The 57671-nt window shown below is 44.6% G+C and carries 39 protein-coding genes and 2 pseudogenes (2 of these 41 cut by a window edge); 19 read left to right on the top strand and 22 right to left on the bottom strand.

Translation table 11 applies throughout. The features are described from left to right. The 3 genes from H8S63_RS15535 to rsmA form a co-directional block, all read right to left on the bottom strand. A protein-coding gene (locus tag H8S63_RS15535; RefSeq protein WP_186927310.1) for a DUF349 domain-containing protein crosses the window boundary here: on the bottom strand, nucleotides 1-1679 show its 5' portion. 175 nt of this gene lie to the left of the window's left edge; the window shows 1679 of its 1854 coding nt (coding positions 1-1679); its start codon is at nucleotides 1677-1679; its stop codon lies off the left edge, out of view. Nucleotides 1680-1764: 85 nt separating this feature from the next. Then, nucleotides 1765-3105: a magnesium transporter gene (mgtE, locus tag H8S63_RS15530; protein WP_007751237.1), complete on the bottom strand. Its 1341-nt coding sequence runs from the start codon at nucleotides 3103-3105 to the stop codon at nucleotides 1765-1767. Next, nucleotides 3102-3890, bottom strand: a complete 789-nt coding sequence (gene rsmA / locus H8S63_RS15525; RefSeq protein ID WP_186927309.1) for a 16S rRNA (adenine(1518)-N(6)/adenine(1519)-N(6))-dimethyltransferase RsmA — start codon at nucleotides 3888-3890, stop codon at nucleotides 3102-3104. The genes mgtE and rsmA overlap by 4 nt, the downstream gene beginning before the upstream one ends. A gap of 112 nt (nucleotides 3891-4002) precedes the next feature. Here rsmA and H8S63_RS15520 point away from each other — a divergent pair, with 112 nt between their 5' ends. The 5 genes from H8S63_RS15520 to meaB all read left to right on the top strand — a co-directional run bounded on the left by H8S63_RS15520 (nucleotide 4003) and on the right by meaB (nucleotide 15223). After that, nucleotides 4003-4989 carry a lysylphosphatidylglycerol synthase transmembrane domain-containing protein gene (locus H8S63_RS15520; protein ID WP_007764677.1) on the top strand — a complete coding sequence of 329 codons (987 nt, stop codon included), beginning with the start codon at nucleotides 4003-4005 and terminating at the stop codon, nucleotides 4987-4989. Nucleotides 4990-5013: 24 nt separating this feature from the next. Next, nucleotides 5014-6471, top strand: a complete 1458-nt coding sequence (locus H8S63_RS15515; RefSeq protein ID WP_186927308.1) for an aminoacyl-histidine dipeptidase — start codon at nucleotides 5014-5016, stop codon at nucleotides 6469-6471. 704 nt (nucleotides 6472-7175) lie between these two features. Then, the gene (locus H8S63_RS15510) at nucleotides 7176-12899 is read left to right on the top strand and encodes an alpha-2-macroglobulin family protein (RefSeq protein ID WP_186927307.1); all 5724 of its coding nucleotides are present in this window, start codon (nucleotides 7176-7178) and stop codon (nucleotides 12897-12899) included. A 150-nt stretch (nucleotides 12900-13049) separates the two neighbouring features. Continuing rightward, nucleotides 13050-14117, top strand: a complete 1068-nt coding sequence (locus H8S63_RS15505; RefSeq protein ID WP_186927306.1) for a DUF1573 domain-containing protein — start codon at nucleotides 13050-13052, stop codon at nucleotides 14115-14117. A gap of 11 nt (nucleotides 14118-14128) precedes the next feature. Then, nucleotides 14129-15223, top strand: a complete 1095-nt coding sequence (gene meaB, locus H8S63_RS15500) for a methylmalonyl Co-A mutase-associated GTPase MeaB (protein WP_186927305.1) — start codon at nucleotides 14129-14131, stop codon at nucleotides 15221-15223. 11 nt (nucleotides 15224-15234) lie between these two features. Here the strand turns inward: meaB and H8S63_RS15495 are convergent, their stop codons facing one another. Further along, nucleotides 15235-16152 carry a DMT family transporter gene (locus H8S63_RS15495; RefSeq protein ID WP_007751221.1) on the bottom strand — a complete coding sequence of 306 codons (918 nt, stop codon included), beginning with the start codon at nucleotides 16150-16152 and terminating at the stop codon, nucleotides 15235-15237. Nucleotides 16153-16259: 107 nt separating this feature from the next. Between H8S63_RS15495 and H8S63_RS15490 the strand changes: the two genes are divergently transcribed. From H8S63_RS15490 to H8S63_RS15465, 6 genes are all read left to right on the top strand, one after another. Continuing rightward, nucleotides 16260-17108 (top strand): AAA family ATPase, encoded by an 849-nt coding sequence (locus tag H8S63_RS15490; RefSeq protein ID WP_007751218.1) that lies wholly within the window; start codon nucleotides 16260-16262, stop codon nucleotides 17106-17108. Next, nucleotides 17086-18087, top strand: coding sequence for a DUF4435 domain-containing protein (locus H8S63_RS15485; protein WP_007751215.1), 1002 nt, complete (start codon nucleotides 17086-17088; stop codon nucleotides 18085-18087). The genes H8S63_RS15490 and H8S63_RS15485 overlap by 23 nt, the downstream gene beginning before the upstream one ends. Nucleotides 18088-18120: 33 nt before the next feature. Further along, nucleotides 18121-19461 carry a mechanosensitive ion channel family protein gene (locus H8S63_RS15480; RefSeq protein ID WP_186927304.1) on the top strand — a complete coding sequence of 447 codons (1341 nt, stop codon included), beginning with the start codon at nucleotides 18121-18123 and terminating at the stop codon, nucleotides 19459-19461. A gap of 126 nt (nucleotides 19462-19587) precedes the next feature. Further along, nucleotides 19588-22302: a TonB-dependent receptor gene (locus H8S63_RS15475; RefSeq protein ID WP_186927303.1), complete on the top strand. Its 2715-nt coding sequence runs from the start codon at nucleotides 19588-19590 to the stop codon at nucleotides 22300-22302. Nucleotides 22303-22344: 42 nt separating this feature from the next. Further along, complete coding sequence (locus H8S63_RS15470) at nucleotides 22345-23598, top strand: hypothetical protein (protein WP_186927302.1); 1254 nt, start codon at nucleotides 22345-22347, stop codon at nucleotides 23596-23598. Between the two features lie 168 nt (nucleotides 23599-23766). Beyond that, nucleotides 23767-26571, top strand: a complete 2805-nt coding sequence (locus H8S63_RS15465) for an ATP-binding protein (protein WP_186927301.1) — start codon at nucleotides 23767-23769, stop codon at nucleotides 26569-26571. 60 nt (nucleotides 26572-26631) lie between these two features. On the opposite strand, the gene H8S63_RS15460 is transcribed toward H8S63_RS15465, so the two are convergent. The 14 genes from H8S63_RS15460 to dxs all read right to left on the bottom strand — a co-directional run bounded on the left by H8S63_RS15460 (nucleotide 26632) and on the right by dxs (nucleotide 41906). Then, nucleotides 26632-28071, bottom strand: a complete 1440-nt coding sequence (locus tag H8S63_RS15460; RefSeq protein ID WP_186927300.1) for an NADH-quinone oxidoreductase subunit N — start codon at nucleotides 28069-28071, stop codon at nucleotides 26632-26634. 36 nt (nucleotides 28072-28107) lie between these two features. Beyond that, nucleotides 28108-29592 carry a NuoM family protein gene (locus H8S63_RS15455; protein WP_186927299.1) on the bottom strand — a complete coding sequence of 495 codons (1485 nt, stop codon included), beginning with the start codon at nucleotides 29590-29592 and terminating at the stop codon, nucleotides 28108-28110. Between the two features lie 38 nt (nucleotides 29593-29630). Further along, nucleotides 29631-31520 carry an NADH-quinone oxidoreductase subunit L gene (gene nuoL, locus H8S63_RS15450; RefSeq protein ID WP_007751198.1) on the bottom strand — a complete coding sequence of 630 codons (1890 nt, stop codon included), beginning with the start codon at nucleotides 31518-31520 and terminating at the stop codon, nucleotides 29631-29633. Between the two features lie 39 nt (nucleotides 31521-31559). Then, nucleotides 31560-31868 carry an NADH-quinone oxidoreductase subunit NuoK gene (gene nuoK, locus H8S63_RS15445; protein ID WP_007751196.1) on the bottom strand — a complete coding sequence of 103 codons (309 nt, stop codon included), beginning with the start codon at nucleotides 31866-31868 and terminating at the stop codon, nucleotides 31560-31562. A gap of 30 nt (nucleotides 31869-31898) precedes the next feature. Further along, the gene (locus tag H8S63_RS15440) at nucleotides 31899-32411 is read right to left on the bottom strand and encodes an NADH-quinone oxidoreductase subunit J (protein WP_007751193.1); all 513 of its coding nucleotides are present in this window, start codon (nucleotides 32409-32411) and stop codon (nucleotides 31899-31901) included. 2 nt (nucleotides 32412-32413) lie between these two features. Continuing rightward, nucleotides 32414-32902 carry a 4Fe-4S dicluster domain-containing protein gene (locus H8S63_RS15435; protein ID WP_007751191.1) on the bottom strand — a complete coding sequence of 163 codons (489 nt, stop codon included), beginning with the start codon at nucleotides 32900-32902 and terminating at the stop codon, nucleotides 32414-32416. A 7-nt stretch (nucleotides 32903-32909) separates the two neighbouring features. After that, entirely contained in the window at nucleotides 32910-33986 is a 1077-nt protein-coding gene (gene nuoH / locus H8S63_RS15430; protein WP_186927298.1) for an NADH-quinone oxidoreductase subunit NuoH, read from the bottom strand. 25 nt (nucleotides 33987-34011) lie between these two features. Beyond that, nucleotides 34012-35604, bottom strand: coding sequence for an NADH-quinone oxidoreductase subunit D (locus H8S63_RS15425; RefSeq protein WP_186927297.1), 1593 nt, complete (start codon nucleotides 35602-35604; stop codon nucleotides 34012-34014). Between the two features lie 17 nt (nucleotides 35605-35621). Continuing rightward, on the bottom strand, nucleotides 35622-36224 hold the full coding sequence (locus tag H8S63_RS15420; protein ID WP_007751187.1) for an NADH-quinone oxidoreductase subunit B: 603 nt from the start codon (nucleotides 36222-36224) through the stop codon (nucleotides 35622-35624). After that, nucleotides 36215-36565 carry an NADH-quinone oxidoreductase subunit A gene (locus H8S63_RS15415; protein ID WP_007751185.1) on the bottom strand — a complete coding sequence of 117 codons (351 nt, stop codon included), beginning with the start codon at nucleotides 36563-36565 and terminating at the stop codon, nucleotides 36215-36217. Before H8S63_RS15415 ends, H8S63_RS15420 begins: the two co-directional genes overlap by 10 nt. Before the next feature lie 118 nt (nucleotides 36566-36683). Beyond that, nucleotides 36684-37061, bottom strand: a complete 378-nt coding sequence (locus tag H8S63_RS15410) for a hypothetical protein (protein ID WP_186927296.1) — start codon at nucleotides 37059-37061, stop codon at nucleotides 36684-36686. A 110-nt stretch (nucleotides 37062-37171) separates the two neighbouring features. Next, complete coding sequence (locus H8S63_RS15405) at nucleotides 37172-38623, bottom strand: TrkH family potassium uptake protein (protein ID WP_007751181.1); 1452 nt, start codon at nucleotides 38621-38623, stop codon at nucleotides 37172-37174. Nucleotides 38624-38659: 36 nt separating this feature from the next. Further along, nucleotides 38660-40000, bottom strand: coding sequence for a Trk system potassium transporter TrkA (gene trkA / locus H8S63_RS15400; protein WP_186927295.1), 1341 nt, complete (start codon nucleotides 39998-40000; stop codon nucleotides 38660-38662). Between the two features lies 1 nt (nucleotide 40001). Continuing rightward, nucleotides 40002-41906 carry a 1-deoxy-D-xylulose-5-phosphate synthase gene (dxs, locus tag H8S63_RS15395; RefSeq protein ID WP_186927294.1) on the bottom strand — a complete coding sequence of 635 codons (1905 nt, stop codon included), beginning with the start codon at nucleotides 41904-41906 and terminating at the stop codon, nucleotides 40002-40004. A gap of 82 nt (nucleotides 41907-41988) precedes the next feature. On the opposite strand from dxs, the gene H8S63_RS15390 reads away from it, so the two are divergent. From H8S63_RS15390 to H8S63_RS15370, 5 genes are all read left to right on the top strand, one after another. Further along, nucleotides 41989-42978 (top strand): GSCFA domain-containing protein, encoded by a 990-nt coding sequence (locus H8S63_RS15390; RefSeq protein ID WP_186927312.1) that lies wholly within the window; start codon nucleotides 41989-41991, stop codon nucleotides 42976-42978. After that, complete coding sequence (locus tag H8S63_RS15385; protein WP_186927293.1) at nucleotides 42954-45512, top strand: bifunctional UDP-N-acetylmuramoyl-tripeptide:D-alanyl-D-alanine ligase/alanine racemase; 2559 nt, start codon at nucleotides 42954-42956, stop codon at nucleotides 45510-45512. The genes H8S63_RS15390 and H8S63_RS15385 overlap by 25 nt, the downstream gene beginning before the upstream one ends. 196 nt (nucleotides 45513-45708) lie before the next feature. Then, a complete protein-coding gene (locus tag H8S63_RS15380) occupies nucleotides 45709-45927 on the top strand; it encodes a twin-arginine translocase TatA/TatE family subunit (protein ID WP_007751163.1) in 219 nt (72 codons plus the stop codon). Between the two features lie 11 nt (nucleotides 45928-45938). Continuing rightward, nucleotides 45939-46763, top strand: a complete 825-nt coding sequence (gene tatC, locus H8S63_RS15375) for a twin-arginine translocase subunit TatC (RefSeq protein WP_007751161.1) — start codon at nucleotides 45939-45941, stop codon at nucleotides 46761-46763. Next, a complete protein-coding gene (locus H8S63_RS15370) occupies nucleotides 46738-50145 on the top strand; it encodes an AAA domain-containing protein (protein ID WP_186927292.1) in 3408 nt (1135 codons plus the stop codon). The genes tatC and H8S63_RS15370 overlap by 26 nt, the downstream gene beginning before the upstream one ends. Nucleotides 50146-50539: 394 nt before the next feature. Here H8S63_RS15370 and H8S63_RS15365 read toward each other — a convergent pair whose 3' ends face one another. The 3 genes from H8S63_RS15365 to H8S63_RS15355 form a co-directional block, all read right to left on the bottom strand. After that, the gene (locus tag H8S63_RS15365) at nucleotides 50540-51988 is read right to left on the bottom strand and encodes an MFS transporter (protein ID WP_186927291.1); all 1449 of its coding nucleotides are present in this window, start codon (nucleotides 51986-51988) and stop codon (nucleotides 50540-50542) included. A 293-nt stretch (nucleotides 51989-52281) separates the two neighbouring features. After that, entirely contained in the window at nucleotides 52282-53202 is a 921-nt protein-coding gene (kduI, locus tag H8S63_RS15360) for a 5-dehydro-4-deoxy-D-glucuronate isomerase (protein WP_007764793.1), read from the bottom strand. Between the two features lie 37 nt (nucleotides 53203-53239). Beyond that, nucleotides 53240-54640, bottom strand: a complete 1401-nt coding sequence (locus tag H8S63_RS15355; RefSeq protein ID WP_007751151.1) for a PTS galactitol transporter subunit IIC — start codon at nucleotides 54638-54640, stop codon at nucleotides 53240-53242. Between the two features lie 299 nt (nucleotides 54641-54939). Between H8S63_RS15355 and H8S63_RS20195 the strand changes: the two are divergent. Together H8S63_RS20195 and H8S63_RS20190 are read left to right on the top strand one after the other, a co-directional pair. Continuing rightward, nucleotides 54940-56145, top strand: a pseudogene (locus H8S63_RS20195) (glycoside hydrolase family 88 protein); the annotation flags it as partial. Next, nucleotides 56119-57054: a pectinesterase family protein gene (locus H8S63_RS20190; protein ID WP_032839437.1), complete on the top strand. Its 936-nt coding sequence runs from the start codon at nucleotides 56119-56121 to the stop codon at nucleotides 57052-57054. The pseudogene H8S63_RS20195 and the gene H8S63_RS20190, both read left to right, overlap by 27 nt. 154 nt (nucleotides 57055-57208) lie before the next feature. Here H8S63_RS20190 and H8S63_RS15345 read toward each other — a convergent pair whose 3' ends face one another. Beyond that, the gene (locus H8S63_RS15345) at nucleotides 57209-57352 is read right to left on the bottom strand and encodes a hypothetical protein (protein WP_186927290.1); all 144 of its coding nucleotides are present in this window, start codon (nucleotides 57350-57352) and stop codon (nucleotides 57209-57211) included. 103 nt (nucleotides 57353-57455) lie between these two features. Here H8S63_RS15345 and H8S63_RS15340 point away from each other — a divergent pair. Then, nucleotides 57456-57671: pseudogene (locus tag H8S63_RS15340) on the top strand (pectinesterase family protein); it runs 1526 nt beyond the window's last position.

Genomic DNA, 57671 nt, shown 5'->3' with positions numbered 1-57671 from the left:
ATATTCTCATAAGCACGTACCAGCTTTTCTCGTTCTCTGTATAAAGATTGCGGGCCACTTCCTTGAATATTGCTGATGTTAGAACGGAAATTACTTAGCTTCTTATTGGAAGTGTTGATGTTGAAACGATCAAACAATTGGTCAATCAAGCTGTGGTATTGCTTGTAAAGTTTATCTTTCTCTTTGAATGGCACATGACCGATAGAGTTCCATTCTTTCATTAACTCCCGAACAAGTGTACTGGCTTCTTCCATATCCATGTTTTCGTCGATGGCAGACAGCTTTTCGATCAATGCTTTCTTTTTCTCCATGTTCTCTACTTCCACAGAACGTTGTGAAGAAGTAGCTTTGTTTTTCTGGTCGAAGAAATAGTCGCAAGCGGAAATGAAACGTTTCCATACTGCATCCGAATGTTTCTTGGCTACCGGCCCGATAGTTTTCCACTCTTTTTGAAGTTTGGTGAGAGCGTCGGCAGTAGCTTTCCAGTCAGTGCTGTCTTTCAAGGCTTCCGCTTTCTCACACAGTGCTTTTTTCTTTTCCAGATTTTCGTTCATTCCTTCTTTCAAGCTCTTGAAGAATTCTCCTTTTTTCTTGAAGAAGTCATCACACGCATGACGGAAACGTTCGAATATCTTCACATTCATCTTTTGAGGTGCAAAACCGATTGTTTTCCATTTGTTTTGCAATGCAATTACTTCCTGAGTCTTGTTTTCCCAAGCAGAGAATGTTTTCAGTTCATTATATTCTATCGCTTCTACGATTTCGCAGATAACGGTTTTTTGGTCTAGATTGTGCTGTTCTGTTTCCTTCAGTGCTTCAAAATGTTGCTGATGGCGACGGTTGACGGCTGTAGAAGCCGCCTTGAAGCGGTTCCATATTTCATCACGCAACTCTTTGGCTACCGGACCCGTATCACGGAATTCCTGATGCAATTTTTGGAGTTGGTGGAAAGCGGAAACAACATCTTCTTCGTCAGCCAACTTTTCGGCAGCTTCGCAAAGGTGAGTCTTGATTTCCAAGTTCTTCTTGAAGTCATATTCGCGGAATTCGTTGTTCAGCTTCAATAAGTCGTAGAACTTCTCTACATATAATTGATAATTCTTCCACAGTTCATTTACTTTGCCTTGCGGAACCAGCTTTGTCTCATTCCACTGCTGTTGCAGCTTTTTGAATTCGGTGTAAGATTTATTGGCGTCATCTCCGGATTCTACTAATTCCTTCAGTTCTTCGATGATGGAAAGTTTGACTTGTAGGTTTTCTTCTTTTTGTCGTTCTAACTCGGCAGCCATTTTGCTTCGCTTTTCTTTGATAACTCCCATCAGACGTTTGAATTCTTCTTCTTCCGGGTCTTCTTGCGGAACAAAATCCTCAATGGCTCCACCGTTATCTGTGAACTCCTTTTTAGCAGCTTCCAGTTCGACGTTATGTAACTTGTAGAATGATTGTTTCAGATTATCGATATCCTGCTTGTTCGCATTTTCTGCATTCTGCGCAAGCTCCTTTAATAGGTTTAATACATCTTCCTTTGTAGCAGGTTTAGGAGCTGCTTCAGTTTGAACTTCGGCAGTAACTTCTTCAGTTGGAGTCTCTGTTATAGCTTCAGAAACCTCGACTGTTTTTTTTTCTTCTTCTAATTCCCCTTGGTTCAAGGGTTGATTAGTGTCATGAGCGTCCATCATTGTATATTAGTTTTGGGTCACAAATTAATGAAATAAAACGATTACTTCATACTATTTTGCTTATTTTTTTTTGTTTAGCCTGTTTTTATGATAATAAAACCGTAATTCCCATGTACAACATCATGCCGATAATGTCATTTGTGATGGCAATAAAGGGTCCCGTTGCAATGGCGGGATCTATTTTTAGCTTTTCGAGCGTCATTGGCACGAGTGTTCCAAAAATAGAAGCGAACATCACTACGGCAAACAGACTGATGGATACGGAATACGTAACCGTAGCCGTTGCGCCGAAGCGGATGAAATTATATGTATATACCAATAAAGAGATGATTGTAGCATTGATTAACGCCACTACCGCTTCTTTGGTCACTTGCTTGAATGTGTTTTTAGCATCCAGCGAGCTGTTTGCCAGCCCTTGCACGATGATAGCTGAAGATTGTGTTCCGACATTTCCACCTGTACCACCGATAAGCGGGATATAGAGTGCCATTTCAGGATGGGCGGCAAAGGTTGAATCGAAGTTACCCAGAATCATGGAGTTTCCGATACCACCGAGCATACCGATCAATAACCAGGGGAGACGGGCAGTAGTCTGCTTGAGTACGTTGTCGTCGGTTTCTACGTCTTGCGAAAGACCGGAAGCCAATTGGTAATCACGTTCCGACTGTTCACGAACCTCATCCATGACGTCGTCGACAGTGATTTGTCCTACGAGCCGCCCGATGCTGTCGATAACGGGAATAGCCACCAAGTCATACTTCTCAATCGCTTGTACCACTTCGTCGATAGGAGTGTCTACGTGCACGGAAATCGGATCTTTCTGCATCACATGCTTTACTTTGGACACGGATGGAGAAGTAATCATTTTCTTGAGTGGGAAGATACCACGCAAACGTTCGTCGTCGTCAATGACATATACATAATAGATCTCATCCAGCTCCTCCGCTTGTTGTCGCATCTCTTTCAGACACTCGGGCATACTCCAGTTCTCGTTGACAAGTACCATTTCCGTACCCATCAAACCGCCGGCGGTATTTTCGTCGTATTTCAACAAGTCGACAATATCTCCTGCCTGTTCGATGTCTTCGATATGCGAAAGAACTTCTTCCTGCTTGTCCTCGTCAAGTTCACGCATCAGGTCTACGGCGTCATCCGTATCCATATAGTCGACAAAGCGTTTGGCGATAGTCTCCGAAGGAAGCATTTCGAGAAGCTCTTTACGTGCATCCTCGTCCATTTCGACCAGCACGTCGGCGGCCGTTTCGTTATCGAGCAAGCGATAAATGAATCTGGCTCCTTCCGCATTCAAGTCATTGCATAACTCAGCGATGTCGGCCGGATGAAGGTCGATGAGGAGTTCTTTTACCTTATCAGCGTCTTTCTGCTCTATAAGGTGTTTTACGGTGTCAATGTATTCCTCGTTCATTGTTGTTTCAGTGCTTCTTCCACTTTATTGGTCAAGTCGATAAATTCTTCTACCGATAGTTGTTCCGGACGTTTATTGAATAATGAGTCCTCTGTCAGTGGACAATCTTTGCCTAAGATCGGTTTGATGGAATTGCGCAAAGTCTTGCGCCGTTGGTTGAAGGTGGTTTTCACCACCTGCTTGAATAACTTCTCGTCGCATCCCAGCTCTTGGACTTCGTTGCGCGTCATACGGATAACGGCACTTTTGACTTTGGGAGGCGGGTTGAATACGTGTTCGCTGACAGTAAACAGATATTCCACCTTGTACCACGCTTGAATCAATACGCTGAGAATACCGTATGTTTTGCTTCCCGGTCCGGCGGCAATACGTTCGGCAACCTCTTTCTGGATCATACCTGTGCAACAAGGAATGATATCCTTATTATCCAACATCTTGAAAAAGATCTGGCTGGAGATATTATACGGGTAATTACCGGTCAGAACGAAAGGTTTCCCATCAAACAACCGGTGAAGATTCATCTTCAGGAAATCGTCTTCAATAATATGGTCTTCCAGTGACGGATAGGCTTCGCGGAGATAAGCAACCGATTCATAGTCAACTTCTACGACTTTTACCAGCCGGTCTTTCTTCACCAGAAATTGAGTCAGTACGCCCATACCTGGTCCTACCTCTAAAATGGGCAGTTTGGGAAAGGTGTCGACCGTATCGGCAATATCCTGAGCTACTTTCAAATCTTTCAGAAAGTGCTGTCCGAGAAACTTTTTAGGCTTTACTAATTTCATTTACCAACTAAATAATTACTTTTGCAGTCGACAAAGGTAATTCTTTTAAATGAAGAACGTGCCACTAATTAAAAATAAATGATATGCCAGCGCAGCTAATGAAGAATTAAGGATGAAGAAACTGTTAAAAAAGACGCTGAAACTGATATTACCGATTGTTTTGGGCGGCTTTATTTTATTCTGGGTGTATCGCGACTTTGATTTTGCAGAGGCGGGCGATGTGTTGAAGCATGGTACAAATTGGTGGTGGATGCTTTTCTCGCTGTTGTTCGGAATATTTGCGCAAGTGTTTCGTGGCTGGCGGTGGCGGCAGACGTTGGAGCCTTTGGATGCGTTTCCTAAAAGAAGAGATTGTGTGAACGCCATTTTTGTTTCTTATGCTGCCAGTCTGGTCGTTCCCCGTATCGGAGAAGTGAGCCGTTGCGGAATATTGGCAAAATACGATGATGTGTCGTTTGCCAAATCATTGGGAACAGTCGTGACGGAACGGTTGGTCGATACGTTGACCATTCTCCTGATAACAGGAATTACCGTCTTGCTGCAAATGCCGATATTTGTCACTTTTCTTCAACAGACCGGAACGAAGATACCTTCCATGATGCATCTGTTGACGTCCGTATGGTTTTATATTGTCTTGTTCTGTTTCATCGGAGTGGCGATGTTACTTTATTATTTACGAAAGACATTATTCTTTTATGAACGGGTAAAAGGTTTTGTCTTGAACATCTGGGAGGGAATTATGTCCTTGCGTGGAGTGCGCAATATTCCTTTATTTATATTTTATACATTAGCTATTTGGGCTTGTTACTTTTTCCACTTTTACTTCACGTTCTATTGCTTTGCTTTCACTGCGCATTTAGGCATGATGGCGGCTTTGGTCATGTTTGTTGGCGGCACATTCGCAGTGATTGTGCCCACCCCCAACGGAGCGGGTCCATGGCACTTTGCCGTTATTTCTATGATGATGCTTTATGGAGTAAATGTGACAAATGCCGGAATATTTGCCTTGATTGTGCACGGTATTCAAACCTTTTTAGTAGTTTTGTTGGGCATATATGGTTTGGCGGCATTGCCGTTCACCAACAGACAGCGAAAGTAATCACTTAATAAAAATAGATTTGTTATGAGTACTATTCTTTCTTTAGCTCCACAAAACGTATGGAAGCATTTTTATTCGTTGACTCAGATTCCCCGTCCGTCAGGGCATATGGAAAAAGTGACTGAATTTCTGATTAACTTTGGAAAAGGCTTAGGACTGGAATCTTTTGTAGACGAAGCAGGCAACGTGATTATACGTAAGCCGGCAACTCCGGGTATGGAAAATCGCAAAGGCGTGATTCTTCAGGCGCACATGGATATGGTTCCCCAGAAGAACAACGATACTGTACACGATTTTGAAAAAGATCCGATTGAAACTTATATAGACGGTGACTGGGTAAAAGCGAAAGGTACAACTTTGGGTGCGGACAACGGACTGGGGGTAGCTGCTATCATGGCCGTGCTGGAAGCAAAAGATTTGAAACACGGTCCTTTGGAAGCTCTGATCACTAAGGATGAAGAGACCGGGATGTATGGTGCGTTCGGTCTGAAACCGGGTACGGTGAATGGGGAAATCCTGTTGAATCTGGATTCGGAAGATGAAGGTGAATTGTATATCGGTTGTGCCGGAGGTATGGATGTCACTGCTACTCTGGAATATAAAGAGGTGGCTCCGGAAGAAGGAGATATTGCAGTGAAAGTAACATTGAAAGGATTGCGCGGCGGACATTCGGGACTGGAAATCAATGAAGGACGTGCCAATGCGAATAAATTGCTGGTTCGTTTTATTCGTGAAGCCGTTGCCAACTATGAAGCTCGCTTGGCAAGTTGGGAAGGCGGTAATATGCGTAATGCTATCCCGCGTGAAGCGCATGCGGTAATTACAATTCCTGCCGAAAATGAAAAAGAGCTGTTGGGCTTGGTGAAATATTGCGAAGACCTGTTCAATGAAGAATATTCGGCTATCGAGACTCCGATCAGTTTCACGGCGGAACGTGTGGAACTTCCGGCTGGTGAAGTTCCGGAAGAGATTCAGGACAACCTGATTGATGCGATTTTTGCTTGTCAGAATGGGGTGACACGTATGATTCCTACTGTTCCGGACACGGTAGAGACATCCTCCAATCTTGCCATAATAACGATTGGCGAAGGCAAAGCGGCTATTAAGATTTTGGCTCGCAGTTCAAGCGACAGCATGAAGGAATATCTGACTACCAGTCTCGAATCTTGTTTCTCTATGGCAGGGATGAAGGTGGAGATGACAGGCGGTTACTCCGGTTGGCAGCCGAATGTCGATTCTCCGATTCTGAAAGCGATGAAAGCGTCCTATAAGCAGCAGTTTGGAGTAGAACCGGCAGTGAAAGTAATCCATGCAGGTTTGGAATGTGGCATTATCGGTGCTATTATTCCGGGATTGGATATGATTTCTTTCGGCCCGACCTTGCGTTCACCGCATTCACCGGATGAAAGAGCGCTGATTCCCACTGTGCAGAAGTTCTATGACTTTCTGGTGGCTACCTTAGAGCAGACTCCGATTAAATAAGAGCGTACCTATACCTATTATATATAGGTAGATATAATGTAGATATAATTTAGCAAAAGGCACGGATGAAATGTCATCTGTGCCTTTTTGTCTTATTAACTGCCACTCTGTTACAATTGCCTTTTATAACAAATAAATTAATTGACGCAAGTCAAGAAATATGCTATAAAACATAAATTTATCTCTTTTTGGGGTACAACGTATAAACAAAGGCCGTATTTTTGTGTTGTAAAACATGTAATTAGGAGGATAACAAAATGAAAAGGTTAAAAAGATTGTTTAGAAAGATCGGTGAAGCCGATGTACATGTTTGGGGATATTCGACAATTAATGCAACCCCTAACAAGTAAGTTTTAGTTTTCAGGAATTAATAATTTAAAAGATTTAAGATTATGGCAAAGAAAATGAGTTCTTTAGTAAGAAAAATCCTCAGTGAAGTAGGTCGTAACGAAATGCTGTCATGGGGGTATAGAATTGAGAAATGAGAACGAGTACATTAACTAAGTTTAGAGTGGGGATACGTTATTGAAAACGATATCCCCACTTTGTTTATATTCTGTAAGGTCGGTTATCCGTTCTGTATATCTTTGAATTACAGTAAGGATGAAAGCAAAATTTAAGCTAAAAAGTACAAATCTTTAAACTTTATTTCTTTACTTTGTTGTTTAAGCAAAGATATCTATCAAACTTAAACTGGAGAGATTATGAAAGTAAGGCAGATTTGTATGATGGTGCTGCTTGGACTGGGAGTGATTCCGGCAATGCAAGCACAGACTTTCGACAAATTATGGAAAGAAGTGGAGCAGGCGGAGAAAAAGAGCTTGCCTAAGACAGTGATAAAACTGACTGATGAAATTTATCAGAAAGGAGAGAAAGAAAGGAATTCCGCACAAATGCTGAAAGCATATATGTGGCGGATGAAAACTCAGGATATATTGACACCGGATAGCTTTTATGTCGGTTTAAGAGACTTGGAGCAATGGGCGAAGCAGACAAAACAGCCGATGGATCGCGCCATATTGCACTCTTTGATAGCGGAATTCTATGCCAATTATGCCGCCGACAACCAGTGGCAACTCCGGCAAAGAACCGAGATTGTAGGTGAGACTCCGTCCGCAGATATACGCGAATGGACGGCGAATATGTTTGTAGAGAAAGTGCGGACTAATGTAAAGGAAGCTTTGGCGGACTCTCTCTTATTGCTCAAGACTTCTTCACGTAATTACATTCCTTTTGTGGAGCTGGGCGAAACTAGCGAATATTATCATCACGATATGTACCATCTGCTGGCTTCCCGTGCCATTAGGGCTCTGAATCAGATTGAAAGACTCGAACGCGGCAGTTTCAATGGTATTACAGCTTCTCCTGTGAAACAGGATATTATCAATATATATGAGCGTATGACTGACGCTTATGAGACGGCCGGGCTTAAAGAGGGGTATGTATTGACCATGCTTCAATATCTGGAATGGAAACGTGACAATGATAACAAATTGCAGCCTGTCCAACTAAAAAAAGGATTGGGCGAATGGACGGCAGACACATATAATGCCGCTTTGGACGAGCTTAAAAGGCAGTTCAAATCAGAGCCGATATGTGCGGAAGTCTATTTGGCACAAGTCCGCTATGCTGTTGAGAAGATGCAGCAAGTCAACGCTTTGCAACTTTGTGATGAGGCGATCCGTCTTTATCCGGGTTATCGCAGGATAAATGCGCTGAAGAATCTCCGTGAAGAGATTTTAGCGCCTTTCTTGAATGTCAGTGCAGTGAGCCAGGCCTTTCCGAATGAAGAAATCAAGTTGAATGTGGGACATAAAAATCTGGATGGCTTTACTGTGCGGCTGTATCAGGCGAAGAAACTGGTTAAAGAACAACATTATTCCGTTCTTCGTCCGAAAGATTATCGGGCAAAGGATACTGTATTTACATTCAAAGCTCCGGATTTGGGAACTTACGTGATGCGTATTATTCCGGATATTCGTGCCAAGAGGGATAGTGAAAGCAAGTTTAACGTGACGCGTTTTAAAGTATTGACCTGCCGTCTGCCCGAAAACCAATACGAGGTGGTGACTCTGGACGGACAGACCGGACATCCCATTCCCAATGCGAAAGTTACACTATACAGTAGTGACGAGAAAGTGTTGCAAGAGTTTACGACCGATAAAGAGGGGAAAGTGGTATTCCTCAGGAATACCAAGTATCGGTATCTGAAAGCCTCGAAAGGCACGGATACGGCTATGCCGAAACAAGGAATTTATGGCGGAAGTTATGGATACTATGGCAATAAAGATAAAGCTGTTGAGGAAATGACGTTGTTGACCGACCGTTCTCTGTATCGTCCGGGACAGACTGTGTATGTGAAAGGTATTGCATTTGCCCAGAAATCGGACACAGCTGATGTGATTCCGAACAAAGCCTATACAGTGACTTTGTACGATGCGAACTATCAGGAAGTGGGACGGAAATCTGTACGTACCAATGAATTCGGTTCGTTTGCGACTGATTTTGCTTTGCCTTCCGCTTGTCTGAACGGAGTCTTTTCTTTAACGGCGGGAGAGGGTGGAACGACTGTTCGTGTAGAAGATTATAAACGTCCGACATTTGATATAACTTTTGAAAAGCAGACGGAAAGCTACAAGCTTGGAGATGAAGTGCAGGTGAAAGGTAAGATTCAATCTTATAGCGGTGTGTCGCTTCAGGATCTTCCGGTGAAATATACGGTAAAACGTTCTGCATATAACCTCTGGAGAATTTCGGGGGCTGTGCAGATTGCTTCCGGAGAGGTGACTGCCAATGAGAATGGAGAATTTACGATACCCGTCCGTCTGGAGGAAAGTGACGAGTATAAGAATAATGATAGAGTATATTACCGTTATTCCATCGAAGCTACTGTTACCAATGTGGCAGGTGAAACGCAATCTTCTACAGATGTGATTCCGGCGGGTAACTGTTCGTTGGTTCTACAGATGGAGTTGGACAAGAAGACGTGCAAAGACCGGCCGTTTGATATTGTGTTTAAAGCTCAGAACCTGAACGAACAGCCTGTGGAGGTGAATGGCAATTACTATCTGTATCCCCTCGAAGAGACAAACGTGAAAGAGAGTAGCCTGAAAGAAACCGGCTTTAAGAAGGCAAGTGAGAATCCCGTTGCAACAGGAACATTTACTTCTAATAAGGAAATGACGCTTGACTGGAAGAATCTTCCATCGGGAACTTATATGCTGAAAGCGGTAGCGAAAGACAGTCAGGGAAAAGAAGTGGAGACGGAGGCTCAGACGATCCTATTCTCTATCGGCGACAAGCGTCCGCCGGTGAAATCACCTACTTGGTTCTATGCGGAAAATACGGAGTTTGATGCAACCCGCCCGGCAGTATTCTGTTTCGGTACTTCAGAAAAGGACACTTATGTGATGATGAACGTCTTCTGTGGTGACAAACAACTGGAAAGTAAGGCGTTGAACTTGTCCGATACGATTGTGCGTTTTACCTATCCGTATCTGGAGAGCTATGGAGACGGTATTTTTGTGAACTTCTGTATGGTAAGAGACGGGCAGCTTTATCAGGAACAGGTCTCCGTAGAGAAACGCTTGGCGGATAAGACGTTGACGATGAAGTGGGAGGTGTTCCGTGACAAATTGCGTCCCGGACAGAAAGAAGAGTGGAAATTGACGATTAAGACACCGCAGGGGCAGGCCGCTGATGCGGAAATGCTGGCTACGATGTATGATACGTCATTAGATAAAATTTGGAATCGCCGACAGGATTTCCGGCTTTACTATAATCGGATACTTCCTAATTTCCGTTGGATGAATGGCTATTTGGGAAACAACTCATTCAATTACTGGTGGAACAATAAGACGCTGAAAGTGCCGGTGCTGGCGTATGACTATTTCGTAATGCCGTCAAGGATCGGAAATGTGTTCTTTGAATCCGAAATATTGGCCGATAGAGTGATGATTAGAGGGGTGGGAGTGCAGAAGAAAGCAGCGATGACGGGCAGTGTTGCAAGCCGGAGCAATGTGGTGGAAGTGAAATATGTGCCTGCCTTAGTCTCTGAGGCTACTGATGCGAAATTTGAAGAAGCAACCCTTCCTGATGCGCCCGCCGACTTGCGTACGAACCTTGCCGAAACAGCTTTCTTCTATCCGCAGCTTCGTACGAATGAACAAGGAGAAATATCCTTCTCTTTCACTATGCCCGAAAGTCTGACACGTTGGAACTTTCGTGGATATTCCCATACCAAAGGAATGCTGACGGGAACGTTGGATGGTGAAGCTGCCACGAGCAAGGAATTTATGTTGACTCCTAATCTCCCTCGCTTCGTCCGTGTAGGCGACAAGACGTCTATTGCCGCTTCTATTTCCAATATGACAGGCAAGCCGCAGGCAGGTACAGTCAGTATGATTCTTTTCGATCCGATGACGGAAAAAGTTGTCAGCACGCAGAAACAGAAATTCTCGGTAGCTGCCGGAAAGACAATCGGAGTGAATTTCAGATTTACCGTGAATGATAAATACGAGATACTGGGTTGTCGGATGATAGCCGATAGCGGTACGTTCAGTGACGGTGAGCAACAACTTCTTCCGGTGCTGAGCAATAAGGAGCATTTGGTAGAGACGCTTCCGATGCCTGTGCGTGGAGAAGAAACCCGTACATTCTCACTCGACAGCTTGTTCAATCAGCATAGTAAAACGGCGACCGACCGCAAACTGACTATTGAGTTTACGGGAAATCCGGCTTGGTATGCCATTCAGGCACTGCCTTCGCTAAGCCTCCCAGTGAATAATAATGCTATTTCGTGGGCTACAGCCTATTATGCAAATACATTGGCTTCTTACATTATGAACAGCCAGCCGCGCATTAAGGCAGTTTTCGATAGTTGGAAACTTCAAGGCGGTACGAAAGAAACCTTCTTGAGTGATTTGCAAAAGAACCAGGAAGTGAAGAACATTCTGTTGTCCGAATCGCCGTGGGTACTCGAAGCCAAGACGGAAGAACAGCAGAAAGAACGTATCGCTACGCTGTTCGACCTGAATAATATCCGCAGCAATAACATTGCGGCTTTGACCAGATTGCAGGAATTGCAGAATTCCGACGGCGCTTGGTCATGGTTTAAGGGAATGAACGGCAGTCGTTATGTAACGGCTTATATTGCCGAACTGAATGCCCGCCTTGCGCTACTGACAGGTGCGCCATTGAGTGGAACCGCCCTTGACTTGCAGGCTAAGGCATTAACTTATCTTCATCAGTCGGCTTTAGAAGAATACAAGAATATACTGAAAGCGCAGAAAAAGGGAGTGAAACAGACAGGAGTTTCAAGCGGTATTCTGCAATATCTGTATATTGTCGCGATTTCCGGTGAACAGGTTCCTGCGGCAAGTAAGATTGCTTATGCTTATTATCTGTCTAAAGTGGGAGAGTTGCTTACCTCTTCTTCGATGGAAACGAAAGCGATTGCAGCCATTGTACTTGATAAAGCCGGGCGTAAGAAAGAAGCCCAAGAGTTTGTCGCTTCCTTGAAGGAACATCTGACGAAAACGGATGAGCAAGGAATGTTCTTTGCCTTCAATGAGAATCCGTATGCTTGGGGAGGTATGAAGTTGCAAGCCCATGTAGATGTGATGGAAGCATTGGAACTGATTGGCGGAAACGGAAACCGGGAAACAGTCGAAGAAATGAAACTCTGGCTGTTAAAGCAAAAACAGACGCAGCAGTGGAGTTCTCCGGTAGCTACGGCGGATGCTGTGTATGCCCTGTTGATGAAAGGCGCCAATCTGCTCGATAATCAAGGGGACGTACGTATTGTGATTGCCAACGAGGTACTGGAAACGGTATCTCCGAGTAAGACAACCGTTCCGGGATTGGGTTATATCAAACGTTCGTTCACACAGAAAAATGTGGTAGACGCCCGTAAGATTGAAGTGGAAAAAAGGAATCCGGGTATCGCTTGGGGAGCTGTTTACGCTGAATACGATTCTCCTATCAGTGATGTGAAACAACAGGGTGGTGCATTGAATGTAGAGAAGCAACTGTACGTAGAACGCATAGAGAACAACGTTGCACAATTGCAGCCTATTACTTCAAAGACCGTTCTCACAGTAGGTGATAAAGTTGTTTCCCGTCTGACCATTAGTGTAGACCGTACGATGGACTTTGTGCAGTTGAAAGACCAGCGTGGCGCCTGCTTCGAGCCTGTCGGCAGTATTTCCGGTTATCGCTGGAACAATGGATTCGGCTATTATGTAGACATTAAAGACGCCTCTACCAACTTCTTCTTCGACCATTTGGGCAAAGGCGTCTACGTACTGGAATACGGCTACCGTGTGAGCCGTGAAGGAACTTACGAAACAGGACTGGTCACTATTCAGTGTGCATACGCTCCCGAATACGTTTCACATTCCGCATCAATGACAATTATTATTGAATAACCAAAAGCGAAGATTTTAGTTTGCAGACAAGGCATGACAGGCCTCGTCTGCATGTAAAGTCTTTTCCCAATCTGTGTTAATCTGTGTAATCTGTGGTGAGAAACTCATCTAAAAGTCCTACATTTGTGCACCAAAATAAAAAAGTATCGCATGAAACGTAGTTTGCTATTTATATTTTCTCTACTCACTGTCGCTTTGGCGGCCGTTGCCCAACCTCGCATCTCTTCCAATAAAGAGACACATAATTTCGGACAAATAGAATGGAAACGCCCGGTGACGGTGGAATATACAATTACCAATACCGGTAACCAGCCATTGGTGCTTACCAATGTCACTACCTCTTGCGCCTGTTCCGTAGCCGACTGGACCAAAGAACCGATTGCTCCCGGAGGAAAAGGAATTGTCAAAGCCTCCTTTGACGCCAAAGCTTTGGGACACTTTGAAAAAACAGTAGGAATATACAGCAATGCCACGCCCAGCCTGATTTATCTGAAATTTATCGGTGAAGTGGTGCAAGAGATAAAAGACTATACCAAGACTCATCCTTATGCAATAGGCAATATCCGTATCGATCGTGACGAATTTGCCTTCCCCGATGTGTATCATGGTCAGAAGCCCACGATGACTTTTAGCATTGCGAACCTATCCGACCGTCCGTACGAACCGGTGTTGATGCATCTGCCTCCTTACCTTAAAATGGAAGCGGAGCCTAAGGTTCTGCTGAAAGGTAAAAAAGGCACTGTGAAACTGACGTTAGATGCCAGCCAGTTGAAAGACTACGGATTGACGCAGACATCCGTTTACCTTTCCCGTTTTTCCGGTGATAAGGTGAGCGAAGATAATGAAATACCGGTTTCGGCTATTCTTCTTCCCGACTTCTCGCGTATGACAGCGAATGATTCTTTGAATGCGCCTGCTATACGAATCTCGGAAACGGACATCGATCTTAGCGTGCCGTTGATAAAGAAGAAGAAAGCCAGTCATGATATCCTGATCGCTAATGCCGGAAAGACTCCATTGGTAATTAGTAAGTTGCAGGTATTCAACTCATCGGTCGGAGTCAGTTTGAAAAAAACGGTACTTCCTCCGGATGGAATGACGAAGTTGAAAGTGACTATTCGTAAGCGTGATGTGGGTAATAAGAAACACCACTTGCGTATCTTGATGATAACAAATGACCCGTTGCGCCCGAAAGTTGAAATCAATATCAAACGTTAAATCCTATCGCTATGGAACATCCTGAGAATAGTGAAGAATATAAGGGGCTTGTTGTCAATAAAGGCATTGAACAGCCCTCGTCGGTGAACCCTTATCTGAAACGGAAGCCTAAGAAACGCCAGCTCTCGGTGGCTGAGTTTGTGGACGGCATTACAAAAGGTGATGTTACTATACTAAGTCAGGCTGTGACGTTAGTTGAAAGTGTGAAACCCGAACATCAGTCCGTTGCCCAAGAGGTGATAGAGAAGTGTCTTCCCTATTCCGGCAATTCGATCCGGGTAGGTATCAGCGGTGTTCCCGGTGCAGGAAAGAGTACTTCGATTGATGTCTTCGGCCTGCACGTGCTCGAAAAAGGCGGTAAGTTGGCCGTGCTGGCAATTGACCCGAGTAGTGAGCGTAGCAAAGGAAGCATTTTGGGAGATAAAACCCGTATGGAACAGCTTTCCGTACATCCTAAATCATTTATCCGTCCCAGCCCGTCGGCCGGTTCATTGGGAGGAGTAGCACGTAAGACGCGTGAAACGATTATTCTTTGCGAGGCGGCCGGATTTGATAAAATCTTTGTGGAGACCGTGGGAGTGGGACAGAGCGAGACGGCTGTCCATTCGATGGTCGATTTCTTCCTGTTGATTCAGTTGGCGGGAACAGGAGATGAATTGCAAGGTATCAAGCGTGGCATTATGGAGATGGCGGACGGCATTGTGATTAATAAAGCCGACGGAGATAATCTGGAACGTGCCAAGCTGGCTGCCACTCAGTTCCGTAATGCGCTGCATCTGTTTCCTGCGCCCGAATCCGGATGGACACCAAAGGTTCTGACTTATTCCGGTTTTTACAATATAGGCGTTAAGGAAGTATGGGATATGGTTTATGAGTACATTGGCTTTGTAAAAGAAAATGGCTATTTTGAATATCGCCGTAACGAGCAGAGCAAATACTGGATGTATGAAAGTATCAATGAACAGCTTCGCGACAGTTTCTACCATAATCCGAAGATTGAAGCCATGCTTCAAAAGAAGGAACAACAAGTATTAAGTGGTAATCTTACTTCATTCATAGCCGCCAAAAGTTTGCTGGACACTTATTTTGAGGACTTAAAGATGTAGTTCACCACAGATTACAGTTCTTTTCCTATCTTTTCGAAGTCGGCTCTTGATTTGCTCTGTGTCACGATATATACTCCCAAGAACACGAGTGCGATAGCCAGTCCTTTCTGCCAGCCGAAGCTTCCTATCCCCATGATGATGGCAGCGATTGTAGCTACAATCGGCTGCATATAGTTATACATACTGACAACGGTGGGACGGAGTAGTTTCTGTGCGGTCATGATGCAGAGATAGGCAAGGAAACTGCCTCCCAATACTACGTAAAGAACCTCTATGATGGCGATTGTGGAGACTGCCCCCCATTGAATGATGGAAATGTCGTGATAAGAGAACGGTATGTAACACATCGAAGCGTAAACGAACATCCACTTATTGATAGTGACTGCCGAATATTGCTGGGATAATCCCTTGAATACGGTTAAGTAGATGGAGAAACTGATCTGTGCCACCAAACAAAGCAGGTCGCCGATTAAGCTTCCGTTTCCGTTGTTTCCCGCTTGGCTGCTCATAATGAGGATAAGCGCTCCCATAGCACCGACGAAAATACCCAGTACCTTTTTATTGGTAATCGGTTCTTTCAGATAAATAGCCGCTACGATCATAGTGACAATCGGTAAAGTAGTGGTTACGATGGAAGCGTCGATGGGTGAAGTCATTGAAAGGCCGAAAATGAATACTCCCTGATTGAACACCAAAGCAAATAGTGAAGCGAAGAATATCTTCAGCATATCCTGATGATTCACGTGTTCCTGTTTGCAGAAAATGGAAAGTATCCAAAAAGCCGCCGCCGCTCCCACCATCCGAAAAGTGGTGACGGATATTGCGGAGAATTCCTGAAGCGCTGATTTACCGATAGGAGACATCAGCCCCCACATGACGTTTGCCGTAAGTGCAAACAGATGACCTTGCAGATTCTTGTTATTCTTCATAAGTGCGTATACGCCTTTTTAATTGTTACCTTTATTGAAAACTGCTGCAAAGGTAGCTAATTTGTCGTATGATTTGTTTATATTTGCCTTGAATAAAATTGAATATTATGGAACAACAGGCCAACTATATCCGTCGTATCGAAATTCATGGACTCTGGGAGCGTTTTAATATAGGATGGGATTTGCGTCCCGATGTGAATATCCTTTCCGGTATTAACGGAGTAGGAAAAACTACCATCTTGAACCGTTCGGTAGGATATCTTGAAGAACTCTCCGGTGAAATGAAAAGTGACGAGAAGAACGGTGTTCGTCTTTTCTTCGACAATCCTCAGGCGACCTATATCCCATACGATGTGATCCGGAGTTACGACCGTCCTCTGATTATGGGTGACTTTACTGCCCGCATGGCCGATAAGAACGTGAAGTCCGAATTGGATTGGCAGCTTTATCTGTTGCAACGCCGCTATCTTGATTATCAGGTCAATATAGGTAACAAGATGATTGAAATGCTCTCCGATAATGACGAGAAAGTACGGGTCAAAGCAGCTACTTTGTCCATAGCCAAGCGTCGTTTTCAAGATATGATTGACGAACTGTTCAGTTATACACGCAAGAAAATAGACCGTAAACGGAATGATATTGCTTTCTATCAGGATGGAGAACTGTTGTTTCCTTACAAACTTTCTTCCGGTGAGAAGCAAATGCTAGTCATTCTGTTGACCGTGCTTGTGCAGGACAACAGCCATTGCGTGCTGTTTATGGATGAGCCGGAAGCCTCTCTCCACATTGAATGGCAACAGAAGTTGATTGCCATGATACGTGAGTTGAATCCGAATGTACAGATCATCCTGACTACCCATTCGCCGGCCGTCATTATGGAGGGCTGGCTGGATGCAGTGACGGAAGTAAGTGATATTTCAACATTATATAATAATGGCAACTTCACTACGAGATAATCTGACATCTTCTTATTTCAATGCCGCTCATAAGCTTTATTCAAAGAAGGCCCGTCGGCGTATCATAGCTTATGTGGAAAGCTATGATGACATTGCTTTCTGGCGTACGTTGCTCGAAGAATTTGAAGATGACGAACACTATTTCCAGGTAATGCTTCCTTCTACTACTTCATTGGCTAAAGGGAAAAAGATGGTCTTGATGAATACGTTGAATACCGCGGAACTGGGAAGAAGCCTGATTGCCTGTGTGGACAGCGATTATGATTTCCTGTTGCAGGGCGCAACCAATACTTCCCGTAAAATCAACCGCAACAAATATATCTTCCAGACCTATACATACGCCATTGAAAACTATCATTGCTTTGCCGAAAGCCTTCATGAGGTATGTGTGCAGGCTACGTTGAACGACCGTTTTGTGATGGACTTCAATGCTTACCTGAAAAGATACTCTGAAATCGTATATCCGCTTTTCTTATGGAACGTGTGGTTCTATCGCCAACGGGATACTTACACCTTTCCGATGTATGATTTTCATGCCTATACTTCTCTGCGTGAGATAAATCTCAGACACCCGGAAAAGAGTCTTGAATCATTGCAGCAACGGGTAAATCAGAAATTGTCGGAACTGAAGAAACGTTTTTCCCGCAGCATGAATCAAGTAAATGCCTTAGGAACAGATCTGAGAGAGTTGGGGCTATTTCCGGAAAATACCTATCTGTATATGCAGGGACACCACGTGATGGATAATGTGGTGATGAAACTTCTGATTCCGGTTTGTACGGTATTGCGCCGGGAACGGGAACAGGAAATCAAGCGACTTGCCGAACATAATGAACAATTTAAGAACGAATTGACTTGTTATCAGAACAGTCAGGTAAATGTGGAAATCATGTTGAAGAAGAATGTAGCCTATAAGCGGCTTTTCCACTACGACTGGCTGCGACAGGATATTCGTGAATACTTGGAACGAGGGAAATAAGAACAAGAAAGAAGAATAGAGAGAAGATTACTTATGGAAGAAGTAAAAGAAATAGTTGATACCGTGACAGTTGAGTTGGCCAATGGCGGAACGCAGGAGGTGACTGATGTAGTGATTCAGGAAGTGAACCATGCATTGCTTTCGGCAGGAATGGATGAGGCTTTGGCGGATAAGGTGGACAACTTTGTCATTTTGTTGCTGATTATTGGTGTGGCCTTGTTAGCTAATCTGATTTGCCGTAAGATCATTTTGCGTACGGTAGCGAAATTGGTGAAACAGACCAAAGCTACTTGGGACGACATAGTGTTCGACCATAAGGTGATGGTTCACGTCAGCCGGATGGTAGCCCCGATATTGATTTACCTTGCTATTCCCATCGCTTTCCCGGAACATGCCGACTCCAACTTGCTCGATTTCCTGCGACGGCTTTGCCTTATTTATATCTTGGCGGTTTTCCTTCGTTTCATCAGTGTCTTTCTGTCGGCGGTATATCATGTTTACAGTGAAAAGGAGCAATATAAGGACAAGCCTCTGAAGGGGTTGTTGCAGACTGCTCAAGTCGTTCTTTTCTTTGTCGGGGCCATTATTATCGTAAGTATTCTGATTAAGCAGAGTCCGATGGTGTTGCTTACCGGATTGGGAGCTTCGGCCGCTATCCTGATGTTGGTGTTCAAGGATAGTATTATGGGTTTTGTTTCCGGTATTCAGCTTTCTGCCAATAATATGCTGAAAGTAGGCGACTGGATTGCTATGCCGAAATATGGCGCCGACGGAACTGTGATAGAAGTGACTTTGAATACGGTAAAAGTGCGTAACTGGGATAATACGATTACGACGATACCGCCTTATCTGCTGGTCAGTGATTCTTTCCAAAACTGGCAGGGGATGCGGGAATCCGGTGGACGGCGTGTGAAGCGTTCCATTAATATCGACATGACTAGCGTTCGTTTCTGTACACCGGAGATGTTGGCGAAGTATCGTAAAATCCAATTGTTGAAGGAGTATGTGGAGGCAACGGAGAAGGTCGTGAAGGAGTATAACAAAGAGCATCATATTGACAACTCCGTATTGGTGAATGGGCGTCGCCAGACTAACTTGGGCGTCTTTCGTGCCTATCTTACGAATTATCTGAAGAGCCTGCCTACCGTCAATCAAGACTTGACGTGCATGGTACGCCAGCTTCAACCTACCGAAACAGGTATTCCGATGGAACTTTATTTCTTTTCCGCTTCTAAGGACTGGATTCCGTATGAAGGCATACAGGCGGATGTTTTCGATCATGTGCTTGCCATTATTCCGGAATTCGACTTGCGTGTCTTCCAAAATCCGTCGGGAGCGGACTTGCGCCGGATAGGAGTAAAGATAGAAAACTGATAGAGGATATTGCAGTGTAATAACATTGCAACGACTCTTTCAATTGATTGTATTTTCTTTGTCTCAATCTTGTAATACAGCCCATCTACCTTTGCCGACGTAATCAAAAACGTAGAGTAAAGGTAGATGAAAAAGCTATTTCTTATCCGATTTTCAGTGGTGGCCTTCTTTTGTCTGTTGTGTGTACTTCCCGCATTGGCTGCCAATATCAAGATTAAAGGAGCTGTAAAGGACAAGTTATCCAAAGAGCCTTTGATAGGTGCGACGATACGCTTGCTTGGAACCCAGGCCGGAGCGGTTACCGATATGAACGGTAATTTTGAGCTAAACGGTGTGGGAGTGTTGGAGGGTATGTATGATATCGAAATCAAATACGTAGGATATAAGACTGAAGTACGTCGGAAGGTCCGTGTAGAGAATGGGAATCTGGTCATTCTGAATCTGGAGATGGAGACGGATGCGCAAGAACTGTCGGATGTGGTTGTTGTGGCGAAAAAGAACCGGGAAAATGAGAATATGGCTTTGCTGGAACAGCAAAAGGCGGTCATTGCCGTGCAGTCAGTCAGTGTGAAGGAACTTTCACGCAAAGGAGTTTCGGATGCGGAAGGAGCTGTGACGAAAGTCACCGGAATTTCCAAGCAGGACGGTGTGAAGAACGTATTCGTACGTGGATTGGGTGACCGCTATAATACTACTACGTTCAATGGTTTCCCTGTGCCGTCGGAAGACCCGGAATACAAGAATATCTCTCTTGATTTTTTCGGAACCGACCTTATACAGTCCGTAGGAGTCAACAAAGCATTTACTGCCGGGAACGGAGGCGATGTAGGGGGCGCAAATATTGATATCTCGTCCAAAGAACTGGTAGGTGACGGTTACATTAGCGCCAGTGTATCGGCCGGTGTGAATACACAGACCCTTTCCTCCGATTTCTTCCAACCGGATGGAGTGAATCTGCTGGGATTTGCCAATCGGACGGAACCGGGCACGGATGTGTGGGGCTTTAAGAACAAACTCGACCCGTCGGCGCAAAACTTCCAGATGGACCGCAGTTATAATATCGCAGGCGGAAAGAAGTTTTATGTAGGTCGGCAACGGGATGCTCTTTCGTTCTTTGCCACTGTGGGACATTCCGTTGATTATCGATATACGGATGAAATCATACGTAATACAAATACGGGCGGTACTATATACAAAGAACTGAACGGACATAAGTCAACAACGAATATCAGTCAGTTGGCATTGGCTAATGTAGATTATGATATGCACAATCGTCATCATTTGTCTTACAACTTCATGATGGTACATAGCAATGTACAGTCGGTGGGAAACTACGAAGGGAAAGACGCTACTTTCAGTGATGATTACGGTAATCTGGGAATGACCCATCGTCAGCAGGTGAACGACAATCTGTTATTAGTCAACCAGATCATGACGAACTGGGGATTGACAGACCGGCTGAGCGTTGACGCAGGAGCCTCTTATAATATGGTGCGCGGATATGAGCCGGATCGCCGTATCAACCAGATAACCCGGAATGAAACCGGATACGGATTGGTAGGAGGTAATACACAGTTCCGTACTTTTTCTTCTCTGACGGAGAATGATCTGAATCTTCGTGCCGGAGTGGTTTATCGCTTGAAAGACGATTGGGAAGAAATCTCCAGACTTCGGTTCGGATACACCGGACGTATCATTAACGATGATTTCAAACAGACGGAATACAATATGGTTACCTTGAATGGTCCTTCATTTACTTCGGTGGACGATATTTCATTGGATGACTTTTATTCTGCGGCTCATTTCAACGACCGTTTCACGCTGGACAATGCGGTGGATAAATATGCGGTGAAGAAGAACATACATTCGGTTTATGCGGAAGCGGTCTATCAGTTCACCCGGCATTGGGTGATCAATCTCGGTTTGAAGTATGATAATGTGGATATGACCGTAGACTACAATGTGGATAAAGGAAACTCCAAAGGCAAGAACAATATCCGGAAAAACTACTTCCTTCCGAGTTTGAACATAAGGTATAGGCTAAATGATAAGAACGCCTTGCGGCTTGGATTGAGCAAGACATATACTTTGCCTCAGTCGAAGGAAATCTCACCTTACCGCTATGTGGGTGTCAACTTTAAGAGTCAGGGTAACGCAAATCTGAAACCGTCGGACAATTACAACATAGACTTGAAATGGGATTTCAACCCTACATCAACCGAATTGATCTCTGTTACTGCTTTCTACAAAATGATAAAGAATCCTATTTCGCGTATCGAAACGCCAAGTGCCGGAGGTTTCCTTTCATACGAAAACGTAGCCGATCAGGCTACTGTGACGGGGATTGAACTGGAGATACGCAAAAAAATATTCTCACGCCCGACAGCCAACAACGGTATGAACCGCCTGACGGCAGGATTGAACGGATCGTATATCTACACGAATGCCAAAGTGAACGACCCCAATATTGCCGCTACCGATACGGATGGCTCGCAACTGGAAGGGGCGGCTCCTTGGATTGCCAACTTCGATCTGTCACACACCTATGTTTCAGCCGGATATTCATTTACCAATACATTGGTCCTCGGATATGTGGGAGAAAAAGTGTACACTATCGGTACACAAGGGTTTCAGGATGTGATGGAAGAGGGAGTGGCTACGCTAGACTTCGTATCGCAAGCGAAGTTAGGCAAACATATTGCCCTTACTCTTAAAGCACGCAACTTGCTTAATCCCTCCTATCAACTGAGCCGTAAGGCGAACGGTAGCGGTCAGAAAGTGATATTGGGCGACTATAAAAAAGGAATTAACGTGAGCTTGGGAGTGTCGTGTACATTCTAAGCCCTATATAAACAGAAATATTATCAATTAAACGCTAAAAAGATGAAAAGATTATTCTTAAGTATGATGGCAATGGCTGCTATCACAACAACTTTGACTTTAACTTCTTGTGGTAGTGATGATGACGGGAATGATACTCCCGACGGGGCTTCTATTCTAGCTGCCGACGGTAAAACATTGATGGGAAACCTGACCGGTAAACAAACGTTGGAAGAAGGGGAATACATTCTGGGTGGAACGGTGATTATCGAAAATGGAGGCGAACTGACTATTCCTGCCGGAACAATGATTAAAGCGACTAAAGGTTTCAGTAGCTATATTCTTGTAGCACAGGGTGGAAAACTTTATGCTAACGGTACGTCTTCACAACCTGTCACATTTACTTCTGGAGAAGCGACAAAGAAAGCCGGTGACTGGGGAGGAATTATCCTTAATGGTAAAGCTCCTATTTCCGGTGCAGGAGCAGAGGGTACTAATACAGCCAATGCGGAGATTAACAATGCTTACAAATACGGTGGTAGTGACAGAGCCGACAATTCCGGTGCGCTGACTTATGTGAATATCCTCTATGCCGGTGCACGTAATACGGCTGATATTGAGCACAACGGGCTGACTTTGAATGGTGTGGGTAACGGGACGAAAATTCAGAACGTTTATGTGTTGGAAAGTGCCGATGACGCTATCGAATTCTTCGGTGGAACAGTAAATGTGACTAATCTGCTGGCTGTCAATCCGGATGATGATATGTTCGATTTCACTCAAGGATATAAGGGCACATTGAGTAATTGTTATGGTATCTGGGAAGACGGGTATACCAGCACGGAAGAAGATCCGCGTGGAGTTGAGGCTGATGGTAATCTGGATGGAAACGGAGTAGACCATGTGGGACAGTCTGATTTTATCATAGACGGAATGACGATTGTCAATAACACGGTAGGTGGAAATACGACTACCGGACAGAAGAATGCAATGGACGATGTAATCAAGGTACGTCGTGGCGCGACTGCTACTATCAAGAATACATTGGTAGCTTCTACTTCGGCTGATGTACTGAAAGCGAAAGACCTGGTTGACGTTACCGACTCAAAAGGGGGAGGCACCGTGACTATCAATATTACGACTTCTTCTTTCTCATATACAAACGAAAAAGTGGTGGATTATGTTGATAAAACAAATCCCGATAAGAATGTCGTTGGGCAGGGAACTATCACACTGACTAATCCATCGGCCTCTAATGCCGGTGCAAACACTTCCGTTTTTGCTTGGACAAACTATTCTTTTCCGACTTTGAATTAATAAAAGATTAAAGAGGTTTTTCAATTGTTTGATGCGTGCGTCGATACCGACGTACGCATTTATTGTTCCGTTTGTCAACTATTTTGTTTATACAGCCTTGAATTTTGAGTTGTAAATAGCTGTTTGTAATGTATTTTTCTTATATTTGTGTCTTTAAAAATCAATATTATGCATACAGATTACGAGCGGTATCGCAAAATGGCTTCTTTGGCTCAAGTCGGATGGTGGGAAGCGGATTTGACGGGAGGATATTATCTTTGTTCCGACTTTCTTTGTGATCTTTTGGATTTGGATGGAGATACTATCTCATTTTCTGATTTTCTGAACTTGGTGCGTGAAGATTATCGTTGTCAGATTGCACATGAGTTCCGGGCAAATAGTTCTATCCATAAGGATTTTTACGAACAGACCTTTCCCATCTATTCGAAATATGGCGAAGTCTGGTTGCATACCCGTTTGGCTTCCCGTGAGAAAGGAACGGGGACTAATGGGGGAGACAAATCTTTTGGAGTGATTCAACGCGTGGAGGCTCCTGAACAGATAGAACAGAAGAAAGCTCTGAAACGTGTGAATGACTTGCTTCTCCGTCAGAACTACATTTCGCAGTCTTTATACCGTTTTCTTCGGGATGAAAGAGTTGAAGAATGTGTAACAGAGATTTTAAAGGATATACTGAATCTTTATAATGGAAAAGGACGTGTCTATATTTTCGAGTACAATAAAGAACACACTTATCGCAGTTGCACGTATGAGGTCGTTTCCGAAGGGATGTCGACAGAAAAACAATGTTGGCAAGACATACCGGTCGATCGGTCGGAATGGTGGAATCAGCAGATTTTGTCTGGCAAAGCTATCGTTTTGAATTCGTTGAAACAACTACCGGAAGAAGCATCGGAAATGCGACGAGAATTTGCTGAACGGGGAGTCTATTCATTCATGGTAACTCCTTTGATGGCTGGGGATCATGTATGGGGAGGAATGGGTATTGAATTGATAGATAGTTATCGTAACTGGAGTAATGAGGATTTTCAATGGTTCTCTTCGTTGGGAAATATTATAAGCATTTGTATTGAACTACGCGTAGCAAAAGATAAAGTAACTTATGAACAGTCTTTCTTACGTAATCTTTTCCATTTTATGCCAATGGGGTATATACGTATGTCTGTTCTTCGTGACGAGAACAACAAGGCTTATGATTATCGGATAACGGACGCTAACCAGATCAGTTCCCATTTCTTTGGCAAACCTTTGGAACAATATGTAGGTGTGTTGGCTTCGGATTTGTTTTCCGATCATTCAGAGAAAATGGATTTTATCCTTGAAGTGCTTGATGGTAAGTCTTATAAAGAAAAGGATGAGTATTTTCCTCAAACGGGATTGTACACTCATTGGATTGTGTATTCACCGGAGAAAGATGAGGTGGTAGGATTGTTTACGGACTCAACTGAGGCTGTAGAGGCTAATCGTGCATTGGACCGTAGTGAGAAACTTTTTAAAAATATATTTGCTAATATTCCGGCAGGAGTAGAGATCTATGATAAGGATGGATATCTGCTTGATCTGAACAATAAGAATTTGGAAATATTCGGAATTGCCAATAAAGAGGATGTAATAGGTATTAACTTCTTTGAAAATCCGAACGTGCCGCAAACGATTCGTGATCGTGTACGAAATGAGGATTTAGTGGATTTCCGACTTAATTATTCTTTCGACCAGATTAAAGGATATTATCGTACCATGCGTTCTAATGTGATAGAACTGTATTCGAAAGTAACTAAACTGTACGATAGAGAGGGAGAGTTTATCGGGTATATTCTGATTAGTATTGATAATACGGAACGTATTGATGCAATGAACCGTATTCGTGATTTTGAAAATTTCTTTTTGATGATATCCGATTTTGCAAAAGTTGGTTATGCGAAATTAAATCTTCTGAATCGGAAGGGATATGCCATCAAGCAATGGTATAAAAATATGGGGGAAGAGGAAGACATTGCATTAAGTGATGTAGTAGGAGTCTATCGTAAAATGCATCCGGAAGACCGCAAAGGTCTGCTTGATTTCTATAAAGAAGTCAAAGTCGGGAAAAGAAAACATTTTCAAGGGGAAATGCGTATTCTTCGTCCCGGAACGGAAAATGAGTGGAACTGGGTAAATACGAATGTGATGGTAACCCAATATAAACCGGAAGAGGGTGAAATCGAAATCATTGGTATCAATTATGATATAACGAAACTGAAAGAGACGGAGGCTGAACTGATTCATGCACGTGATAAGGCGGAGATGATGGATCGTTTGAAAAGTGCTTTCCTTGCCAATATGAGCCATGAAATCCGTACGCCTCTGAATGCTATCGTAGGTTTTTCCGATTTATTGGTGGAAACTGCGGATATAGAAGAACGGAGAGAGTATATGAAGATCGTGCGGGAAAATAATGATTTGCTGTTACAGTTAATATCAGATATTCTCGACCTTTCCAAAATTGAGGCAGGGACATTTGAATTTTCGCATGGAGATGTGGATGTGAATCTGTTGTGTGAAGATCTGGTCCGTTCTATGCAGATGAAAACGAAAGAGAATGTAAAGTTAGTATTCGAACCAAATTTTTCTATTTGCCATATTACTAGTGACCGTAACCGTATATATCAGGTGATATCCAATTTTGTGAACAATGCGATTAAGTTTACTTCAGAGGGCAATATCCGTGTGGGATATGTGCTGAAAGATGAAGGATTAGAATTCTATGTTCAGGACACGGGGATAGGAATAGAGAAGAAACAATTACCGCACATCTTTGAGCGTTTTGTAAAGCTTGATTCTTTTGTGCATGGCACGGGATTAGGACTTTCTATTTGCCAAAGTATTGTGGAACAATTAGGTGGACATATTGGCGTTGACTCCGAAAAAGGTAAGGGATCGCGTTTCTGGTTTACGATTCCTGGAGTGGTCATGACGGAAGAAAGTCTTCAGTGAAAAACTACAAATCTAAACAAAAAAGCGTATGCCACTTTAAAGTGACATACGCTTTTTTGTTTAGATTCCAAATGCCAGTTTGTCGATAGACTGGTATACAATGCTTGCGATACCTAGTCCGATGATGCCCAACGTACAGAGTGCCAGTCCCCACTTTGTGCATCGGTCACTGCGGAAAGTCGGAATCGGGTTTTCGGACGGGGTGATATACATCGCTTTCACGATCAGCAGGTAGTAATACAGTGAAATTACTGTATTGACCAATGCTATAAACACCAATAAATGGAAACCTGCATCGAAGGCTGCCATGAAGATAAAAAACTTGGAGAAGAATCCGGCAAATGGAGGAATGCCTGCTAATGAGAACAAAGAAAGGGTCATCAGGAGGGCGATCTTCGGATTCGTTTTATAAAGTCCCGCATAATCTTCGAGGGTGAACTTCTGGCTGCGCAATGCCACAATAGTGATTACGGCAAATACACCGAGATTGGCGGCTGCATACACAAGTACATAATATACTAGGGCTGTCATTCCCTGTGCCGTGCCACCGATTACACCAAGCATGATATATCCTGCCTGCGAGATACTGGAGAATGCCATCAGACGTTTCAGGTTCTGTTGGCGGATAGCGAATATATTCGCGATGGTGATGGAAGCTATCGTTACCCAATAGAGCACTTCCTGCCAATCGTTTATCATAGGAGCAAATACCTTGATGAGGATAGTCAGCAATACAAATGCCGCCGATCCTTTGGATACAACACTCAAGTAAGCGGTGACCGTACTCGGGGCTCCTTCGTAAACGTCTGCCGTCCAAAGATGGAACGGAACGAGCGATAACTTGAATGCCATACCCGTAAAGAAGAATACAAATGCCATAATCTGTAACGGGTTTCCGTCAATATGGGCGGGAAGGTCATCGAAATACAAGGTTCCGGCAGAACCGTAAATCATAGACAAACCGAACAGCAACAATGCGCTGGAGAAGAGTGCGGTAAGAATATACTTGGCTCCTGCTTCAGCGGAGTTGTGACGGTATTTATCAAAGGCAATCAAAGCTGCCATTGGAACGGAAGCAGTCTCCAGTCCGATGAAGAACATCAGGAAGTGTCCGGCGGAAATCATGAGATACATACCGAACAGAGTAGAGAGAGTGAGTACATAGAACTCTCCTTGCTTGAATGAAGTGTCTTCACGCTTCATCCATTCGTGCGCCATCAGAAAGACGATTAATGTACCTACGTTCAGGATTGACTTAATGACTGTATGCATGGGCACATAGTGGTACATACCGCCGAAAATGTCGGCAGCGGTACCCGGTATCAGGTTGATAGCCGTATGGATAGCCATCAGAATGACGGGAAACATTGTATTCAGTCGTGCCTTTCCATCGTTCTTGTGCGCATCCGGGCTCATGAAGAGGTCGGCTAGAAACAGTAGCAACAGAACTACTACGAGCGACAGCTCTTCTCGCATATGTAGAAATTGTGAATAATCCATCTTTATCAATTAAATTAGAGATTAAAAATTAAAGAGCTAGGGTATCAGTTGTGAGACAACGGGCAATACACTTTCACCAATCATGTGGCTTACCCAGAAAGGAGCCATACCCAGTCCGGCAACACAAACAATGAGGCAGATAACGGCTACACGCTCGTCCCAAGTTGCATCGGTCAGTTCGAGGTGATGCTTGTTGGTACAGGTCCCGTACAGAATCTTACCTACCAGACGCAAGATATAGACTGCTGTAATTACGATGGAGGAGCAGGCTATAATGGTCAGTGTGCGGTGGAATACATCATTGTCTTGGAAAGATCCAACAAAGATGGTCATCTCGGCAATAAAACCGCTCAATCCCGGCAGACCGAGATTGGCAAGGCCGGCAATGACATAACATACACTCAGGAAAGGCATGATCTTCATCAAACCGGCAAGCTCGCGTACGTCACGGGTGTGGGTACGTCCGTAAATCATACCGATAAGCGCAAAGAACAATGCTGTCATCAGTCCGTGCGACAACATTTGGAGGATAGCGCCTGTGGCTGCTGTCTGGTTCAGCATGAGGATTGCGAAAAGAACTAATCCGCAATGGGATACGGAAGAGTATGCGTTGATATATTTCAAATCAGTCTGTACACAAGCGGAGAAAGCTCCGTAAACGACAGAGATACCGGTCAGTATCAGGAATATCCAGGAAAGTTCGTTAGCGGCTTCCGGCATTAGATACATGGCGATACGGAAACAACCATAACCTCCTAATTTCATCAGCACTCCGGCATGAAGCATGGAAACTGCTGTCGGAGCGGAGGCATGACCGTCGGGACTCCATGTATGGAAGGGGAAAAGAGCGCCTAGCACACCGAAACCGAGAAATGTCAGCGGGAACCAGATACATTGTTGTGCAAAAGGTATGTTGTGCAACTGTGCGATTTCAAGAAGGTTCATGGTAGTGGCTCCTGCACCGAAATAGATTCCGAGAATACCGATCAGTAGGAAAGCGGAACCACCCATCAGCATAAGTGTCAGCTTCATCGCTGCATATTCCTTACGTCCCGAACCCCATACGCCAATCAGCAGATACATAGGTATCAAGGCTATTTCGTAGAACATAAACATGGTGAACAGGTCTACGGATATAAAGAATCCGAACACTCCCATCGACAACAGCGTGAACCAAAGGAAATATTCTTTGGTCAACGGTTGCAAACGCCAGGAAGCGAATGTGCCGGTAAATACGATAATGGCGGACAGTAACAGCATAGCTACCGAGATGCCGTCTACGCCTACCGAGTAGGAGATATGAAGCGGTGCGTACCATAGTGTGTCTGCACGGAAAAGCATTTCCGCCGTGTTTCCGGCGCTACGCTCTCCCAAATACATGAATGTAAGTACGACAGAGGCTATCAGAAGCGCTGATGCGCCCGTAACCATAACCCCCCGGATAGCTTTAATTCCTCGTGCCGCCCAAAGTCCGGCCAACATCAGGAGGGGGATAAGTACGAATATTGATAAGAAATTCATCTTTATGATTTACTGTTTAAAGATTTACTATTACTTGTTTAGAGAACCAGCAGAAGAATAAGTGCCAGTGCACCGCAAAGGAACACATACGCATATTGTTGTACCTGACCGCTCTGTAGGCCGCGAATCTCATCGCTTGTCGCATTCGTCGCCCATGCCAGGAAGTCGAAGAATCCGTCTACGACATGACGGTCCCACCATGCGATAGGAGTAGAGATGCAACGGAAAATAATCTTATGCGTAATGAACTGGTATATCTCGTCAATATAGAAACGGTGATAGGCAGCCTTATGCAATCCCTTGAACTGTTGAGCCAGCGAATCGGCGACAGGCTGTTTGGCGTTCTTATACATCCAGGTCGCGATGGCAATGGAAATAATCGCGATAACAACACTTGTGATAGCCACTGACGGGTCAAGATGAATGGAGTAGGATTCACCGTTGGAACTGATAAAGTGTCCGAAAGGAATAAATCCGGCTCCACAAGTCACTGCCGCCAGAAACATCAATGGGAAAGTCATAGCCAACGGACTTTCATGGGGAGTGTGATGCGCATGAAGTTCTTTGTTCTCTTTTCCCCAGAAGATACCGTAATAAAGGCGGAACATATAGAAAGCGGTCATAGCGGCGATTACCGTCATCACCCAACCCATTACAGAGCTGTATTGGAAGCAAGCTGCCAGAATCTCATCTTTCGAGAAGAAACCCGAGAATGGGGGGATACCCGCAATGGCGAGACAAGCAATCAGGAATGTCCAATGGGTAATCGGCATATATTTGCGTAATCCGCCCATAGCCGACATCTCATTAGAGTGTACCGCATGGATAATGCTACCGGCACCGAGAAAGAGCAGCGCCTTGAACATGGCGTGCGTGAAAAGGTGGAACATGGATGCCATGTATCCCAAACCGCCTTCATGAGGATTCATTGATGTACAAACCCCTAAAGCCACCATCATAAAACCAATCTGCGAGATAGTAGAGAATGCGAGTACACGTTTGATATCCGATTGTACACAGGCTACACTTGCTGCATAAAAGGCAGTGATTGCACCTACCCAGGCAACCATATGCAACGTATTCGGAGCATATTCGATGAAGAGCGGAAACATACGTGCCACCAGATAGACTCCGGCAACTACCATTGTAGCCGCATGAATCAAGGCGCTGACAGGAGTAGGACCTTCCATTGCATCCGGCAACCAGATATGTAGCGGGAACATCGCACTCTTTCCGGCACCACCTACGAACATTAATCCGAGAGCTAATGGAAGCATAGCCGCTCCGCCGCTAACCAGCGATACTGTATCCGGAGTAAAACCGAACGTTCCTCCGTAATATCCGTAAATCAGGATACCGATGAGGAAGCCCAGGTCTGCAAAACGAGTGACAATAAACGCTTTTTTGGAGGCGGAGATTGCAGCAGGTTTTGTATAGTAGAATCCGATTAATAGATAAGAGCTTACGCCCACTAACTCCCAGAAAAGATACATCTGGAAAATGTTTGTAGCTACTACCAATCCCAGCATTGACATGGTGAACAGGGAAAGGAAAGCGTAATAACGTTGAAAACCGATCTCGCCTTTCATGTAACCGAAGGAATAGATGTGTACCATTAGCGACACGGTAGAGATGACAATCAGCATCATTACGGATATAGGATCGAGCAGAATGCCCAAATCGAAATGTAACGTCTCTGTAAAAGGTAGCCACGTAAAATTATAAGGTATCAATGTGGCAAATGTTCCGTCTTCCAGTCGCGGGGCTGAGAAATATTGGAAAGCAGTCACGTAAGACAGTACTGCTACCGCTCCCAGTACCAACGTACCGATGGCGCCTGCCGTCCGGTGTGACATCCATTTTCCCCCGATTCCCAATAGGAGAAAGGAGAAAAAAGGAAGAAGGAGTATTAGAATTGTTAGTTCCATACAGTTTATTTTAATTACTTGAGTTATTATTACTTATACTTACCATTTCAAGTCGTCCAGATTGCGTACCTGGATGCTTCGGAGGTTACGGTAAATGTTAATCATAATCGCGATGGCTATTGCGGTTTCCGCAGCCGAGATGGCGATGGAAAACAATGCAAAGAAATAGCCCTCCATTCCTCCCGGAAAGATAAAACGGTTGAACACGGCAAAGTTGATATCTGTAGCGTTTAGCATCAACTCTACGGAAATCAGGATAGCCAGCGTATTGCGGCGGGTAAAGAATCCATAGATTCCTGCAAACATCATGATGGTAGAGACCACCAGATAATATTCCATGTGTATCATATCAGTGATTCGTTTTTTAGTGATTAATGATTAACGTTTGCGGGCGATCATGATTCCACCGATGATACAGGCCAGCAATAAGATACTGACTGCTTCGAAAGGCAGTACATAACCGTACTTGTCGCTACTCAACAAAGCGTGTCCGATCGTATGGATGTTTATCTCCTGCGGGGCAAGATTGGCTGTCTGCATGAAGTTATGCTTCAGCGTGATAAACAGGATTATCGCCAGACCGGCAATCATTGTAAAGAGTCCTGCCAGAAACCTGCTTCGTTTCAGCCTTTCGGCACGGTCACCTTCTCCACTGGTCAGCAGGATGGAGAATACATAAAGCACAACGATACCACCGGCGTAAACCATAATCTGGACAGAGCCCAGAAAGGTGTAGCCCAGCAAGAAGTAGATACCCGCTGTGCCGAAAAGCACGAAGAGCAGGTAAGTAGCCGAGCGGACAATGCGTTGGGTAGTCACCGTCATGATGGACATAGCAATAATAAATGCTGCCAAAAAGTAGAATACTACTGTTTCAAGTGTTGATCCCATATCTATACTTCTTTTTTCTTTTCTATTACTTTACTGCCGGGACGGTTCAGTTGCAAGACGAGCTTCGTCCGGTCGAATACTGCGTGTTCGAAGTTCTGGTCGAATGTGATGGCGTCATGCGGACACGCATTCACACAAAGTTGGCAGAAGATGCAAGATCCTAAGTCATATTCGTATTTTGCCAGGATTTTCTTCTTTTTGCCGTCTTCCGTTTCGATTGTTTCACCGGTCACTTTGATAGTGTCATTCGGACAAGCCATCTGGCACAATCCACAAGCTACGCAGCGATGTTCATTATTCTCATTGTGGGGCATGTTCAGTGTTCCGCGAAACCGGTCAAACATTTTCAGTTCCTTACGGTTCTCGGGATATTGCTCGGTCACTTTCTTGCGGAAGTACACCTTGATACTGGTTTTCATACCCGTTGCCAGTGTACTGATGCCATGCACCAGACCACCTAAATACGTATATTTTTTATCTTTATATTCCATAATCTAATCAAAAGTGGAGGCCGAAGGCTACGCAACATGCCATTAATAATAGGTTTACCATAGAGATAGGAACCAGATATTTCCATTCCAGATTCAGAATCTGGTCGATACGCAAACGTGGGAAAGTCCATTTGATCCACATCAGCAGGAATACTACAAAGAATGCCTTACCGAAGAACCAGATGAAACCGGGAATGTAATCCATCACGGCATTGAATCCATCCAGCCCGACAATGTGCAACGGCATCCATCCTCCTAAAAAGATAGTGGCGGCAACGCTGGCTACGATAAACAGATTCAGGTATTCCGCCAAGTAGAAGAAACCGAAACCCATACCGGAATATTCGGTGTGGTATCCGGCTGTCAGCTCACTTTCCGCTTCGGGAAGGTCGAACGGACCACGGTTACATTCAGCGTTTCCGGCAATCAGGTAGATGATAAAGGCAATCACGGCAGGAATATGTCCTTTGAAGATAAACCATCCGTTGGCTTGTCCTTCCACAATCTCAGAGAATTGCATGGTTCCCATCAGTACTACCATCGTCATGATACTCATGCCGACGGAAAGTTCATAACTGATAATTTGCGCTCCGCTTCGCATGGCGCCAATCAGAGAGAACTTATTGTTACTACCCCATCCGGCGAGCAAAATACCGACCACACCGATACTGGAAGCAGCCAGCAGAAAGAATACACCTACATTGAAATTCAGAATTGCCGCTCCCTTGTTGAAAGGAATGCAGGCGAAAGTGAGGAATGAAGCGATAATTACCATAAATGGAGCAAGGTTGTAGAGGAAATGATCGGCGCCTTTCGGCATGAAGATTTCCTTTGTCAGCATTTTCAGCACGTCGCATACCACTTGGATAGAACCCCATTTACCGACACGGTTCGGACCGAGACGGCATTGGAAGAAACCGCAAACCTTACGTTCCATGTAGATTAGGATGATGGCGAGGATGGCGTACAATGCAACAAGGCACACACCGACAGCCACACATTCTATAAAGATGGCCAATCCTTCCGGCATGATGGAGAGGAGTAGCTCATGTATCCAGTTTGTAACTATACTAAAGTCGAACATTTTTTAGTGTTTTAGTGGTTAGTGATTACCGGTCTATATCCGGAACTACGTAGTCTATTGTTCCGCCAATAGCGATCAAATCGGCTATCTTGGCTCCCCGACAAATCGTGTCTATCGCTGCAACAAGCGGCAAACCGGTAGAACGGTAGTGGAGACGATAAGGGGTTTTGTCACCCTGACTTTCGAGGAATACACCGAACTCACCGCGACTTCCTTCCACGGCGGCATAATAACTTCCTTCGGGAACGCGGATGATGGGTTTCATCTTTTCCTGATAGGGTCCTTCGGGAATATTGTCTATCAATTGCTCGATGATATTCAGGCTTTCCATGATTTCGTCCATACGTACCAGATAACGGGCAAAACAGTCGCCTTCCGTATAAATGATTTCCTTGAAATCCACTTTGTCATATACACCGTATGGCATTCGTTTGCGTACATCGCAGGCCCATCCTGAAGCGCGGCCCGTACCTCCCGTACAACCAAAAGAAATCGCATCTTCACGACTCAATATACCGACACCTTTCATACGGCTTTGTGCAATGATATTGCCTGTAAATATATCGTGGTATTCGTGGATAACTCCTCTTAAATAAGGAATGAACTCTTTTACTCGTTTGACGAAGTTAGGATGAAGGTCAGCCTGTACACCGCCAATCGTATTATAGTTCATAATCAAACGTCCGCCACAAGTCTCTTCAAAGATATCAAGGATCTTTTCGCGGTCGCGGAATCCATAGAAAAAAGCTGTCAAGGCTCCTAAGTCCATAGCCAGACAGGAGTAGAATAACAAGTGAGAATCAATACGTTGCAATTCGTCCATGATCGTGCGGATATATTGCACACGTTCACTTACTTCGATCCCCATCGCTTTCTCAATACACATACATAATGCGTGACGATTCTGATGCGCACCCAGATAGTCAAGACGGTCTGTCAAGGCCAATGTTTGCGGATAAGTGAGGCTTTCATTCATCTTTTCGATACCCCGATGGATATAACCGCAGTTGGCGTCAATCTTACGGATGATCTCACCTTCTAGTGAAACACGGAAACGCATAACACCATGTGTAGCAGGGTGCTGCGGACCGATGTTGACCACATATTCTTCTTCCCCGAAAAGTCTGGTTTCTTTGTTTTTAATTGTTCCGTCAGGGTTCAGCTCGATTTCTTGAGTTGTATCGAACGTCTCCTCATTGGTCATGCAGAGCGGGTTGTCTTTTTCTGGATCATTGTCTTTGCGCATCGGATGACCTACCCAGTCATTGCGCAGGTAAAGACGGCGCATATCGGGATGACCTATAAAGGTGATACCATAGTAATCGAAAACTTCCCGTTCATAGAAGTCGGCTATTTTCCATATATCGCTGACAGACGGGATTTCCGGTTGTTCGCGGTTTGTTGTCGCAGTTTTCAGTGCTATCCGTTCGCCCGTAACGGTAGATTCCAAATGATAGACTACGCCTAATCCACGGAGCTTCTCCGGAGCGTCTTTCTCATCTGCCACTCCCCAGTCCATACCGGTAAGGCTTTCGAGAAAGTCCATCTGCTTCTCATTTCGCAAGCGCAACATCTCGTCGTGTAATGCTGCAGGGGCTATAAATTGTATTTCTTGCATAAATCCTTTTTAATACCTTATTCTTCATTATTTAAATAGTCCGGCTTCTTCTCTTTTCTGTTCACTCCACCAAAGAATCGTTCTATTTTCACTTTGCGTTGCAATTGCATCATGCCATAATAGAAAGCTTCGGGACGTGGCGGGCATCCGGGAATGTATACATCGACCGGGAGAATCTTGTCTACTCCATTCACCACATGATAGGATTTCTTGAAAGGACCTCCGCTAACAGCACATCCGCCTACAGCAATTACATACTTCGGATCGGGCATTTGATCGTACAGTCGTTTCAATACCGGAGCCATCTTATTAGTGATTGTTCCACATACCATAATCATATCAGCCTGACGCGGACTGGCACGGGCTACTTCAAACCCGAAGCGGGCCATATCATAACGGGCGGCACCCAGTGCCATAAATTCGATACCGCAACAACTGGTTGCAAAAGTAAGCGGCCACAGTGAATTGCTGCGTCCCCAGTTGATGAAGTCGTCAAGAACTCCGAGAGCGATGTTTGCCCCTCCGGCATTGAGCTCTTTGACCAACTTTTCCAATGATTCATTGTCAATGAACTCCTCATAAGGAATTGATTTTATTTTGGGCTTTTTGGTTATTTCCATTCCAAAGCTCCTTTCCTCCAGGCATACGCAAGGCCCAGAACTAAGATAATAAAGAAGAAGAGAATACTAACAAGTCCCTGCGGGCCTAAATCTTGCATGACCACTGCCCATGGAAACAGAAAAGCTGTTTCAACGTCGAACATCAGGAACAGGATGGCAAACAGGTAATAGCCCACACGGAACTGCATCCATGATTTACCACGTGTCGGGATACCACATTCGTAAGCCTCGAATTTTTGTGCGTTGTACGAACGGGGAGAGATAGCGCGTGAAAGAGCTATCACCACACCGACAAAAGCAAGCGCTGTCAGTAAAACAACAACTAAAAATGTAAAATTCATAATTCAATAGCTGTTTAGATTGAATATTATATAGAAATAAACAATTAGTTTGTCCACCCTCTGGGGGATAAAACCAACTGTAAGAGATGACGAATGAAAGTGCCGACTGTACCGTCGGCTAAACCACAATCTTTCTTAACCCATATATATAATAGGAGATAGGATCGTAGAAATATTCGGAAGAGTGAAGCGAAGATGAGAGAGGCGGACTTTGGAATTTATAATGTTCGCAAAAGTAAGTGATCAGCAACAGTATACTTTTATCTGCCGGAACATGTGCGATGTCCGTATGATTCATATCGCAGGATTGGGTGGAATAAAGATGGTAAAGGCGTTCCAAAGCATTATGTACCGGACAGTCCTGAGACACATAGCACTTCTCCTGCCGATAAGTCGGGGAGGAAGCTTTGCTATTGTTTTCCATTGCCCCGTCTGTAGCGCAATGAATGAGCAAAGCCAGTACCAAAAGTAGTCCGAATTTTAAGCTTTGTTTCATCTTTCTCTTTTAATGGCTGCAAATATAGAACTAATATTTATACTTTTTGCAAAGTCGGGGTGGCAAAAAAGGTTTTTTTAGCACTCCGGTTGATTTATATCAATCTTTGTTTAGTTCTTCTTCCAAAAGTCGGAAGTGAAAAGCAATAATACTGTAAACAATTCCAAACGTCCCAAGAGCATTAAAAAAGAAAGCAGCCATTTGGCGGCATCAGGCAATTCACTCCATGAGAAGGCCGGACCGCATGTACCGAGTCCCGGTCCCATATTACCCATACTTGAGATAACCGTTCCGATTGATTCCAGAAAACCGACTCCCAGCCCCATCATAATGAGTATGCTGATAATAGAAATTACCGCGTACAAAAAGGTGAAGGCCAATACTGTAGATTGGATGGAAGGGGAGATAACCTGTTTGTTCACACGTACCGGAAGTACGGCATTGGGATGCAGGATATGTTTGAATTCATTTTTTACTACCTTGAAGAGGATCACCATGCGGATACATTTGATACCTCCGGTTGTACTGCCTGCGCAGGCTCCGATGATCATTACGATAAGGAGACACCCCCAAAGAATAGAAGGCCAGAGCATATAGTCGGCTGTGGCGAATCCTGTCGAAGTCTGTAGTGAAATAACTTGGAAGAGGGATTTGCGGAATGCTTCTTCTACGCTCATCGGAGAAGTCTGATAGAGCCAGACTGCAATGAATATGGTGAAGAAAGATACGCATAGGAAATAGAATTTCAGTTCCGCATCATGGATGAACTTCTTTATTTTACCATTGAACATGAGCAGTAGCAACGTAAAGTTGATACCTGAAAGGAACATGAAAATAGAGATTACATAATCTATATAAGGCGAATGGTAATACTCGATACTGGCCTGTTTGGTGGAAAAGCCACCTGTACTGGTTGTTGTGAAAGCATGACATACACTGTCAAATATGCTCATGCCTCCCACTGTCAGTAATATAATCAGAGTTCCCGTCATTCCGGCATAGATTCCCCATATCCATTTGGCGGTGACACCAATACGGGGATGCACTTTGTCATGCGTTGGTCCGCTGGCTTCCGCTGCAAATACCTGGATACCTCCCACACCGAAAATCGGTAGAACGGCAATGGTGAAGAATACAATTCCCAAACCACCTATCCATTGCGTCATTGCACGCCAGAATAGGATTCCGTGAGGCATTGATTCGATATTGTTCAAGATAGTGGCACCGGTACTGCTGAATCCGGACATTGTCTCGAAGAATGCGTCGGCGACATTGGGAATATATCCTCCTATATAATAAGGTAACATCCCGAAAAGGGAAAATGTAACCCACGCCACACTGACAATGACATATCCGTCACGTCGGTTGAGTGATTTTTCCGCCCCTTTGCCGATGGCGAGCAATACAACGCCTATACCGGCAGAAAGAGCTGATGAGATTAGGAAACTTTTTAAATCCCCTTCTTCATAGAAGAGCGAGACACCTCCGCAGCATAGTAACATGGCTGTTTCTATCAGAAGCAGAAAGCCTAGAATCCGGAATATCATCTTCGAGTTAATCATAACAATTACCTGATACTTACTATCTAATTAAAGAATTTAATTAAAGAACTTCTCAATTTTCTTAATCATCATACTCAGGCAGAACACCACTACGTGGTCACCCGGTTGAACCAACGTATCACCGGTTACCAGTATTCCCTCTCCATTACGGATCATACCTCCGATGGTAGTTCCTTTCGGAAGCCCTAAGTCTTTGATCAAATGCTTGGTTATCTTAGCTCCGGCGGGAACGGTAAACTCTGCAACATCCGCATTGGCGAATGTCAGGCATTTTACATTAGACACATCAGCATCCAGCATCATCTGGTAGATGTGGCTGGCGGCGATCATTTTTTTATTGATAACCGTGCCGATGTCGAGACTTTCCGCCATACCGATATAGTCGATATTCTCCACCTCCGCAACAGTCTTTTCCACTCCCATGCGTTTGGCGGCGAGACAGGCAAGGATGTTGGTTTCGGAATTCCCGGTCAGGGCAACGAAGGCTTCTGTGTTTTTCAGCCCTTCTTCAATAAGAAGATCCATGTCACGGCCGTCCCCGTTGATAATCATCGTCTTGTCATCCAATAATTCGGTCAGTCGGTTGCAACGATTGATATCATTATCGACGATTTTCACTTGCATATAGTCCGGCACATATTGGGCGGTACGGACAGCGATGCGGCTTCCACCCATAATCATTACATTACGCACGTCGGCATAATCCTCTTTCCCGGCTATCTTACGTATATAAGGAATATATTTGCGGGTAGTGGTGAAGTAAACAATATCATTTAGTTTGATTACATCGTCTCCGCGCGGGATAATGGTTTCCGTTCCACGTTTGATGGCTACTACGTGATATGGAATGGTGGGACCGCCTAACTGATGTAGGGGAATATTTAGAATTTCCGCTTTCTTACGCATCTTTGTACCGATCAGCACGAGTGCTCCTCCGCAAAACTCCCACCATTGACGTACCCAGCTCATACGCATGGAAGATACAATCTCTTTAGCAGCCAACATTTCCGGATAGATCAATGAATCTACTCCCAGTTTTTGGAAGAACTCTTTGTTTTTAGGCAGAAGATATTCGTAGTTGTCGATACGCGCTACTGTCTTCTTTGCTCCCAAGTTGGTAGCCAGCATACAGGCAGTCATATTGCGGCTCTCATCCGGAGTGACTGCGATAAACAGATCGGCCTCTTTGACACCCACCTCCTTTAGTCCGGAAATGGAAGAAGGAGAGGCGGCAACTGTCAGCAAGTCGAAGTTAGAGCTGAGAGCGCTTAGCTTCTCTTCGTCATCATCCATCAAGATAATATCTTGCTTTTCACGCGATAACAATTTGGCCAAATGGGTGCCTACGTTGCCGGCACCGGCAATAATGATCTTCATGTCAGTTGATAAATTCTTTTATTTTAGTCAGAATACCTTCTTCGTCCATACCGCATAAATGATACAGCTCTGCAACTGAACCATGTTCCACAAATATATTAGGAATGCCGATACGTTTTAAGGTCGGCTTATATTCATTGTCGGCCATAAATTCAAGAATCGCACTACCCATACCACCTTTGATGATACCGTCCTCGATGGTGAGGATACGTTGATGCTTCCGTCCGATTTCATGTAATAGCCTTTCATCCAAAGGCTTCAGGAAACGTAAGTCGTAATGAGCGATAGACTTGCCCAGTTCCGATTCAGCACGGGAAATGGCACGGGCGGCAGTGTTGCCTATCGGGCCGATTGTTATAACCGCAAGGTTGTCACCATCTTTCAGTTTCCTACCTTTTCCTACCGGGATTTCTTCCAACGGACATTTCCAGTCAACCACTACCCCGCGTCCTCGCGGATAACGGATCACAAACGGACCTTTATCCGGCAGTTGTGCTGTGTACATCAATCGGCGCAATTCATGTTCATCCATTGGGGAGGAGATGGTCAGGTTGGGTATCGGACGCAAATAAGCCATATCGAAAGCTCCGTGATGAGTCGGACCGTCTTCGCCGACAAGTCCGGCACGGTCGAGACACAATATAACGGAAAGATTTTGTATGGCTACATCGTGGATCATATTATCATACGCCCGTTGCATAAACGAGGAATAGATATTACAGAATGGCAACATCCCGTCTTTAGCCATTCCTCCGGAGAAGGTAACGGCGTGTCCTTCGGCGATACCGACATCGAACGCGCGTTCGGGCATTTTCTCCATAAGAATATTCATCGAACAACCGCTGGGCATGGCGGGGGTCACACCGACAATCTTTGGATTAGCTTCTGCAAGCTCCACTAGGGTATGACCGAATACCTCCTGAAAGAGAGGAGGCATTCCCTCCGTGTTGGCTATGAAACGTTCGCCGGTGACAGGATCGAACTTGCCCGGAGCATGCCATTCGGTAGCGTGTTCTTCTGCCGGTGCAAATCCTTTTCCTTTGATTGTGTGCAGATGAAGGATTTTGGGACCTTGCAAATCTTTAATATCATGCAACACCCGGGCTAGGTTCTTCACGTCGTGCCCGTCTATCGGACCGAAGTAACGGATATTCATCCCTTCGAAAATATTCTGTTGTTGGGCAGCCATCGATTTCAAGCTATTGCCGAAACGTATCAGCGCTTTGCGACGTTCTTCATTCAGAATACCGAGCTTGAACAACATCCGTGAAAGTTTGAAACGCAATTGGTTGTAACGGTTGGAGGTTGTCAGATTGAAAAGATATTGTTTCATTCCTCCCACGCTACGGTCAATTGCCATATCGTTGTCATTCAGGATAATCAGCAGGTTATTAGGCGTAGTGGATGCGTTGTTAAGTCCTTCAAAAGCCAGTCCGCCACTCATCGAACCATCGCCAATGATGGCTACGACATGACGTTGGGTTTCTCCTTTCCGGGCAGCAGCTACAGCCATGCCGAGAGCAGCAGAGATGGAATTGGAAGCATGTCCGCAAGTGAAAGTATCATATTCACTTTCTTCCGGTGACGGGAAAGGGCGGATTCCCCCAAATTTGCGGTTCGTGGAAAAAGCCTCGCGACGCCCTGTCAGAATTTTGTGGCCGTACGCCTGATGTCCCACATCCCATACAATACGGTCGTATGGCGTATTGTAAACATAGTGTAAGGCTACAGTCAATTCCACCGTCCCCAGACTGGCAGCAAAATGTCCCGGGTTGCAGCAGAGCTCTTTAATAATGTCTTGCCTTAGTTCATCGCATACTTCCGGCAGTTGGTCTACGTCTAGTTTTCGTAGGTCTTCGGGGTAATTAATAGCATTTAGCAAGTTATATATCGGTTCATTCTTCATGATTCGAGGAAATTTAGCGCAAAAATACGAAAAGAAAGTATACTTTTGCCCACGAAACGTAATAAAATGTAGGAAAATCATGATGAACTTTCAAACATCTGTGGGATTGCCGGTCGGACTGCCGCCTATCAGCCATATATCTCCTATTCTTTTGATGGGATCTTGTTTTGCTGAGAATATGGGAACTTTCTTGACAGAGGCCAAGTTTCAACTGGATTTGAATCCTTTCGGAATTCTGTATAATCCTTTGTCCATATCCTCAGCTTTGAAAGAGATTATTACAAAAAAAGAATATACGGAGAAAGATTTGTTTGCTTATAGAGGGCTGTGGCATAGTACTATGCATCATGGCTCTTTTTCGGCTACTACTCCAGAGGCTACGTTGCAGAATATCAATGCCCGTTTGCTGCAAGCCCATCAGACTGTGCCGAAGCTTGATTGGCTGATGTTGACTTTCGGAACGGCTTATGTTTATGAAGCAAAAGAGACAGGAAAGGTAGTCTCCAATTGTCATAAATTACCGGAGAATGATTTTAATCGCCGACTTTTGTCTGTGGATGAAATAGTAGATGAATACACTTCATTGATTACCGATATGGCTGCTTGCAATGCAACCTTGAAATTCTTGTTTACAGTCAGTCCCATCCGTCATATCCGGGATGGAATGCACGCCAACCAATTGAGTAAATCGACTTTGTTGCTGGCCGTCGACCGGTTGCAGCAATCGTTCCCGGAACAAGTTTTCTACTTCCCCTCTTATGAAATCGTATTGGATGAATTACGCGATTATCGCTTCTATGCGGATGATATGTTGCATCCGTCTCCGTTGGCGGTCCATTACCTTTGGGAACGCTTTTCCGAAACCTTCTTTTCCGCTGAAACAAAGCAGGTTATCCGCGAAGTAGAAGACATCCGCCGGGACTTGGCGCACAAGCCCTTTCATCCCGGGTCCGAAGCGTATCAACGCTTTTTAGGACAAATAGTGTTAAAAATAGAACGACTTATCAGAAAATACCCGTACTTAGATTTTCAAAAAGAAACAGAACTATGTCATACGCGATTGAATCCATAGCCCAAAGTATCGGTGCCCGCCGTGTGGGTGAATATGAAGCGACTATCGATTGGCTCTTAACAGATAGCCGTTCCCTGAGTTTTCCGGAAGAAACCCTTTTCTTTGCATTAACCACCAAACGCAATAGTGGAGTCCGCTACATCCCCGAACTGTACGACCGGGGTGTCCGAAACTTTGTGATCTCCGAGGAAGAGTTTAAACAAGTTGAGAATGGAGAGTTGAGAATTGAGAGTGCTATGCAGGATGATGATGCGCAGCCAATTCTCAATTCTCAACTCTCAACTCTCAATTTCCCCTCAACTCTCAATTTCCTCATCGTTCCCAACCCTCTGAAAGCATTGCAGAAACTGGCTGAGGTACATCGGGAGAAGTTTAATATTCCTGTAATCGGTATCACCGGAAGCAATGGAAAAACCATTGTGAAAGAGTGGTTGCACCAATTGCTGAGTCCGGACCGTTGTATCGTCCGTTCTCCGCGTAGTTATAATTCGCAGATTGGTGTTCCATTGTCTGTGTGGCAACTTTCCGAAGAAGCAGAATTGGGAATTTTCGAGGCGGGTATTTCTGAGATGGGGGAAATGGGGGCATTGAAACGGATGATAAAGCCTTCTATCGGTATTCTGACGAATATCGGTGGTGCTCATCAAGAGAACTTTTTTTCATTGCAGGAGAAGTGCATGGAAAAGCTAACCCTTTTCAAAGATTGTGATGTCGTGATTTATGATGGTGATAATGAGTTGATTAGCAATTGTGTGGCGAAATCAATGCTGACTGCACGTGAGATTGCCTGGAGCCGTACGGATATTGAACGTCCCTTGTACATCAGCCGTGTGACAAAGAAAGAAGACCATACCGTTATTGCTTACCGTTATCTGAATATGGATAACACTTTCTGTATTCCTTTCATCGACGACGCCTCCATCGAAAACGTACTAAACTGCTTGGCTGCCTGCCTTTACTTGATGACTCCCGCCGATCAGATAACGGAACGCATGGCACGCCTCGAACCGATTGCCATGCGCCTTGAAGTGAAAGAGGGAAAGAATAACTGCCTATTGATTAATGATAGCTATAATTCGGATCTGGCCTCTCTGGATATAGCTCTTGACTTCCTGGTGCGCCGTTCTGAAAAGAAAGGACTGAAACGTACGCTGATTCTGTCGGATATTCTGGAAACAGGACAGAGTACTGCCACGCTTTATCGGCGTGTAGCCCAATTGGTGCAGAGTCGGGGTATTGATAAATTGATAGGAGTAGGGCCGGAAATCTCTTCGTGTGCCGCTCGTTTTGACGACGGGATAGAACGTTATTTCTTCCCTAATACCGAAGCGCTTCTTAAATCAGAACTGCTCAAATCCCTTCATTCGGAAGTGATTCTGATAAAGGGTTCTCGTGTGTTCAACTTTGATCTGGTGTCCGAAGCGCTCGAACTGAAAGTGCATGAAACGATATTGGAAGTAAATCTAGGCGCGATGGTGGAGAACTTGAATCATTACCGCTCCATGTTGCGCCATCCTGAGACGAAAATGATCTGCATGGTGAAGGCGTCGGCATACGGAGCCGGTTCATACGAGATAGCCAAGACTTTGCAGGAACATCATGTTGACTACTTGGCTGTGGCGGTAGCCGATGAAGGTTCCGAACTGCGCAAAGCGGGTATCACGTCCTCTATCATCATCATGGATCCGGAGCTTACAGCGTTCAAAACGATGTTTGACTATAAACTGGAGCCGGAAGTTTATAATTTCCATTTGCTTGATGCGCTGATTAAAGCCGCAGAAAAGGAAGGGATCACCAATTTCCCTATTCATGTGAAACTGGATACGGGAATGCATCGGCTGGGTTTTGAAGCGGAAGATATTCCCTTGCTTATCCGTCGCTTGAAGAATCAGAATGCGGTAATTCCCCGTTCGGTATTCTCTCATTTCGTAGGCAGTGATTCTCCTCAATTTGACGCTTTCACCCGGCAGCAAATCGAATTGTTTGAAAAAGGCTCGCAAGAATTGCAGGCGGCTTTCTCGCATAAGATTTTACGCCATATCTGCAATACGGCAGGAATCGAGCGTTTTCCCGGAGCACAGTTTGACATGGTACGGCTAGGTATCGGACTTTACGGAGTGAGTCCGATAGACAACTCGATTATACATAATGTCAGCACGCTCAAGACAACCATACTTCAGATTCGGGATGTCCCCGAAGAAGATACGGTGGGATATAGCCGGATGGGACACTTGATACGTCCGTCCCGTATAGCCGCTATCCCTATCGGTTATGCCGATGGCCTGAACCGACACTTGGGGCGTGGAAATGCTTACTGTCTGGTGAACGGCAAGAAAGCCCCTTATGTGGGCAATATCTGCATGGATGTCTGTATGATAGACGTTACGGACATCGACTGCCGTGAAGGTGACCAAGCTATAATCTTCGGTGACGACCTGCCGATCACAGTATTGTCCGACAAGCTGGATACGATTCCGTACGAAGTGCTGACTAGCATATCGACGCGGGTGAAACGGATATATTATCAGGATTAGTTCACCACAGAGGACACGGAGTTTTTTCAAAGATACAAATCAGATACTGAGGATACTGACAGCGTATTATGAAAAAAGGACTCTGTGCCCTCTGTGTCCTCTGTGGTGAATAAAAATCTGTGTTAATCCGTGTGATCTGTGATGAAAATAATTATCTTTGTACCGACTAATAAAAACCTCTTTATCAAATAAACTTATGACAAACTTATTATTGTTAGGCTTTTTGCCTAGTGGGTCCGAATGGATTATTATCGCTTTGGTTATCCTTCTTCTTTTTGGCGGAAAGAAAATTCCTGAATTGATGCGTGGCTTGGGAAAAGGAGTGAAGAGCTTCAAAGACGGAGTGAATGATGCGAAAGAGGAAATAAATAAGGCAAAAGAAGACCTGGACAAACCGGCGGACTCAAGTAAGTAAAGCAAGTACGGATGGCAGAAATGACCTTTTGGGATCATTTGGATGAACTGCGCAAGGTACTTTTCCGGGTGATCGGAGTTTGGTTTGTATTGGCAATAGGTTATTTTATTGCTATGCCTTACCTTTTTGATCATGTGATATTGGCACCTTGCCACAATGATTTCATATTCTACGATTTATTACGGCATATCGGTCAGGCGCTTGATTTGACCGATGATTTCTTCACACAAGAATTTCAAGTGAAGCTGGTCAATATCAACTTGGCGGCTCCTTTCTTTATACATATGTCGACAGCCTTTTGGATGTCGGTAGTCACTGCCATGCCTTATCTTTTCTTTGAAGTATGGCGCTTTATCGGTCCTGCCCTTTATCCCAATGAAAAGAAAGGAGTGCGTAAAGCTCTGACAGTTGGAACGGTGATGTTCTTTGTCGGTGTTTTGCTGGGTTACTTTATGGTTTATCCGTTGACGCTCCGTTTTCTTTCCACCTATCAGTTGAGTGCGGAAGTGGAGAACATTCTGTCGCTCAATTCCTATATCGACAATTTTATGATGTTGGTACTCTGTATGGGGCTGGCTTTTGAATTGCCGTTAGTGACCTGGCTGCTATCCCTGCTGGGAATAGTCAATAAGTCTTTCTTGCGGAAGTACCGTCGCCATGCGATTGTCATCATTGTGATAGCTGCTGCCATTATTACTCCGACAGGCGATCCGTTTACATTGAGTGTTGTCGCTATTCCGCTTTATCTGCTATACGAAATGAGTATCCTGATGATAAAGGATAAGAAGAAAACCGAAGAGGAAATAGAAGATGAAATTGCCCTGTCAGAAGAGTGAAGCGATAGAATCTTATGAATTACTTCTAGCAGTCTGCAAGGCGGGAGAGGATGAACTGACCGTTGGTTACAAGCAGATGCGCGACTTGCTCGAACGTATTTGCCGGGCGCAAATGCAGAGCAGCAGTTTGCAAATGACCGACCTCTCGGCGCGAATCAGTTTTATTGCTGCCAAGACCGGACTTTCGGTAGGAGAGCAGAACCGGCTTCATACTTTCCGCCTGACTTCCAATCAAATCCTGAACCGCTGTCTCGAACCGAACAGGGAAAAACTCTTGCGGGATGTTAAAACACTGGCCTTTCTGGTCCGCAAACTTTCGGGAGAGAATATTCCGGATGAGTTATACCGTTTGCTTCCCCGTGCGGACGCTACCTATCTGGTTGCCCCTCCTGCCCGTGAACGAGTTCGGCGAATGCGTGTCTGTTTTCAATATGCGGACGAACAATATCTGTATGTGACTCCTTTGGACGAAGTCTCGGAGAGACCCTATCTTGTCCGCTATAATATACCTCAAATAAACGAAGAGTTTGCAGAAACCTGTAAGCTGCTTTGGCAACATGCCCAGATGAATCTGCTTGACGTTGCGATAGATGAGGCGGGAATCCTTACCCCTTCTTTTATCGTTCTCGAACCGGATTATCTGATTGATATCAGTTCGCTTGCAGAGTGTTTCCGCGATTACGGACACCATCCGGGAAACTACTTCCTTTCCCGAATGCAACCGATTGAGAATGCCCGTCCCCTGTTACTGGGAAATATTGCCAATCTCTTTCTGGATGAATGGATTCATGCGCCGAACGAGGATATTGATTATCGGACTTGTATGCAAAAGGCTTTCCGCCGCTATCCCATAGAATTGGCGGCTTGCCCCGATTTGCGGGACAGAGAGAAGGAACGTCAATTCTTTGATGATTGCAAATTGCATTTCGAGCATATCCGCGAAACGGTGAATGATACTTTTCATACTGCCGGATACGAATTGGACAAGACGGATGCGGTGCTTGAACCTTCTTATATCTGCGAAGCGCTCGGACTGCAAGGTCGCCTTGATTATATGCAACGGGATATGTCCTCCTTCATCGAAATGAAATCGGGTAAAGCTGACGAGTACGCTATCCGCGGCAAGGTGGAACCGAAAGAGAACAACAAGGTGCAGATGTTGCTTTATCAGGCAGTATTGCAATACTCTATGGGGATGGATCACCGGAAAGTAAAAGCCTATTTGCTTTATACCCGTTATCCGCTTCTTTACCCTTCACGGCCTTCTTGGGCAATGGTGCGCCGTGTGATTGATTTGCGCAACCGGATCGTAGCCGATGAATATGGTATCCAGTTGCATAACAATCCGGAATATACTGCACGGAAGTTAGAGGAGATCAATGCTTCCACATTGAATGAACGTGGCTTGCGAGGACGTTTCTGGGAAACCTATTTGCGGCCGCCCATTGATCGCTTTCAGGAGAAGTTGCAGAGGCTTTCCGCCATAGAAAAGAGCTATTTTTATGCGGTCTATAATTTTCTGACGAAAGAACTTTATACTTCTAAGTCCGGTGATGTGGATTATGAAGGGCGTACGGGTGCGGCTTCCTTGTGGCTTTCCACATTGGCCGAGAAATGCGAAGCCGGTGAGATTATCTATAATTTGCGGATTCGTGAAAATCATGCCGCCGACGAGCATAAAGCTTATTTATTATTGGTACGTTCCGATTTCGAAGAAAAGGAACTGCCGGAGACAGTAGCGGACAATGATATACAAAACGTACTTCCTAATTTCCGTCAAGGTGATGCCATTATCCTCTATGAACGAAACTGCGGGACGGATAATGTAACCAATAAAATGGTATTCAAGGGCAATATCGAACATCTGACCGATCATGAAATAAGTATCCGCCTTCGGGCTACACAGCAGAATCCTTCGGTGCTCCCTGCCGATAGCCTTTATGCGATAGAACATGACATGATGGATACGACATTCCGCTCCATGTATCAAGGATTGTACGCTTATCTCTCTGCAACACAGGAACGTCGCGACTTATTGCTGGCCCAGCGTCCGCCGAAGTTCGACGAATCATTGGATTCTCTTGTTTCACAGGCGAAAGACGACTTCACCCGTGTCGCATTGAAAGCGCAAGCCGCACAAGATTATTTTCTTCTTATCGGTCCTCCGGGAACCGGAAAGACCTCTTGTGCCTTAAAGAAGATGGTTGAAACATTCCATGCGGATAAAGGCGCTCAAATCCTTCTGCTTTCGTATACGAACCGGGCTGTCGACGAGATATGCAAATCGCTTGCTTCCATTCGTCCTGCCGTTGATTTTATCCGTGTGGGAAGTGAATTGTCGTGCGACGAGACTTACCGCACTCATCTGATAGAAAACGAATTAGCCTCCTGCAACCGCCGTTCGGAAGTTTACGAGCGTATTCGGAGTTGCCGCATCATTGTAGGAACCGTAGCGGCCATTTCCGGCAAACCGGAATTGTTCCGTCTGAAACATTTTAATGTTGCCATTATAGATGAAGCTACACAGATATTGGAACCTCAGCTATTAGGCATTCTTTGTGCACGTGGCGAAGAGGGTGGGAATGCCATTGATAAATTTATCCTGATTGGCGACTATAAGCAACTTCCTGCCGTTGTGCTGCAAAGTTCTGAACAGTCCGCTATCTACGAGGAGTCCTTGATGTCTATCGGACTGACCAACTTGAAAGATTCCCTGTTCGAACGTCTCTACCGCAACTGCACCGCTCGTCAGTCACCCCTGACCTCTCATCCTTCCTACGATATGCTTTGCCGTCAAGGTCGTATGCATCCCGAAGTGGCTCTGTTTGCCAACCGTGCTTTTTATGGAGGGCGTCTGATTCCCGTCGGATTGCCTCACCAACTGGAAGACTCCGATACTGTTTGTCGTTTGGCTTTTTATCCTTCCATACCGGAGAAGACAGGAACATCTACGAAAATAAACCATTCGGAAGCCCGTATTGTAGCGGATTTGGTTGCCCGTATCTATGAGGATTGCCGGATAGATTTCGATGAGGCGCGTACGTTGGGAATCATTACCCCTTACAGAAGTCAGATAGCACTGATTAAAAAAGAAATAGCCGCATTGGGCATTCCGGCTCTGAATCGGATTATGGTTGATACTGTCGAGCGTTTTCAAGGGAGCGAACGGGATGTAATCATCTATTCCTGTTGCATCAACAGTTATTTTCAATTAAAGTTTGTATCGAATTTAACAGAAGAAGACGGTACGCTGATTGATCGTAAACTGAATGTAGCTCTTACCCGTGCGCGAAAACAGATGTTTGTGACAGGAGTCCCTAAGTATCTGAAGTCCAATCCACTCTACGAAAGTTTATTAAATTTAATGGAGTATAAAGAGTGATTTGCTAATTTTTGCAGATGTTAGTTTTTATTCTCTCTTTATGCGATTCATTAACACCTCTATGTTGAACAAACGCCTATATTTGCAACACGTTTTTTTCATAGAGATTTAGATTTAAGGTTAGAAGAATTGTGGAAGTCGTGAGACTTCCCTTTTTTTCATCTTAACGTTTACTATTCTTCATTATGAGAATGCAATGACACTTCATCTCAAGTGTTGCAATTGAAAATATTGCAGGAAGATGGTGCAGAATAAGTAAACCTAAAAAGCCTTCTTCGTGAGAAGAGGCTTTTTATTTTTTTCTTTTTCAAAGAAATTTATTGTTAATACAAGAGAGAGGGGGAACTCATCACGAGTTCCCCCTCTTGTTTGTTATCTAACGTATGTGGATGAATTAATCCAATACGATAGGTTTGTATTTCGGAACTAATGCTTTCATAATCACCCATCCGAGCAAGTAAGATACTGCACAGATACAGAACATGATGAAATATCCGGCAGGTTTGCCTTCAAATCCCATGAATGTCATGTGGGTTTCGTCAGCATGCACAAATAATACGCCTGCACCGTATTGCATAAGCATAGAACCTACGCCACCGGCCATACCGCCGATACCTGTAATACTTGCAATTGCGGTTTTTGGGAACATATCGCCTACCGTAGAGAAGATATTGGCCGACCATGATTGGTGAGCCGCTCCACCGATACCGATTAAAATAACCGGGAACCACGGAGAAAGTGTTCCTAACGGCTGTGCCAACAATACTACCAATGGGAAGAATGCGAAAATCAACATCGCTTTCATACGGGCAGCATACGGGTTCATACCTGTCTTATTAATAAAGATAGTCGGAAGTTTACCACCGTAGATAGACAACATGGTCACCGCATACAACGTGAAAATCAATGCCATCCCCAATCCATCGGATGTCTTAATATCAAATTGGGTGTTCAGATAAGACGGAGTCCAGAACAGGAAGAACCACCACACACCGTCGGTCATAAACTTACCGGCGGCAAAAGCCCATGTCTGCTTGTATGTGAAGCATTGGAGGAAGCTCATTTTCTTTTCTTCCTTTACTTCTGCATTTGCGGGGATCTCACCTTCCTCAAACTTATCTTGTTCGATATAGTCCAATTCGGCTTTATTGACGTGCTTGCTCTTGTCGGGAGAAGTATACATGAATACCCACATTCCCATCCAGATAAATCCGAGAGCACCGATAACGATAAAAGCCATTTCCCATCCCCAAGCCTTAGCGAGCAATGGGATAGATACGGGAGCGATCAGAGCACCGATAGAAGCACCGGCATTAAAAATGGAAGTTGCATAAGCGCGGTCTTTCTTCGGGAAATATTCGGCTGTTACTTTGATAGCTGCAGGGAAGTTACCGGCCTCACCAAGTGCAAGGATACAGCGTGCAGCCAGGAAACAATACATACTTACGGTAGCCAGCACGACAACGACGTCTCCGGTAGCGGCGATCAGTTCGGCTGCGCTGTGCATACCTACGTATTGCTCGGTTACGATTCCGCAAAGTGCGTGCATACAAGCACCTGCCGACCATACACCGATTGCCCAGAGATACCCTTTCTTGGTTCCCATCCAGTCGACAAAGCGTCCGGCAAACAACATACAAATGGCATAGACAATAGAAAATACGGAAGTGATCGTACCATAGTGTACCTCATTCCAATGAAATTCCGGTTTGATAAATTCGTCCCAGGTCAATGAAAGAACCTGTCGGTCGAGATAATTGACTGTAGTAGCAAAGAATAGCATAGCACAGATGGTCCATCTGTAGTTTGTCATTTTTTCGCCTGTTTTTTGAAATGTATTCATGATAATGGATTTAAATAGATTTTGATTCGCTGACAAAGGTCGGTATTTCGACTGGATTTCATTTGTAAAAATTGGTCGAATTCATGTATTATCCGTTACATTATGTATGTAATTTGTTCCAAAGGGGGCGTCATAACGAATAATAAAACGCAAATTAACGCAGATTATCACAGAAGTAATTTTATAGGCCGTTGGTTAACCTATATATAATTAAAAACAATCTGCGATAATTTGCGTTAATCTGCGTTTTAACACATTCTCTTACTGATATGTAATTCAGAGCTGCGCAACGATTAGCGCATTTCTGTATATTTAATCTTGTCCATGTCTCCATAGTCCAGGTTTTCACCCGCCATACCCCAGATAAACATATAGTTGCTGGTTCCGGCAGCGGCGTGGATAGACCATTCCGGTGACATGATAGCCTGTTCGTTCTGCATCCAGACGATACGTTCTTCCTGCGGTTCGCCCATGAAGTGGCAGATTGCATTGCCTGCCGGTACGTTGAAGTAGAAATATGCTTCGATACGACGGCTGTGAGTATGTGCAGGCATTGTGTTCCATACGCTGCCCGGTTTCAATTCTGTCAGTCCCATCTGCAATTGGCAAGGACCTTCTTCAAGCACGTTGTTGACAATCAGCTGATTGATAACGCGGTCGTTGCTCTCTTCCATCTTTCCGGCAGGAAAAGAGTTCGCTTTCAGAGAACCTTTGCGTCCGTCGATTGTAATCAACTGAGTCTTGTATTCCTTGTGAGCAGTAGCCGAGTTGATGTAGAACTTAGCAGGATTGCTTGAATCTTTACTCTTGAAAGTCACTTTCTGTTTGCCTCTACCTACGTACAAAGCATCTTTGAATTTCAATGTGTATTCTTTACCGTCTACGGTTACGATACCTTCACCGCCAATGTTGATAACACCCAGTTCGCGGCGTTCCAAAAAGAATTTAGCTTTCAGCGGGTCGATAGTTTCCAATACCAGCTCTTTAGTTGCAGGAACTGCTCCACCGAAGATAAAACGGTCATACATGGAATATGTAACGTTGATTTCGTTCGGAACCATTACTTTTTCCATCAGGAAGCTACTACGCAGGCGGTTTGTATCATACGTTTTCACGTCTTGCGGATTGCAAGCCACTTGCATCTTGTAATTTACTTGGGCTGAAGCAGACATGGCTGCGATACCCAACATCATTGCAATTGCTAATCTTTTCATATTTCGAATTTTTATTGGATTATTATTATGTCATTGATTATTTGTTCTCTAATGCTTCTTTCGCATCTTTTCTAGTCATGCGGATACGGTTGTAAACAGCCATTCCGAGCGCAAGTATCACAAGGATAGCCGGGCCGACAATCTTCAGGCTGTAAGTCAGGTGGAAGATACCCCAGCAGAAGAGACTGGAAGCGAAGTCGAGCGCGCCGCCTTCAAAGCCTGCGGGAATATTTACTGTCGGGTCACCCGTAGCTGCATATACGTCTTTGGCAGCCAGTGTGAAGAATCCTGCCAGTTCTGTAACGAAGTACAGACCTACTATCAAGGCTACCAGACCGATGATGAATGATTTCACCACATTGCCTTTTGTGATAGGCAGAATCATCGGGAACAAGTAGAACATACCTGCCAGAGAAGCCAGCGGTAAGAAACGGTTGCCCGGAAGGATAACAGCCAGGAAGATAGTGACAGGAATCAAAAGCAGAGATACCACCAGTGTAGTAGGATGTCCGATCACCAAAGCGGGACTCATACCAATGCTTAAACCGGTGCTGTTCTTATATTTCTTGGCAATCAACTCGCGGGTAGCGTCGGAGATTGGTTTCAAACCTTCGATAAAGAGGCTGGTGATACGCGGAATCAATTCCATTACGGCTCCCATCTTGATACCCAATCCTAAAATGCCGGGAATGCTGTCCACTACTTCTTGCCAGCTTGCGCAACCCAGCGCTCCGATACCGCAACCGATTACGATACCCAGGAACAACGGTTCGCCCATCAGTCCGAATTTCTTTTTCATACCTTCCGAATCGATATTCAACTTATCGAATCCCGGAATCATATCAAGTAATTTATTGATAACAATAGCGAATGGAACAAAACTTTGGCAGAACGGCTGAGGAATAGAGATACCGTCCATTTTGTCATAAAACTTCTGGAAAGCGGGAGCAGTCATATCCGCCATTACAAGCGTGATGATGTAGCAGATGATAGCGGCGAAGAATCCCCAAAGAATACTGTCGGAAGCAAAATAAACGATCGCTCCGATAAAAGCGAAATGCCAGTAATTCCAAAGGTCGATGTTGACAGTGCGTGTCGTTTTGGTAAGCAGCATCAGCAAGTTAACCCCCAAACAAACCGGAATAATAAAAGCACCGACAGATGTATTATAGGCTACTGCTGCCGCAGAAGGCCAACCCATGTCGAAAATACCCAATTCCAATCCGTAGATTTCTACCATTTTACTCAGTGCAGGACCCAGACTGCTGGTAAGCAACGCTGTGACTACCGACAAACCGACGAAACCGACACCTACTAATAAACCGCTTTTCAGCGCTTTCGGTAGTTTAATACCGATACATACTCCTAAGACTGTGAAAATGACCGGCATCATTACTGCCGCTCCAAGACCGATAATGTACTTGAATACTTCTTCCATTCTGTTCTTTTTTCTCTGTTTTAATGATATATTACTGTGTTTCCCCAGAGGGTATTAGTTGTAAACCGTGCCAAAAGTACGACCTTTTCCGCTTTCTTCCAAAACGAAACTCTTAATTTATCAGATATTGCATCAAAAATGGACATTTTTGACGTTTACGTGCACAAAATTAGTCGTTTCCGTGCACGAAAAACAAAAAATACACCTAGTTGACTAAAAAATCCCATAGGCTTTGAAGGAAAAGCGCTACTTTCGTACCGTGAAAAGACCTGAATGTTTAATCCTTAAAATAGCAATCCATGAGACGAACTCTCTTTTCTGATTTTTTTATATTGTTTTTATTCATAACAACCGTTCCTTTAGTTTTGTCGGCTCAGCAGGTAGACAGCAAATTAGACAGCAAATTGCCCTGGTCGGTGAGGATGACTGAATCGGAAATGATCCGTTGCCCCGAATCCTGGCAGCTCGATTTCCAGCCGAAGTTGAAGTGGGACTATTGTCACGGACTTGAATTGGGGGCTATGCTTGATGTATATGATGCGTATGGCGATGAGAAGATTCGTGATTACGCCATCGCTTACGCGGACACAATGGTACATGAAGACGGGACGATTACCGCTTATAAGCTGACCGATTACAGTCTCGACCGCATCAACTCCGGTAAAATCCTTTTCCGTATTTATGAGCAGACGAAGAATCCTAAGTATAAGAAAGCGCTCGACTTGCTTTACAGCCAGTTTGAAGGGCAGCCTCGCAATGCGGATGGCGGCTTCTGGCACAAAAAGATTTACCCGCATCAGATGTGGTTGGACGGCATTTATATGGGAGCTCCTTTCTATGCGGAATATGCGTTCCGCAATAATCTTCCGCAGGCTTATGCGGATGTAATCAATCAGTTTGTAACCTGTGCCCGCCACACATACGATCCAAAGAATGGACTTTACCGCCATGCGACGGACGTGAGCCGCACCGAACGTTGGGCGGATCCCGTCACGGGGCAGTCCAAGCACACTTGGGGACGTGCGATGGGGTGGTATGCGATGGCTTTGGTTGATGCGCTGGAGTTTATTCCGAAGCATGAAGCCGGAAGAGATTCTCTGCTGGATATTTTGAATAATGTTGCCGTACAAGTGAGGAAACTTCAAGACCCGAAGACCGGAGGATGGTATCAGGTGATGGACAGAAGCGGGGATAAGGGGAATTATGTGGAATCTTCCTGCTCTGCTATGTTTATTTATTCCTTGTTCAAGGCGGTACGGCTGGGATATATTGATAAATCATATTTGAATGTGGCGCTGAAAGGCTATAAAGGTTTCCTGAATAATTTTATCGAAGTGGACAAGAATGGAGTGGTAACTGTCACGAAGGCTTGCGCGGTGGCAGGATTGGGAGGAAAAGTATACCGTTCAGGCGATTATGATTATTATATCAATGAAACGATTCGCAATAACGACCCGAAGGCGGTAGGTCCGTTCATAATGGCGAGTTTGGAATATGAACGTCTTTTGTCCTATGAGCAACAGCAAAAGCAAGACACGTTGGTTGTGTCACGTGATGGAACGGGTAAGTATCGTAATATCCAGGACGCTGTGGAAGCGGTACGCGCCTTTATGGATTATACGGTGACTATCTATATAAAGAAAGGGGTATATAAAGAAAAGCTAGTGATTCCTTCGTGGGTGAAGAACGTGCAACTGGTAGGTGAAGATTCCGAAAAGACGATTATTACGTATGATGATCATGCCAATATCAATAAGATGGGAACATTCCGTACCTACACCGTGAAAGTGGAAGGCAGTGATATCACTTTCAAGGACTTGACGATTGAGAATAATGCCGCTCCTTTGGGGCAGGCAGTTGCCCTCCATACCGAAGGAGACCGGCTGATGTTTGTCGGCTGCCGCTTTCTTGGAAATCAAGATACCATTTATACAGGCTCGGAGGGTAGCCGTTTGCTGTTTACCAACTGCTATATAGAAGGTACTACTGATTTTATCTTCGGTCCTTCCACTGCACTTTTTGAGTATTGCGAGCTGCATAGCAAACGTGATTCGTATATCACTGCTGCTTCGACTCCTCAAAATGAAGAATTCGGCTATGTCTTTAAAAACTGCAAGCTGACGGCTGCTCCCGGAGTGAAAAAGGTCTATTTAGGCCGTCCTTGGCGTCCATATGCCGCTACGGCTTTTATTAATTGTGAGTTTGGCGGACATATCCGTCCCGAAGGTTGGCATAATTGGAAGAATCCGGAGAATGAGAGAACAGCCCGTTATGCGGAATTTGGAAACACAGGAGACGGTGCGGATACATCGGGACGCGTGGCATGGGGCAAACAGCTTACAAAGAAGGAAGCCTTGAGGTATACACCGGAGAATATTTTCAAAGAAAATAGCAATTGGTACCCTTACAAGTAAGAGAAATGGGGTAAACGGTCCTTTGCCGACTTGTTTCCACTTGTTTCGCCACAGCGAACTTTTTGTTTCACGGCATGAAACTTCGGTTTCATCGGTGTGAAACTGTAGTTTCACCGGTAAGAAACTGTAGTTTCATCAGTGAGAAACTTTAGTTTCAAGCGCTTGAAACTTTCTGTTCGGCTGCTTGAAACTCTTTGCTTTGTACCGGCAAACACTTAGCTTTACGGTGATAAGCGTTTGGCTTCACGGTGATAGGTGACAGTTGGGTGATAGGTTGGTTATGAGGAACTGTCACCATCTTACTGGTTGATAATAAGTAGTTTGACTATCGAAGGTGATAGGTGATAGAGGAAAACGTTTTTTTGTATGTATGAGAGTAGTATAATTAAAGTAAGATAAGTATGAAAATACAAGGAAATAAAATGATATGGCTGCTGGCGGCGGCTTTTATTCTTTTGTCTGCATTCCGTGCGGATAAACCTGTTGTCCTATCTTTATGATCGGTGATTCGACGATGGCAAATAAAAAGATGGATGGGGGAAATCCCGAAAGGGGATGGGGAATGGTGCTTCCCGGTTTCTTTTCCGAAGATGTACGGATAGACAATCATGCCGCCA

The sequence above is a fragment of the Bacteroides sp. NSJ-39 genome (assembly GCF_014287315.1).
Classification (GTDB): Bacteria; Bacteroidota; Bacteroidia; order Bacteroidales; family Bacteroidaceae; genus Bacteroides; species Bacteroides finegoldii.
The sequence above is the reverse complement of the archived record's forward strand: the minus strand, read 5'-3'. Positions and strand labels throughout refer to the sequence as shown.

Excerpts from the sequence above, each read along its gene's own strand:
- mgtE (WP_007751237.1), bottom strand. The coding sequence starts at position 3,105 with ATGAACGAGGAATACATTGACACCGTAAAACACCTTATAGAGCAGAAA.
- rsmA (WP_186927309.1), bottom strand. The coding sequence starts at position 3,890 with ATGAAATTAGTAAAGCCTAAAAAGTTTCTCGGACAGCACTTTCTGAAA.
- H8S63_RS15520 (WP_007764677.1), top strand. The coding sequence starts at position 4,003 with ATGAAGAAACTGTTAAAAAAGACGCTGAAACTGATATTACCGATTGTT.
- H8S63_RS15515 (WP_186927308.1), top strand. The coding sequence starts at position 5,014 with ATGAGTACTATTCTTTCTTTAGCTCCACAAAACGTATGGAAGCATTTT.
- H8S63_RS15510 (WP_186927307.1), top strand. The coding sequence starts at position 7,176 with ATGAAAGTAAGGCAGATTTGTATGATGGTGCTGCTTGGACTGGGAGTG.
- H8S63_RS15505 (WP_186927306.1), top strand. The coding sequence starts at position 13,050 with ATGAAACGTAGTTTGCTATTTATATTTTCTCTACTCACTGTCGCTTTG.
- meaB (WP_186927305.1), top strand. The coding sequence starts at position 14,129 with ATGGAACATCCTGAGAATAGTGAAGAATATAAGGGGCTTGTTGTCAAT.
- H8S63_RS15495 (WP_007751221.1), bottom strand. The coding sequence starts at position 16,152 with ATGAAGAATAACAAGAATCTGCAAGGTCATCTGTTTGCACTTACGGCA.
- H8S63_RS15490 (WP_007751218.1), top strand. The coding sequence starts at position 16,260 with ATGGAACAACAGGCCAACTATATCCGTCGTATCGAAATTCATGGACTC.
- H8S63_RS15485 (WP_007751215.1), top strand. The coding sequence starts at position 17,086 with ATGGCAACTTCACTACGAGATAATCTGACATCTTCTTATTTCAATGCC.
- H8S63_RS15480 (WP_186927304.1), top strand. The coding sequence starts at position 18,121 with ATGGAAGAAGTAAAAGAAATAGTTGATACCGTGACAGTTGAGTTGGCC.
- H8S63_RS15475 (WP_186927303.1), top strand. The coding sequence starts at position 19,588 with ATGAAAAAGCTATTTCTTATCCGATTTTCAGTGGTGGCCTTCTTTTGT.
- H8S63_RS15470 (WP_186927302.1), top strand. The coding sequence starts at position 22,345 with ATGAAAAGATTATTCTTAAGTATGATGGCAATGGCTGCTATCACAACA.
- H8S63_RS15465 (WP_186927301.1), top strand. The coding sequence starts at position 23,767 with ATGCATACAGATTACGAGCGGTATCGCAAAATGGCTTCTTTGGCTCAA.
- H8S63_RS15460 (WP_186927300.1), bottom strand. The coding sequence starts at position 28,071 with ATGGATTATTCACAATTTCTACATATGCGAGAAGAGCTGTCGCTCGTA.
- H8S63_RS15455 (WP_186927299.1), bottom strand. The coding sequence starts at position 29,592 with ATGAATTTCTTATCAATATTCGTACTTATCCCCCTCCTGATGTTGGCC.
- nuoL (WP_007751198.1), bottom strand. The coding sequence starts at position 31,520 with ATGGAACTAACAATTCTAATACTCCTTCTTCCTTTTTTCTCCTTTCTC.
- nuoK (WP_007751196.1), bottom strand. The coding sequence starts at position 31,868 with ATGATACACATGGAATATTATCTGGTGGTCTCTACCATCATGATGTTT.
- H8S63_RS15440 (WP_007751193.1), bottom strand. The coding sequence starts at position 32,411 with ATGGGATCAACACTTGAAACAGTAGTATTCTACTTTTTGGCAGCATTT.
- H8S63_RS15435 (WP_007751191.1), bottom strand. The coding sequence starts at position 32,902 with ATGGAATATAAAGATAAAAAATATACGTATTTAGGTGGTCTGGTGCAT.
- nuoH (WP_186927298.1), bottom strand. The coding sequence starts at position 33,986 with ATGTTCGACTTTAGTATAGTTACAAACTGGATACATGAGCTACTCCTC.
- H8S63_RS15425 (WP_186927297.1), bottom strand. The coding sequence starts at position 35,604 with ATGCAAGAAATACAATTTATAGCCCCTGCAGCATTACACGACGAGATG.
- H8S63_RS15420 (WP_007751187.1), bottom strand. The coding sequence starts at position 36,224 with ATGGAAATAACCAAAAAGCCCAAAATAAAATCAATTCCTTATGAGGAG.
- H8S63_RS15415 (WP_007751185.1), bottom strand. The coding sequence starts at position 36,565 with ATGAATTTTACATTTTTAGTTGTTGTTTTACTGACAGCGCTTGCTTTT.
- H8S63_RS15410 (WP_186927296.1), bottom strand. The coding sequence starts at position 37,061 with ATGAAACAAAGCTTAAAATTCGGACTACTTTTGGTACTGGCTTTGCTC.
- H8S63_RS15405 (WP_007751181.1), bottom strand. The coding sequence starts at position 38,623 with ATGATTAACTCGAAGATGATATTCCGGATTCTAGGCTTTCTGCTTCTG.
- trkA (WP_186927295.1), bottom strand. The coding sequence starts at position 40,000 with ATGAAGATCATTATTGCCGGTGCCGGCAACGTAGGCACCCATTTGGCC.
- dxs (WP_186927294.1), bottom strand. The coding sequence starts at position 41,906 with ATGAAGAATGAACCGATATATAACTTGCTAAATGCTATTAATTACCCC.
- H8S63_RS15390 (WP_186927312.1), top strand. The coding sequence starts at position 41,989 with ATGAACTTTCAAACATCTGTGGGATTGCCGGTCGGACTGCCGCCTATC.
- H8S63_RS15385 (WP_186927293.1), top strand. The coding sequence starts at position 42,954 with ATGTCATACGCGATTGAATCCATAGCCCAAAGTATCGGTGCCCGCCGT.
- H8S63_RS15380 (WP_007751163.1), top strand. The coding sequence starts at position 45,709 with ATGACAAACTTATTATTGTTAGGCTTTTTGCCTAGTGGGTCCGAATGG.
- tatC (WP_007751161.1), top strand. The coding sequence starts at position 45,939 with ATGGCAGAAATGACCTTTTGGGATCATTTGGATGAACTGCGCAAGGTA.
- H8S63_RS15370 (WP_186927292.1), top strand. The coding sequence starts at position 46,738 with ATGAAATTGCCCTGTCAGAAGAGTGAAGCGATAGAATCTTATGAATTA.
- H8S63_RS15365 (WP_186927291.1), bottom strand. The coding sequence starts at position 51,988 with ATGAATACATTTCAAAAAACAGGCGAAAAAATGACAAACTACAGATGG.
- kduI (WP_007764793.1), bottom strand. The coding sequence starts at position 53,202 with ATGAAAAGATTAGCAATTGCAATGATGTTGGGTATCGCAGCCATGTCT.
- H8S63_RS15355 (WP_007751151.1), bottom strand. The coding sequence starts at position 54,640 with ATGGAAGAAGTATTCAAGTACATTATCGGTCTTGGAGCGGCAGTAATG.
- H8S63_RS20190 (WP_032839437.1), top strand. The coding sequence starts at position 56,119 with ATGGCGAGTTTGGAATATGAACGTCTTTTGTCCTATGAGCAACAGCAA.
- H8S63_RS15345 (WP_186927290.1), bottom strand. The coding sequence starts at position 57,352 with ATGGTGACAGTTCCTCATAACCAACCTATCACCCAACTGTCACCTATC.